The 57,671-nt window shown below is 32.7% G+C and carries 52 protein-coding genes and 1 tRNA gene (2 of these 53 cut by a window edge); 25 read left to right on the top strand and 28 right to left on the bottom strand.

Annotation, left to right across the window (positions count from 1 at the left end):
• The 3 genes from U0D62_RS15655 to U0D62_RS15645 form a co-directional block, all read right to left on the bottom strand.
• Positions 1-33: the 5' end (the start) of a TlpA family protein disulfide reductase gene (locus U0D62_RS15655; RefSeq protein WP_322288247.1), read on the bottom strand. 459 nt of this gene lie to the left of the window's left edge; the window shows 33 of its 492 coding nt (coding positions 1-33); its start codon is at positions 31-33; its stop codon lies off the left edge, out of view.
• Between the two features lie 135 nt (positions 34-168).
• A complete protein-coding gene (locus tag U0D62_RS15650; protein ID WP_322288246.1) occupies positions 169-696 on the bottom strand; it encodes a hypothetical protein in 528 nt (175 codons plus the stop codon).
• The gene (locus tag U0D62_RS15645; RefSeq protein ID WP_322288245.1) at positions 686-1,339 is read right to left on the bottom strand and encodes a hypothetical protein; all 654 of its coding nucleotides are present in this window, start codon (positions 1,337-1,339) and stop codon (positions 686-688) included. Before U0D62_RS15645 ends, U0D62_RS15650 begins: the two co-directional genes overlap by 11 nt.
• Positions 1,340-1,543: 204 nt before the next feature.
• On the opposite strand from U0D62_RS15645, the gene U0D62_RS15640 reads away from it, so the two are divergent.
• Both U0D62_RS15640 and U0D62_RS15635 read left to right on the top strand, forming a co-directional pair.
• Positions 1,544-2,551: a sensor histidine kinase gene (locus tag U0D62_RS15640; RefSeq protein WP_322288244.1), complete on the top strand. Its 1,008-nt coding sequence runs from the start codon at positions 1,544-1,546 to the stop codon at positions 2,549-2,551.
• Positions 2,548-3,264, top strand: coding sequence for a LytR/AlgR family response regulator transcription factor (locus U0D62_RS15635; protein WP_322288243.1), 717 nt, complete (start codon positions 2,548-2,550; stop codon positions 3,262-3,264). Before U0D62_RS15640 ends, U0D62_RS15635 begins: the two co-directional genes overlap by 4 nt.
• Before the next feature lie 91 nt (positions 3,265-3,355).
• On the opposite strand, the gene U0D62_RS15630 is transcribed toward U0D62_RS15635, so the two are convergent.
• Both U0D62_RS15630 and rseP read right to left on the bottom strand, forming a co-directional pair.
• Positions 3,356-3,429 (bottom strand) — tRNA-Asn (locus U0D62_RS15630).
• A 116-nt stretch (positions 3,430-3,545) separates the two neighbouring features.
• Positions 3,546-4,880, bottom strand: a complete 1,335-nt coding sequence (rseP, locus tag U0D62_RS15625) for an RIP metalloprotease RseP (protein ID WP_322288242.1) — start codon at positions 4,878-4,880, stop codon at positions 3,546-3,548.
• A gap of 160 nt (positions 4,881-5,040) precedes the next feature.
• On the opposite strand from rseP, the gene U0D62_RS15620 reads away from it, so the two are divergent.
• Complete coding sequence (locus U0D62_RS15620; RefSeq protein WP_322288411.1) at positions 5,041-5,718, top strand: SCO family protein; 678 nt, start codon at positions 5,041-5,043, stop codon at positions 5,716-5,718.
• A gap of 67 nt (positions 5,719-5,785) precedes the next feature.
• Here U0D62_RS15620 and U0D62_RS15615 read toward each other — a convergent pair whose 3' ends face one another.
• On the bottom strand, positions 5,786-7,252 hold the full coding sequence (locus U0D62_RS15615) for a hypothetical protein (protein WP_322288241.1): 1,467 nt from the start codon (positions 7,250-7,252) through the stop codon (positions 5,786-5,788).
• 315 nt (positions 7,253-7,567) lie between these two features.
• Here U0D62_RS15615 and U0D62_RS15610 point away from each other — a divergent pair, with 315 nt between their 5' ends.
• Genes U0D62_RS15610 through U0D62_RS15600 form a run of 3 tightly spaced genes read left to right on the top strand, consistent with a single transcriptional unit; the run spans position 7,568 to position 10,107 of the window.
• The gene (locus tag U0D62_RS15610; protein ID WP_322288240.1) at positions 7,568-7,795 is read left to right on the top strand and encodes a FeoA family protein; all 228 of its coding nucleotides are present in this window, start codon (positions 7,568-7,570) and stop codon (positions 7,793-7,795) included.
• An 18-nt stretch (positions 7,796-7,813) separates the two neighbouring features.
• Positions 7,814-9,910 carry a ferrous iron transport protein B gene (feoB, locus tag U0D62_RS15605; protein ID WP_322288239.1) on the top strand — a complete coding sequence of 699 codons (2,097 nt, stop codon included), beginning with the start codon at positions 7,814-7,816 and terminating at the stop codon, positions 9,908-9,910.
• Positions 9,911-9,954: 44 nt separating this feature from the next.
• Entirely contained in the window at positions 9,955-10,107 is a 153-nt protein-coding gene (locus U0D62_RS15600; RefSeq protein WP_322288238.1) for a FeoB-associated Cys-rich membrane protein, read from the top strand.
• Positions 10,108-10,323: 216 nt separating this feature from the next.
• Here the strand turns inward: U0D62_RS15600 and U0D62_RS15595 are convergent, their stop codons facing one another.
• Both U0D62_RS15595 and U0D62_RS15590 read right to left on the bottom strand, forming a co-directional pair.
• A complete protein-coding gene (locus tag U0D62_RS15595) occupies positions 10,324-11,241 on the bottom strand; it encodes a DMT family transporter (RefSeq protein WP_322288237.1) in 918 nt (305 codons plus the stop codon).
• A gap of 46 nt (positions 11,242-11,287) precedes the next feature.
• The gene (locus tag U0D62_RS15590; RefSeq protein ID WP_322288236.1) at positions 11,288-11,704 is read right to left on the bottom strand and encodes a hypothetical protein; all 417 of its coding nucleotides are present in this window, start codon (positions 11,702-11,704) and stop codon (positions 11,288-11,290) included.
• A 101-nt stretch (positions 11,705-11,805) separates the two neighbouring features.
• Here U0D62_RS15590 and U0D62_RS15585 point away from each other — a divergent pair, with 101 nt between their 5' ends.
• Positions 11,806-12,960: a lycopene cyclase family protein gene (locus U0D62_RS15585; RefSeq protein WP_322288235.1), complete on the top strand. Its 1,155-nt coding sequence runs from the start codon at positions 11,806-11,808 to the stop codon at positions 12,958-12,960.
• 19 nt (positions 12,961-12,979) lie between these two features.
• Here the strand turns inward: U0D62_RS15585 and U0D62_RS15580 are convergent, their stop codons facing one another.
• Positions 12,980-13,717 carry a TerB family tellurite resistance protein gene (locus U0D62_RS15580; protein WP_322288234.1) on the bottom strand — a complete coding sequence of 246 codons (738 nt, stop codon included), beginning with the start codon at positions 13,715-13,717 and terminating at the stop codon, positions 12,980-12,982.
• A 204-nt stretch (positions 13,718-13,921) separates the two neighbouring features.
• Here U0D62_RS15580 and U0D62_RS15575 point away from each other — a divergent pair, with 204 nt between their 5' ends.
• The 4 genes from U0D62_RS15575 (at position 13,922) to U0D62_RS15560 (ending at position 17,103) form a co-directional block, all read left to right on the top strand.
• Positions 13,922-14,332, top strand: coding sequence for a BrxA/BrxB family bacilliredoxin (locus tag U0D62_RS15575; RefSeq protein ID WP_322288233.1), 411 nt, complete (start codon positions 13,922-13,924; stop codon positions 14,330-14,332).
• 341 nt (positions 14,333-14,673) lie between these two features.
• A complete protein-coding gene (locus tag U0D62_RS15570; RefSeq protein WP_322288232.1) occupies positions 14,674-15,417 on the top strand; it encodes a lysophospholipid acyltransferase family protein in 744 nt (247 codons plus the stop codon).
• 17 nt (positions 15,418-15,434) lie between these two features.
• Complete coding sequence (locus tag U0D62_RS15565; protein ID WP_322288231.1) at positions 15,435-16,436, top strand: acyl-ACP desaturase; 1,002 nt, start codon at positions 15,435-15,437, stop codon at positions 16,434-16,436.
• A gap of 13 nt (positions 16,437-16,449) precedes the next feature.
• Positions 16,450-17,103 carry an HD domain-containing protein gene (locus tag U0D62_RS15560; protein ID WP_322288230.1) on the top strand — a complete coding sequence of 218 codons (654 nt, stop codon included), beginning with the start codon at positions 16,450-16,452 and terminating at the stop codon, positions 17,101-17,103.
• A gap of 142 nt (positions 17,104-17,245) precedes the next feature.
• Here the strand turns inward: U0D62_RS15560 and U0D62_RS15555 are convergent, their stop codons facing one another.
• From U0D62_RS15555 to U0D62_RS15545, 3 genes are all read right to left on the bottom strand, one after another.
• Positions 17,246-17,626, bottom strand: coding sequence for a hypothetical protein (locus U0D62_RS15555; protein ID WP_322288229.1), 381 nt, complete (start codon positions 17,624-17,626; stop codon positions 17,246-17,248).
• A gap of 234 nt (positions 17,627-17,860) precedes the next feature.
• On the bottom strand, positions 17,861-19,618 hold the full coding sequence (locus tag U0D62_RS15550) for an AraC family transcriptional regulator (RefSeq protein ID WP_322288228.1): 1,758 nt from the start codon (positions 19,616-19,618) through the stop codon (positions 17,861-17,863).
• 48 nt (positions 19,619-19,666) lie between these two features.
• On the bottom strand, positions 19,667-20,740 hold the full coding sequence (locus tag U0D62_RS15545) for a PA0069 family radical SAM protein (RefSeq protein ID WP_322288227.1): 1,074 nt from the start codon (positions 20,738-20,740) through the stop codon (positions 19,667-19,669).
• Between the two features lie 150 nt (positions 20,741-20,890).
• Between U0D62_RS15545 and U0D62_RS15540 the strand changes: the two genes are divergently transcribed.
• The gene (locus U0D62_RS15540; RefSeq protein WP_322288226.1) at positions 20,891-21,874 is read left to right on the top strand and encodes a toll/interleukin-1 receptor domain-containing protein; all 984 of its coding nucleotides are present in this window, start codon (positions 20,891-20,893) and stop codon (positions 21,872-21,874) included.
• Positions 21,875-21,887: 13 nt separating this feature from the next.
• The gene (locus U0D62_RS15535) at positions 21,888-22,958 is read left to right on the top strand and encodes an isoaspartyl peptidase/L-asparaginase family protein (RefSeq protein WP_322288225.1); all 1,071 of its coding nucleotides are present in this window, start codon (positions 21,888-21,890) and stop codon (positions 22,956-22,958) included.
• 108 nt (positions 22,959-23,066) lie between these two features.
• Here U0D62_RS15535 and U0D62_RS15530 read toward each other — a convergent pair whose 3' ends face one another.
• Positions 23,067-23,261: a hypothetical protein gene (locus U0D62_RS15530; RefSeq protein ID WP_322288224.1), complete on the bottom strand. Its 195-nt coding sequence runs from the start codon at positions 23,259-23,261 to the stop codon at positions 23,067-23,069.
• 312 nt (positions 23,262-23,573) lie between these two features.
• Here U0D62_RS15530 and U0D62_RS15525 point away from each other — a divergent pair, with 312 nt between their 5' ends.
• Genes U0D62_RS15525 through U0D62_RS15515 form a run of 3 tightly spaced genes read left to right on the top strand, consistent with a single transcriptional unit; the run spans position 23,574 to position 30,378 of the window.
• A complete protein-coding gene (locus tag U0D62_RS15525) occupies positions 23,574-29,105 on the top strand; it encodes an alpha-2-macroglobulin family protein (RefSeq protein ID WP_322288223.1) in 5,532 nt (1,843 codons plus the stop codon).
• Positions 29,106-29,149: 44 nt separating this feature from the next.
• Positions 29,150-29,443 carry an antibiotic biosynthesis monooxygenase family protein gene (locus U0D62_RS15520; RefSeq protein WP_322288222.1) on the top strand — a complete coding sequence of 98 codons (294 nt, stop codon included), beginning with the start codon at positions 29,150-29,152 and terminating at the stop codon, positions 29,441-29,443.
• A 44-nt stretch (positions 29,444-29,487) separates the two neighbouring features.
• Positions 29,488-30,378, top strand: coding sequence for a M28 family metallopeptidase (locus U0D62_RS15515; RefSeq protein ID WP_322288221.1), 891 nt, complete (start codon positions 29,488-29,490; stop codon positions 30,376-30,378).
• A 46-nt stretch (positions 30,379-30,424) separates the two neighbouring features.
• Here the strand turns inward: U0D62_RS15515 and U0D62_RS15510 are convergent, their stop codons facing one another.
• Positions 30,425-31,150, bottom strand: coding sequence for a phytanoyl-CoA dioxygenase family protein (locus tag U0D62_RS15510; RefSeq protein WP_322288220.1), 726 nt, complete (start codon positions 31,148-31,150; stop codon positions 30,425-30,427).
• Between the two features lie 146 nt (positions 31,151-31,296).
• Between U0D62_RS15510 and U0D62_RS15505 the strand changes: the two genes are divergently transcribed.
• Positions 31,297-33,939: a T9SS type A sorting domain-containing protein gene (locus U0D62_RS15505; protein ID WP_322288219.1), complete on the top strand. Its 2,643-nt coding sequence runs from the start codon at positions 31,297-31,299 to the stop codon at positions 33,937-33,939.
• A gap of 74 nt (positions 33,940-34,013) precedes the next feature.
• Here the strand turns inward: U0D62_RS15505 and U0D62_RS15500 are convergent, their stop codons facing one another.
• A complete protein-coding gene (locus U0D62_RS15500) occupies positions 34,014-34,553 on the bottom strand; it encodes a superoxide dismutase family protein (protein WP_322288218.1) in 540 nt (179 codons plus the stop codon).
• Positions 34,554-34,804: 251 nt separating this feature from the next.
• On the opposite strand from U0D62_RS15500, the gene pbpC reads away from it, so the two are divergent.
• Both pbpC and U0D62_RS15490 read left to right on the top strand, forming a co-directional pair.
• Positions 34,805-37,153, top strand: a complete 2,349-nt coding sequence (gene pbpC, locus U0D62_RS15495; protein ID WP_322288217.1) for a penicillin-binding protein 1C — start codon at positions 34,805-34,807, stop codon at positions 37,151-37,153.
• A gap of 24 nt (positions 37,154-37,177) precedes the next feature.
• A complete protein-coding gene (locus U0D62_RS15490; protein WP_322288216.1) occupies positions 37,178-38,602 on the top strand; it encodes an aldehyde dehydrogenase family protein in 1,425 nt (474 codons plus the stop codon).
• Between the two features lie 15 nt (positions 38,603-38,617).
• On the opposite strand, the gene U0D62_RS15485 is transcribed toward U0D62_RS15490, so the two are convergent.
• From U0D62_RS15485 to U0D62_RS15455, 7 genes are all read right to left on the bottom strand, one after another.
• On the bottom strand, positions 38,618-39,145 hold the full coding sequence (locus U0D62_RS15485) for a YciI family protein (protein WP_322288215.1): 528 nt from the start codon (positions 39,143-39,145) through the stop codon (positions 38,618-38,620).
• Between the two features lie 81 nt (positions 39,146-39,226).
• Positions 39,227-40,126 (bottom strand): transporter, encoded by a 900-nt coding sequence (locus U0D62_RS15480; RefSeq protein ID WP_322288214.1) that lies wholly within the window; start codon positions 40,124-40,126, stop codon positions 39,227-39,229.
• 134 nt (positions 40,127-40,260) lie between these two features.
• Positions 40,261-40,725, bottom strand: coding sequence for a CYTH domain-containing protein (locus U0D62_RS15475; RefSeq protein WP_322288213.1), 465 nt, complete (start codon positions 40,723-40,725; stop codon positions 40,261-40,263).
• Positions 40,726-40,770: 45 nt separating this feature from the next.
• Entirely contained in the window at positions 40,771-41,616 is an 846-nt protein-coding gene (locus tag U0D62_RS15470) for a DUF2911 domain-containing protein (protein ID WP_322288212.1), read from the bottom strand.
• Positions 41,617-41,625: 9 nt separating this feature from the next.
• Positions 41,626-42,756, bottom strand: a complete 1,131-nt coding sequence (locus tag U0D62_RS15465) for a helix-turn-helix domain-containing protein (protein WP_322288211.1) — start codon at positions 42,754-42,756, stop codon at positions 41,626-41,628.
• 31 nt (positions 42,757-42,787) lie between these two features.
• The gene (locus U0D62_RS15460; RefSeq protein ID WP_322288210.1) at positions 42,788-43,486 is read right to left on the bottom strand and encodes a hypothetical protein; all 699 of its coding nucleotides are present in this window, start codon (positions 43,484-43,486) and stop codon (positions 42,788-42,790) included.
• Between the two features lie 152 nt (positions 43,487-43,638).
• Positions 43,639-44,301 carry an NAD(P)H-binding protein gene (locus U0D62_RS15455; protein WP_322288209.1) on the bottom strand — a complete coding sequence of 221 codons (663 nt, stop codon included), beginning with the start codon at positions 44,299-44,301 and terminating at the stop codon, positions 43,639-43,641.
• Between the two features lie 86 nt (positions 44,302-44,387).
• Between U0D62_RS15455 and dinB the strand changes: the two genes are divergently transcribed.
• Positions 44,388-45,497 carry a DNA polymerase IV gene (dinB, locus tag U0D62_RS15450; protein WP_322288208.1) on the top strand — a complete coding sequence of 370 codons (1,110 nt, stop codon included), beginning with the start codon at positions 44,388-44,390 and terminating at the stop codon, positions 45,495-45,497.
• A 1-nt stretch (position 45,498) separates the two neighbouring features.
• Here dinB and U0D62_RS15445 read toward each other — a convergent pair whose 3' ends face one another.
• From U0D62_RS15445 to U0D62_RS15430, 4 genes are all read right to left on the bottom strand, one after another.
• Positions 45,499-46,644 carry a methionine aminotransferase gene (locus U0D62_RS15445; RefSeq protein WP_322288207.1) on the bottom strand — a complete coding sequence of 382 codons (1,146 nt, stop codon included), beginning with the start codon at positions 46,642-46,644 and terminating at the stop codon, positions 45,499-45,501.
• A 72-nt stretch (positions 46,645-46,716) separates the two neighbouring features.
• On the bottom strand, positions 46,717-46,914 hold the full coding sequence (locus U0D62_RS15440) for a hypothetical protein (RefSeq protein WP_322288206.1): 198 nt from the start codon (positions 46,912-46,914) through the stop codon (positions 46,717-46,719).
• A 196-nt stretch (positions 46,915-47,110) separates the two neighbouring features.
• A complete protein-coding gene (locus U0D62_RS15435) occupies positions 47,111-47,269 on the bottom strand; it encodes a hypothetical protein (RefSeq protein WP_322288205.1) in 159 nt (52 codons plus the stop codon).
• A 222-nt stretch (positions 47,270-47,491) separates the two neighbouring features.
• A complete protein-coding gene (locus U0D62_RS15430) occupies positions 47,492-49,141 on the bottom strand; it encodes a tetratricopeptide repeat protein (protein ID WP_322288204.1) in 1,650 nt (549 codons plus the stop codon).
• A 463-nt stretch (positions 49,142-49,604) separates the two neighbouring features.
• Between U0D62_RS15430 and U0D62_RS15425 the strand changes: the two genes are divergently transcribed.
• The 5 genes from U0D62_RS15425 to U0D62_RS15405 all read left to right on the top strand — a co-directional run bounded on the left by U0D62_RS15425 (position 49,605) and on the right by U0D62_RS15405 (position 55,227).
• Complete coding sequence (locus U0D62_RS15425) at positions 49,605-50,270, top strand: succinate dehydrogenase cytochrome b subunit (protein ID WP_322288203.1); 666 nt, start codon at positions 49,605-49,607, stop codon at positions 50,268-50,270.
• Positions 50,271-50,280: 10 nt separating this feature from the next.
• The gene (locus U0D62_RS15420; RefSeq protein WP_322288202.1) at positions 50,281-52,296 is read left to right on the top strand and encodes a fumarate reductase/succinate dehydrogenase flavoprotein subunit; all 2,016 of its coding nucleotides are present in this window, start codon (positions 50,281-50,283) and stop codon (positions 52,294-52,296) included.
• 6 nt (positions 52,297-52,302) lie between these two features.
• Positions 52,303-53,049 carry a succinate dehydrogenase/fumarate reductase iron-sulfur subunit gene (locus U0D62_RS15415; protein ID WP_322288201.1) on the top strand — a complete coding sequence of 249 codons (747 nt, stop codon included), beginning with the start codon at positions 52,303-52,305 and terminating at the stop codon, positions 53,047-53,049.
• Positions 53,050-53,462: 413 nt separating this feature from the next.
• On the top strand, positions 53,463-53,639 hold the full coding sequence (locus U0D62_RS15410; protein ID WP_322288200.1) for a hypothetical protein: 177 nt from the start codon (positions 53,463-53,465) through the stop codon (positions 53,637-53,639).
• Between the two features lie 64 nt (positions 53,640-53,703).
• The gene (locus U0D62_RS15405) at positions 53,704-55,227 is read left to right on the top strand and encodes a TlpA family protein disulfide reductase (RefSeq protein WP_322288199.1); all 1,524 of its coding nucleotides are present in this window, start codon (positions 53,704-53,706) and stop codon (positions 55,225-55,227) included.
• Here U0D62_RS15405 and U0D62_RS15400 read toward each other — a convergent pair.
• On the bottom strand, positions 55,224-56,036 hold the full coding sequence (locus U0D62_RS15400; protein ID WP_322288198.1) for an NAD(P)H-binding protein: 813 nt from the start codon (positions 56,034-56,036) through the stop codon (positions 55,224-55,226). The genes U0D62_RS15405 and U0D62_RS15400 overlap by 4 nt on opposite strands.
• Positions 56,029-57,671, bottom strand: partial view of a M28 family peptidase gene (locus U0D62_RS15395; RefSeq protein WP_322288197.1) — the 3' portion only. 748 nt of this gene lie beyond the right edge of the window; only the last 1,643 of its 2,391 coding nucleotides appear in the window; its start codon lies off the right edge, out of view — the gene reads right to left on this strand; the stop codon is at positions 56,029-56,031. Before U0D62_RS15395 ends, U0D62_RS15400 begins: the two co-directional genes overlap by 8 nt.

Here is a 57,671-nt window from a genome sequence, read left to right as displayed (position 1 = left end):
AGGGAACCCTAACCAAAACATTTTTTTATTCATAACTTAACTAATTAATGATAGATTAAAGAATACCACACCTATAACAATGGACACTAACAACGTGCTAAAAAAACCAGCCATCAGTCCCATCAAAAAACTACCTACTTTTCCCATGATTCAATTTTTAAATTATTTTTAGTATCGTTTAACTCTTTGATACGTATCTTCCTTGGTTAGTTTATCTAAAGCGAGTAAAATATTTTTGCTACTTAAATCTCTTTCATTTTTTAATGCTTGAAACAGTTGAATGATAATATCTTCACCATGATCATTTACTAAGTCTATAAAAAACAATAACCCAGCTCCATATTGTGGGGTACCTCCTTTAAATTCATCTTGTTCTGGGTTTTCCGAAATTCCAGTCCCAGTCCAATTTAGGAGGTTTGCATTTCCCTTTACTTCTTGGTAGGATTCTCTTCTTTTTTGTAACATATTTTTTGCTGTCTCTGGACTTAGTTTTTTACAAACTTTGTAAGCCATATATTCTGCTAAACCGTCTCGAAACCAACGTGTATTAGCAGCTTTAATACCTTTTAAAACAAGATGTAATTCTGTTACTTCATGGAAATAGACCCAATTCAGGAACAATTGTGTTTCAAAATTTGCTTCAAAATCTTCTTCTGTTTTAAATACAACAGGAATTACTGGCTGATCAACTTCCATACTTTGTAATTCTCCTTGTATGAGAACGACACCAAAAGGCAGTGCCAGGTTCCACCCTAGTTTTTTTTTCTAGTATTTCAATTCCTGAAAGTTGTTTTCTATGAATGTCTTTTGCTATACCTTTATATTTAGTTTTATAAAAGGTTTTAGTATTTTTTGTAGTGATTGAATCAAATAAACTAAGATTTAACCCATTAGCTTCTGTTTCCCCTTTTTTATCATCCTCATCGACCTCGACACTGACTTGCATATCTAATTTTAAATGAAAAAAATAGACATTCGAATTTTCGACTATCATTTTAAATTTTATAACCTTATCAACTAATTTTTCATTAAAATCAATAAAAAATTTGCACTTAACCGATAAGATATTTCCTTTTGTTTTAGTGATTTTTACATTTTCAACCTTTTTTAAAGGTATTCCCACTATCATTGTCTCAAAAATTTGTCTTGACATACCTGTATCAAAATCGTTTACAGTAAAATCAGGTGAAATATAGTCTTCTACAACCGTAATATCTCTTTGTTTAATAGTCTCCTCCAACTTTTGAAAAGCTTCTTCTACCGATCTCGCAACGGTATCTGTTGTTTGTCCCTGACAGATACCTAGTGTCAATAATAAAATAGCTAAATATTTTTTCATAATTTATAATATTTGATTCATAATCGTCTGATAATCATTAGCCGAAATTATTTATCCCCATTAAAATTTGAAAGTAAACATGCTAGTCTGATTTACTCTCATGATAAACAGGACCAAAACCATGATAACCTGTGTTTGTCATTATTAATTGCTACTTAAAAAACTATTATCGACCTTTATACTATGGTGGGAAAGCAACTCAATTTGAATAATTTCTATACGCAACCACGGTTTTGGAGACATGTTGTTGCCTGGATAATACTTGGATTTCTAGGTGTTTTTCTTTTTTATATTGGTCGGGTAGAAGAAGTTCCTGGTATAGAAAACAAATTGCCTAGTTCTAATACTTCTATTTTTTTTATATTTCAATTGTTTTTTTTGGTGTATGCCAGTTTTTACGCTTACAATACTTTAATTCCGAAAAAAAAATATCTTCTATTTGGTTTAACACTTGCAACAATAGTTGTAGTCGTATCCATTATAAACGAAGTATTAGATGAGTCAGTATTTAGTGTTGGAATGATAACTGGATTTTGGGCGAATGTAATCGTACTGCCATTTCTTTTATTGACCGCTTTTGGAGTTAAGCTTATTCACCAAACGTTAAGAAATTTTCTGACAATAGAAAGGTTAAAAGCAAGTCAAAGGAATTCTGAACTACGTGTACTCAAATCACAACTGAATCCACATTTTTTATTCAACACCTTAAATAATATATATTCCACCAATCTAAATGATTCTGAAAAGGCAAATGATATTATCCTGGAACTGGCTGATATATTAAGATACCAGTTAGAAAGCTCTAAAAAAAACTACATCCCATTGATTGATGAAATCAAAAATTTGGAAAGTTATATTTCTCTGGAAAAAATCAGGGTACGTGATTGCAAGATTACAATCCAAAAAGATGGCTATTTTGATAATGTTGAGATTATCCCTCTTCTTTTATTACCTTTTATTGAAAATGCGTTTAAGTATGGTACAGGTATAAAACCCGGTAAGATTGATGTTTTGTTTCGATTAGATGAAAATCGGCTTTTCACCTTTGTTTGTGAAAATAACATTGTCCAAAATAAGAAAAATTTATCTTCGGGAGGGATTGGTTTGGAAAATGTAAAAAAGCGATTGGCACTTGGGTATCCAGATAAGTATAAACTTGATATTAAAAACAATAATAATATTTTTAAAGTTAACCTAACGCTACAATTATGAATCTAAAATGTATGATTATAGATGATGAACCCCCTGCTCATCAGGTTTTAGAAAAATACATTTCAAAACTGAGTAGTCTGAGTTTAGCAGGGAATTGTTATAATGCTATAGAAGCAATCGATTTTTTACATCAAGAATCTGTAGACATTATTTTTTTAGATATTAACATGCCTGAAATGACAGGACTTGATTTTTTAAAAACCTTACATAACCAACCTTCAATTATACTGACAACCGCATATTCTGAATTTGCCCTAGAAGGATATGAATATGGTGTACAGGATTATCTGTTAAAACCTATACGATTTGAACGTTTTGCAAAAGCAGTTAACCGAATTATTGAAAACAAAAAAACTGATAGTCCATCACAAAAGACTTCTAATAATATTCAAACAAAAGAACTCTTTTTCTTTATCAAAGCAAATGGCATAAAGCATAAAGTCAATTTTTCAGAGATTCTTTATGCTGAAGCTTATGGCAATTTTGTAAAAATTCATTTACCAGAATCTACATTAACTACAGCTTCTACGCTTACCAATATGGAAGAAAAACTAAAAACAAATGGTTTCTTAAGAATTCATAAATCTTTCATCATTAATATTGAAAATATCAATTCAATACAAGGTAATCAGGTAATCATCGGAAATATGAAAATTCCAATCGGACAATCTTATCGACAAATTGTTTTGAATGTTTTAAGTTCAAAGAAGTAATACGATATAGAATTTTATAGAAATCCTTTTTGAACCTCAATAAATTCCATAAAAAAAGCCTTGATTATCTCAAGGCTAATTTCTAGTTAAGCTCCCCCTCTTGGACTCGAACCAAGGACCCTCTGATTAACAGTCAGATGCTCTAACCAACTGAGCTAAGGAGGAATTTACTCCTGCAATCGAGAAGTGTTTTTCTCTTTTGCGAGTGCAAATATATACTATTTTTTATATCCCAAAAAGAAATTTTTAATTTTTTCTTCAGAAATTTTAAAAAACTGGATTTATTTAAAAATTGCGCGATAAATATCATTCCCATTTGCAAATAATAATAGAGCAATAAGGATAATAAAACCAACTAGTTGGGCATACTCCATAAACTTATCATTCGGTTTTCTTCCAGCAATAATTTCATATAATAAAAACATTACATGACCACCATCTAAGGCAGGAATAGGTAAAATATTCATAAAAGCCAGAATGATAGATATAAAAGCCGTGGTTCCCCAAAACGCTTTCCAGTTCCAGGCATCAGGAAACAAGTTCCCGATCGCTCCAAATCCACCTACCTGAGTGGCTCCTTCTTTTGTAAAGACGTATTTAAACTGCGCGATATAATCATTTAATGTCCAATACCCCAATTCTAAGCCTTTAGAGATGCTTTCTCCAAAACTATAATCAACTTTATGCTGTTTTATAGCTTCTTTGTCTGTAGCGACCATTACCACTCCAATCTTTTTATCTTCGCCAAGTACTAACTCTACTTCATTGGTTATACCATTTCTTTCATAAGTAATAACAGCAGTACTATCATTTTTTCTATGATTGTTTAAAGCATAACTAAAATCTGTTTGATATTGAATTGGCATACCACCGATTTTAAGGATCTTATCAGTTTTTAATAATCCTGCTTTTGCTGCCGGCCCTCCTTCTGCTATAGAATCTAATTTAAAAGGATATCTAAATGTCATGGCATTAAATTGCCCTGATTTAAAAATCTGCGTACCTATATCTTCTGGTAATTGTATCGTTTGATTTTGACCATTAGGATGTTTTACAGTAACTGTTTCTACATCGCGAACCATTAGATATTTACCTATTTCGGTATCATCAAATAAAGATTCTCCATTTACGGTAACAATTTTATCGCCTTGCTGGAATCCATAATCTTCTAAAAGTTTAGTAACTCCAAAACCATATTTTATATCATCTCCCTTAGAATAATATTGTCCCCAGGAAAAAATTATTAATATATAGATTAATACTCCAAGAATAATATTTACTGTAACACCACCAAGCATGATAATTAAACGTTGCCAAGCGGGCTTAGATCTAAATTCCCATGGTTGTGGTGGACCTGCCATTTGCTCCTTATCCATGCTCTCATCAATCATCCCCGAGATCTTAACATATCCACCTAGAGGAAGCCATCCAATACCATAGACAGTTTCTCCAATCTTTTTCTTGAACAAAGAAAATTTTACATCAAAAAACAGGTAGAATTTCTCTACTCGAGTTTTAAATAGTTTAGCTGGAATAAAATGTCCTAATTCATGGAGAATGATTAGAAAAGATAAACTTAATAATAGTTGTATCGCTTTTACAAAAAATGGACTCATACGTCTGACTTCAAAATTTAATCACGCAAAAGTAACCTTTTAGATGAGCATATAAAAGAAATCCGATGTAGAGATCAGGGTTTTAGTATTTTTTTAATGAAAAAAACACGTTTTATAAACTTTAATCCTTGTAATTTTGCCGATCGATAGGATTACTCAAATGCTTCAATTTTTTTCTAAATACAAGTTTTTTGCTGCTGTACTACTGGTACTATCGGCTATTATTATTTCTATTATTTATTCTATTCTTAAACCAGAACGAGTATTACCTATATACGAACCTGATATGGTGAATACTGAATTAGTGGATAGCACAGTTCAATATATTCGTAAATATCATAAAATTGCTGATTTTAGTTTAACTAATCAGAACGGAAAGAAAGTAACGCAAAGAGATTATGAAAATAAAATTTATGTGGCCGATTTCTTTTTTACTACTTGTCAGACAATATGTCCTATAATGACTGGGCATATGAAAGAGATACAAGAACGACTTAAAAACGATAATGAGGTTTTGTTGTTGTCACATTCTGTGACTCCGCAAATCGATAGTGTCGCCAGATTAAAAAAATATGCACTTGATAAAGGGGTAGATGATGCTAAATGGAATCTGGTAACAGGAGATAAAAAACAGATTTATGATCTGGCCCGTAAATCCTATCTGGCAGCAAAATCTGATGGAGATGGCGGACCATATGATATGGTACACACAGAAAATTTTGTGTTAGTGGATAAGAAGAAAAGAATTCGTGGATTCTACGATGGTACCAATCCTGAAGATATAGATAGATTACTTGAAGATATTCATATTTTGAAACACAAATCTTCAAAGGATTAAAAAAACAAAACCTGAATTTGATTAGACAACTCAGGTTTTGAAATTACAGGGTAATTAGGGGTGTTTTTTATTCCAAAAATATCACTTCAGAGCCAATGTCAATTAATTGAATCATTAATTTAAGAGGTTCATTAAATACTGTGGGTTGATTATTGGCTAAGGGATATTCAAAATCCCAATTGTTACTATTATTTTCACAATTGTCAAAAGGACCTGAAAACTCTATACCTGCTAAAGCATAATTGAAATCCCCATAATTATATAAATCTCCAACTTTGTTAAAAGTGGTGTTAGCTACCACTTCATTGTCACTATTCATCCATTGAAAATTATCGGCGCTCATAATTCTTATACCACAAAATTCTTCTGGTAATACAATTCCTCCTTCATTATTAAAATAGGCTTCTAGTGCACCTGAAGGAATGGTTATTTGGGGACTTGGTTGATCATCAACCATAGAGGTGAAATCAACAATCATGTAAGAATCATTGCTTACACTGATATAATCTGGGATAACAGATCCATCATTTCCTGATCCACCACCATTTCCAGTGCCATTTCCGCCATCACCACCACCAGTAACTACATCCACACGATCCATCATAAAGTCGAATTGATCTTTACCCATAGCGTTTTTAACTCTTAAACGGAAAGAAGTGTTAACATTCGTTTTCCATGAATAGGTATACACTTTAGTGGTATTTGCAGGAACCTCAAAGCCTTGAGGGATAGCAGAATTAGGGTTTTTCATAGATTTCCACTTTCCGTTAGCAAAATATTCAAAATATAACTCTGGCCCTCTATAAGAACTACACGGTGGGCTTTGACATATACTACCCGAAGGAGAATTAGATATGTAATGATCATTTGTACTGTTCTGAACCGCTTTACTACAGATTTTTCCTTTCCATTTTTTAATACCCCGCATAGTAGCATGAAGCTTATATCGTGGCCCTTTGTTACAAGCAGAAGGAGTAAGACTTGCACAATCATTTACAAAACCGTCATAATTATTAGGAGTTTTGTCTAAAGCAATAAATTCTGGAGTTCCTAAAAAACCACCAGCGATAGAACTTGTGAATTTTGAATTTGTACAAGCAACAATTCGTGAAGAACCACCAGTGCCAATCGGAAAATCTCTGGATATACTTCTAGCCCATCCCTGTGCTTTTTTTGTTTTAAAAACAGATTTATCTTTTAATCTCAAAAATGAAGGAATAGGAGTATCGGGTTTAGAAATAGCCCAAAAGATTTCTTGTGCTGTAGGATCCTCTATTAGTTCACCAATATTTGTTAGAAATGAACATTGTTCACAATCACTTTCTTCTAATAAAAAAGTGCCTTTGAGCTCACCATCATTAATGGTTTGAAAACTTATTTTGTTACCGTTTTCTAAAATCACTTCAACTTTATTATCTGAAGCTTGTTGATCAATAATTGCATCTTCTGGAGAACTATATTCTGTTTTTTCACAAGAAATTATGAAGAAACCACAGAAGATCATAAATACGAAGGTTTTAAAATTTGAAATCATCGTAAGGTTTTTTGAGTAAATACCTACTCTGTTTAAGGCTTTTCGGTTTCCGCCTATTTCTAAATTTAGATATTGATGAAAATACTCTGGCCTGAGTTTGAGGATATCCGAGAATGTTGATTTTCAAAGATTTCGGATAGAAAATGGGGTATATGCCTTTAAATGAAAGGTGGAAAAACTGAATTGCAATACAGAATATTCTGATGTTGAATGAAAGACTTTGATTTATAAATCAAAGGTTTTGAAAAATTTAGCTTTTTGGATACAATTTTTTCCACTACTTTTGTCTAGTTTAAAATTAATCTAAATAAACGCTTGAAGACTACAATTGCCAGCCTCAAAAGAGGTCAAAGAGCTTTAATCAAAGAAATTACTTCTGATACAGTACCATTGAAGTTATTAGAAATGGGATGTTTGCCTGGAAATGAAGTGCAATTATTACACACAGCTCCTTTTCAATGCCCTATGTATCTTACTATAAATGGTAGCCATCTTGCAATAAGAAGAGAAATGGCCGCTCAGATTGAAGTTCAAATTATATAAAAACATATTACCCCTTTTATGGCTAAGCAAATTAAAGTTTCACTTATTGGTAATCCTAATACCGGAAAAACATCGGTTTTTAACTTGCTTACCGGTTTAAATCAACAAGTAGGAAATTATCCGGGAATAACAGTAGAGAAAAAAGAGGGAGTATGTAAGCTTTCCAGAGGAGTCAAAGCACATATTTTGGACTTGCCTGGAACGTATAGCCTTAACGCCTCTTCTCTTGACGAAAATGTAGTCATAGAATTATTGCTGAATAGAAATGACAAAGATTTTCCTGACGTTGCTGTTGTTGTAAGTGATGTAGAAAATTTAAAACGCAATCTATTATTATATACTCAGATCAAAGATTTAGAGATTCCTACCATTTTGGTAATCAATATGGCGGATCGTATGAGTCGAAAAGGAATTTCATTAGATATTCCATTACTTGAAAAAGAGTTAAATACCAAAATAGCGCTTATTAGTGCTCGTAAAGGAGAAGGTATTGACGAGCTTAAAAAATTGATAGAATCATATAGTTCATTGCCTAAAAGACCTTGCGTTGATGCATTGTCTTTTGCTCCAGATTATTTTGAAAGATTACAAAAAACATTTCCCGATCAATCGCTATATAAGCTTTGGTTGGTCATTACACAAGATGTAAACTTTAGAGCAATAAATAAACAAGAGATAGCTATTGCTCCGGATTTTGAAATTAAATCTGAAGGAGAATTAAAACGACTACAGCAAAAAGAAACCATAAAGAGATATCAATTTATTAATAACGTTCTCAAAAAAGGTCAAACAATAGATGAGAAAGCAGCTACCGGAATGCGTGCTAGGTTGGATCGAGTTCTAACACATAAATTCTGGGGATACTTTATCTTCTTTGCAATATTGTTATTAATATTTCAGGCGATTTATGATTGGTCTTCTTATCCAATGGATTTAATCGATGAAGGTTTTGCTTGGTTAAGTGAGGTCGCAAAATCTACACTTCCTTCTGGGCCAGTAGTAGATCTTATTACCGAAGGGATTATTCCTGGATTAGGTGGAATCGTAATTTTTATCCCACAGATAGCATTTTTATTTCTTTTTATTTCTATTCTCGAAGAAAGCGGTTACATGAGCCGTGTTGTTTTTTTAATGGATAGAGTAATGAGAAAGTTTGGGTTGAGTGGTAAAAGTGTTGTGCCGTTAGTTTCAGGTACTGCTTGTGCAATACCTGCTGTAATGGCTTCTCGTAATATCGAGAATTGGAAAGAACGTTTGATTACCATTCTAGTGGTTCCATTTACTACTTGTTCAGCAAGATTACCAGTATATCTTATTATAATAGCATTGGTTATTCCGGATGAAAAAATAGGATGGGTGTTTGGTTACCAAAGTCTTACGCTTATGTTGTTGTATTTTCTAGGCTTTGCTACTGCGGTTGGATCTGCTTGGATACTTAATAAGATCTTGAAAATAAAGAGCAAATCTTATTTTGTTGTAGAAATGCCAGGATATAAAATGCCTTTATTTAAAAATGTTGTAATCAATGTGATCGAAAAAACAAAAGCTTTTGTTTTTGGAGCAGGAAAAATCATCTTAGCGATTTCAATTATTTTATGGGTTCTTGCAAGTTTTGGACCTAATGAAAAATTTAATAATGCTGAAGAAGTGGTTGCTTCAACTTATACAGATCTATCTCAGGAAGAGTTGGATCAAAAAGTAGCATCTTATAAACTAGAATATTCTTTTATTGGATATGCAGGTAAAGGAATAGAGCCAATTGTAGCTCCTTTGGGGTATGATTGGAAAATCGGGATTGGGATCATTAGTTCTTTTGCTGCTCGCGAGGTTTTTGTAGGAACGCTCGCAACAATCTATAGTGTTGGTAGTGATGAAGAGGAGACAATAAAAAATAGAATGGCAGCAGAAGTTCATCCGGTTACAGGAGCTCCATTGTTTAATTTGGCTAGCGGAATTTCTTTGCTATTGTTTTATGCTTTTGCAATGCAATGTATGAGTACTTTGGCAATAGTAAAACGAGAAACCAATAGTTGGAAATGGCCAATGGTGCAACTAATATCTATGAGTCTACTGGCATATACAGTGGCACTTATAGCATACCAAATTTTAAAATAAAACAAATACGATAAGTTTTCGTATTTTTATACGACACATATGATATGAATATCCTTATCCAAAATATAATAGTACTTTTAATCTTCGCGATAGCAGTGGGATTTTTGATAAAAAAGTTCTTCTGGAAACCTGCTTTCTTATCATCAAAGAAAAAATCAGATTCTTCTTGTGACAGCACTTGTGGAGGATGTCACTAGTCATTATCTTAATCGCTTATTATTTAGATTATAAATCTGATAAAAGTCAATTTATTTCTGACTTAAAAGGAGGGTTATCTTTTTTGTTTATTTTATTTCTGACTTTTCTTATAATTAGTTATGTACTAAGACTAGGCGTTCTTTATGCTATTCTTTCTGTTGGTGTGATAATTCCAGCTAGCTTATGTATAAAACAGCTTTTCAAAAGAAAATAATTTACTTTTTTAACCAACTTATTGGTTTACTACTGATTAAATATACTCCTGCAAAAATTAAAATACAACATAAAAGTTTAGTGACAGTAATATCCCCTTGATATTGGCTGTTAACCACTAGATAAGAAATTAACCCCACCAATAGCATCGCTACAGCTGGTTGGACATAGATATAACTACTAGAAACTGTTGGTTTTACATATTGCAATGCAAACATATTAAGAAAATATGCTAAAAATGTCGGCCCCAAAATCACATAGAATAAAGAAGTCCAGCTAGAAAAATCAAATGCTGTAAAATCAGTCTGAATTAATTTTTCTATGCAGAAGGGAAACATGAAAATAAACCCAAACATAAAAGTCCATACGATTACGGTAATGGGTTTGTACTTAGACATAAGTGGTTTAACGATTACCAGGTAAAATGCAAATGACAACGCATTAATAAAAATAAAGAGATTACCTAATAAAGAACCAGTTCCTAAACTTGAATTACCCAGATAAATTAATAATACTGCTCCGGATCCGCCTATAGAAATCCCAAGAACACGTTGTAAGGTTAGAGGCTCTTTAAGTAAAAAATAACTTATGATGACTGTAAAAATAGGCATCGCTGTTACGATGATAGCTGCATCTACAGGAGATGTGAGACTTAATCCGTTCATTGAAAAAAACTGATTAGTAGCTACTCCCAAAAGACCACATAATGCCAACCGCGGAATATCTTTTCGATCAACCTTTTCTTTAATAAAATATTTAATAATAAAAAACAAAAAACCTGCACCAGCTATTCGAAGAAAAACCAGGGCAGAAGCTTCAATTTTGTTGGGCATTAGTCCTTTTGCTATTAAGTAATTAGCACCATAAATAATATTGACACTTAATAAGGAGAGATGAGCTTTTGCCGTATTAGAAATCATCAGGCAAAGAAAAGAAATACAATAGTATTCATTTGATAAGTAACATTTATTTAACGACTAGTTCCAGAAAATAATCAGTTGCTTCAATTTTTTGGCCAAAAGAAGGATAAGGGCTAAGAGTATATCCATATACTTTAGTTTTATCTTGATCCAATAATTCTTCCATGTTATTAGGATTTATACTGCTGCTTCCAAAAACATAAACTTTTTGCTCAATAAGTTTATCGTTTTCATAAAAACCTATCACAGCTTTCGCTTGACCTTCCCAAACACAACTTACTCCAGTTGGGCATCGCGAATCTTCAGTTACACCCATAAACTTGATACTTTTTTTATCCAGATTCAATGTTTTTCCAGATTTAAGTTTTGTAACAATCATTGGAGGGTCAACCTTATCAGTTTCTTGAGCATTAATACTAATAAAAGGTGCGATAAATAATATAAAAATAATAATCTGTCTCATAGTATTCATTTATGGATGTTAAAGATATATAAAAAACCGTTCCAAATTTTTTGAGATATAAACGGATTACTATTTTTTACTTATATATTTAACATCTGAATATGCAAAAATATGACTACATAATTACTGGTATGGGCGCTTCAGGCTTGCTGTTGGTGTACCATATGGTTTTAGATCCTTTTTTTGATGAAAAGAAAGTCTTATTGATTGACAAAGACAAAAAAAAACAAAATGATCGTACTTGGTGTTTTTGGGAAACAGATGTAAGAACTGGAACAGATTGGGATAAGTTAGTGAGTAAAAAATGGAATACTATTTTTTTTGGAAGTTCTTCTTTTTCTAAAAAAATAAAAATAGCTCCTTATCATTATAGAATGATCCGAAGCAAGGATTTTTATAGCTTTATTCTTGAGATTTTGAAGGATAAACCAAACATTACAATTTCTGAAGAAACTGTAATCACTTTAAAAGATAAAGGGACATTAGTTGAAGTAAGCACAGATAGTAACTTGTATCAAGGAAATAAACTACTGAATAGTGTTGTCTTATCTCAAGAATACAAACAACAAAACCAATACCCTGTTTTGAATCAGCATTTTGTAGGATGGTTTGTGAAGACAAAGGTCCCTTCATTTGATGATAAGATTGCTACTTTTATGGATTTTAGGGTGGATCAAAGAAGTAATACAAGATTTATGTATGTGTTGCCTACTTCTAAAACCGAAGCATTATTTGAGTATACGTTATTTTCTGTAGATTTATTGAAAGAGAAGGAATATGAAGAAGAAATTGTCAAGTATTTACAAGAAAAGGGAATAAAAGAGTATTCAATTGTAGAAAAAGAAAAAGGATGCATACCGATGACCTGCTACGAGTTTAGACATCAAAATTCTAAAAACATCTTGCATATAGGTACCGCTGGAGGATGGACAAAGCCTAGTACAGGATACACTTTTAATTCTTCTTTTAAGAAAATAAAAAAACTGGTCACTTTTTTGAAAACAGATACTGATTTTACCGGGTTTGAGAAAAGAAGCCGTTTTTGGTATTATGACCTGTTGTTTCTAGATGTTTTACATCAAGACAATTCATATGGAGCTACTTTGTTCTCTAAATTATTTCAAAAAAATAAAATAAGTAAGATTTTAAAATTCTTAGATGAAGAAACAACCATCTCAGAAGAGATTAAAATCACAACAAGTTTACCTTGGAAAAGATTTTTGAAAGCACTTAAAAAGAGGGTTTTTAAAAATTAATTTTGTAGTAGATCAGAATTTAACTCATACCTCTTTCTTTCTTAATTTGATCATAAGCTTTCTGAACCGATCTGAATTTTTCTTCAGCACCTTTGATATGTATTTCATCCATGTGTTGTACTTTATCAGGGTGATACTTTTTGGCCATGGTTCTGAAAGCTTTTTTAACTTCAGAGTCAGAAGCAGTTTTCTCGATCTCAAGAATCTTATAAGCGTGATCTGCGGTTTTGAAAAACATTGCTTTTATACTTTCAAAATCCCTGAAGTTTATACGTAGAAACCCTGCTATTTTTCGAATTTCTTCAGCTTCGGACGTACTAACACTTCCATCAGAATTGGCGATTCCAAAAAGAAAATGTAAAATTTGCAATCTTGCAGGATATCGAGTATGCTGATTAATATATAAACAGATTCTATGAGGAGAAATCTGTCTTTTTTTTATAATCTCATTAAAAGTCCTGAAAGTGGCATTCGCCCTTTCTTTTCCATAAGCACTCACAAAGTATTGCCTTACATAATCTAACTCGGTTTGATTAATTTGACCATCTGCCTTTATGACAATAGAAGAAAGAGAGAGTAAATTAAGTTCAAAATCAGCCGGAGTAACACGTTCTTGTTGCGTAAATACGGTTTTAAAGCTACCACCGCTTTTTTTGCTGGTAGTAGTATCTACAAGACTGCCAAGAATAAATCCAAGTATTGCTCCTGGAAATCTAAAAAAGACATATCCTAATATGGCGGTAAACCATTTAATCATTTAATTTTTTTTAAGGTTGTAAAGATAATCGTAATTAATCAAAATCTGGTTTTTTTGATTTTATACTATATAAGTCCACAATGTTTTGAATTTGTTACCAAAATAAAATTTAAATATAATTATGCGACTACTTGACAGTTGAGTAGTTATGGTACATAATTTGTACCTTTGTACAAAATTGTAATACAATAAAAAATAAGAAATATGTATCCAGCAGATTTAGTAAAACCAATGCGCGAAGATCTTACAAATATAGGTTTTGAAGAATTGCATACAACAGAAGCGGTAGATTCAGCAATAACAAAAGAAGGAACTACTCTTGTAGTAGTGAACTCTGTATGTGGTTGTGCGGCTGCCAATGCTCGACCAGGAGCAAGAGCTTCTCTAGAAAATGACAAAAAACCTGATAATTTAGTTACCGTTTTTGCAGGAGTAGATAAAGAAGCAACTGATAAAGCTAGAGGATATATGATACCTTTCCCACCTTCATCGCCATCAATGGCTTTGTTTAAAGATGGTGAACTGGTTCATATGCTTGAGAGACATCATATTGAAGGTAGACCTGCAGAAATGATTGCAGAAAACCTTAAAGATGCTTATAATGAGCACTGCTAAAAATCTATTATTTAAGTGTTAAAAATAATATTAAACCGTTTGCAGTAGCAAGCGGTTTTTTTAATAGAAAAAACAGATTTTTCGTACTAAATCTATCAAAATAAATAATAAATTAACTAAATTATTTTGATTGACTTATTAGAATTAAGATGCTAAGATTTTTGGCGTTATAATTAAGTTAATAAACTGTTGGCTAACTGAAAATAATATCAGACATTGCGGCTTCATAAAGCATTTATTATGATTTAAATAAGTTGATGCCTTATGAATTCTATTTTTAAGTACAACAAGACTTTAAGGTTGAATTAACCTTGCTTTAAATGATCTTGAAAGGTTGTAATATGGAGTTAATTAAAAAGATAATATCGTATCCATTAAGCATATTGTTTTATCTGTGCTTTGGGCTTGTTTTAGTTATATTTCACCCTATACAATGGTTAGCGATAAAACTTGGAGGTGTTAGAGGACATAGGAAATCCATAAATTATTTAAACTTATCCATTTTAGGGTGTCTTTATTTACTGGGATGCAGAGTAAGTTATAAAAATAGGCATCAGTTACCAGTAAATACTCCATTGATTATCGCATCTAATCATCAAAGTATGTTTGATATCCCGATGATTAGCTGGTTTATGAGAAAATATACGCCTAAATTTATTTCCAAAATTGAATTAGGGAAAGGGATACCAAGTATTTCTTTTAACCTTAGGAATGGAGAACACGCTTTGATTGATAGGAAAAATCCAAAACAATCAATTCCGGAGCTATCAAAATTTGGGAAATTTATTGCTAAAAATAAACTCTCAGGAGTTATCTTTCCTGAAGGAACTAGGAGTAGAGATGGGAAACCCAAAAATTTTGCTGCTACAGGGTTAAAAATACTATTTAAAAATGCACCAGAAGCCTTAGTAGTGCCGGTAACCATCAATAATAGCTGGAAACTTGTTAGGTTTGGTAACTTTCCTATGGGAGTGGGCCTGCATTTAACATTAGAAGTACAAGAACCTATATCTGTTGACTCAATGAAAGTGGAGACTTTGTTAGAAACTGTCGAAGAAAGGGTCACATCATCTATTAAAACATAACCATACAATATACTATAATGGCTTTAGATAATATAAGATTAGAAGTAATGCAATTGCTGGAAAAGAAGGTTGATTCTTTTATAGATAAGTTTCTAATTCCAGTAGATAAGATATGGCAACCAACTGATTTCTTGCCTGATTCTCAGAATGAAGAAACTTTCTTTGAAGAAGTAAAAGAACTAAGAGAACTTGCCAAAGAACTTCCTTATGATTTTTGGGTAGTTCTTGTAGGAGATACCATAACCGAGGAGGCTCTTCCAACCTATGAATCCTGGCTTATGGATGTAGAAGGTATTAATCAACATGAAGGAAGCCAAGGTAATGCTTGGTCAAAATGGGTTAGATATTGGTCAGGAGAAGAAAATCGTCATGGAGATGTATTGAATAAATACCTTTATTTATCTGGAAGAGTAAATATGATCGAGGTAGAAAGAACCACTCAATATTTGATTAATGATGGATTTGATATAGGAACAGATCGAGACCCATATAAGAACTTTGTATACACAAGTTTTCAGGAATTAGCCACATATATATCCCATAATCGTGTGGCAAAAATGGCAAAGGAATATTCTAATAAATCTCTTGCAAAAATGTGTAAGATTATTGCAGGTGATGAAATGAGGCATCATAATGCTTATAGTGAATTTGTAAGTAGTATTTTCGAAGTAGATCCAAGCCAAATGATGATAGCTTTTAAAGATATGATGAAGCATAAAATTGTTATGCCAGCGCATTTTCTTAGAGAATCAGGTGAGGCAATAGGAACTGCATTCGAAGAGTTTTCTAATTCAGCACAACGAATAGGGGTGTATACAGCTCAGGATTATATAGATATTATGCAACGATTAATTGATCGATGGGAGATTGATAAAATAGTTGGACTTACTGATGAGGCAGAAAAAGCTCGCGATTTTCTTATGAAATTACCGGCAAGAATGCAAAGAATCAGTGAAAGACTGGTGGTTCCTGAAGAAGTTTTTGAATTTAAGTGGGTAAAGCCTGCATTAGTAAAGTAATTGTTGTTTTGTTATGACAAATGATTTGTTGATAGCAAAAACTGTAGATTTTGTTAAGGAAAAACTTAAGGGAGCAGAAGGAGGCCATGATTGGTTTCATATAGATAGGGTGTATAAAAATGCCAACCTAATAGCTTCAGAGGAAGATGTAGACCTCACAATCGTTTCTTTAGGTGCATTGTTGCACGATATTGCTGATTCTAAATTTCATAATGGTGATGAAACAGTAGGACCCAAAGTGGCAAAAGAATTTTTAGAAGAACTTTCTGTAGATAAAAATATTATTGATCATGTAATTCACATCATTGAAAATATTTCTTTTAAAGGTGGAAACACACTACAAAAATTTAAATCTCCAGAGTTAGATGTAATCCAGGATGCAGATCGATTAGATGCTATAGGAGCTATTGGTATAGCAAGATGTTTTAATTATGGAGGATTTAAGAACAGGGCATTATACAATCCTGAGATTGAACCTAATTTGAATATGAGTAAAGAAGAATATAAATCTTCTACAGCTCCTACTATCAATCATTTTTATGAAAAGTTACTCCTACTTAAGGATAGGATGAATACCGAAACCGGAAAGAAACTTGCCTTGGAAAGACATTCTTTTATGGAAGAATTTTTAGAACAATTTTATAAAGAGTGGGAAGGTAGGCGCTGATGAATCGCCTACCCGTTGATATCTTGATGCTCATTTTTTGATCGTTTTGTCTTTATTAAAATAGACTTATTACAAATTCAATAAGTAATAAAAAATAGTTCAAAATTATATTCAATAAAATTTTTGTTAGTGCTATCATAATTTAATAATTGATTTTTCCATTGTTAATGGTTATTAGATTTGTCTTATTTCGATTTACAAACTCCAATGTAAAACGATCAATATCTTCATAACCTTTTACTTTATTTAATAATAATTGATTGATGCGATCAGCCTCTTTTTTTACATCAGAATATTTACAATTCTTTAATTCATATTCTGCTGTTTCGGTTGAGATTCCTTTTTCAGAAACTTCTAAACCTCTTACATATAAAAATTGATTAATTTGATCACATTCACAATTTGATTTCAGCACTTTTAGTATAGCATTAGATTTATCTTCTACAGTGTTAAAAGTGAAAACTCCATACACTAAAAGACCAGCAAGTATACCTAAAGCGAATAAACCAATTTGTTTTTTCATTGTTAATGTCTTTACTAAGGGAATTGTTCCTATAATACTTTATCAAAGTACCTTCAAAAAAAACATAATAACAAGTAAAGCTACCCCATATTGAAGAAAAAAGGGTGTGATTATGCAATGTAAATAACTGTTTATCAGTAAATTAATATCATTGTTGAGTTAAGAGGTATAAGGGAGTCTTATGAAGCCTATTTTTATAAATTTAGGGTGAATTTAATGTAGGAAATCTTGAAATCAGCTTTTTGATTTTAGCTGTTTAATATAAAACGAAGGAAGTAGACCTGTATGAATTTTAAAATACTTAGAAAACGAATCTGCACTTTTATATCCAACTTCACCAGCGATAGATTTTATAGAATAAGATCTAAACTTAGTATCATTTTTTAAACGTAAAATGGCATAATTAATCCTTAGATCATTTATATAAGTATTGAAGTTTTTATCAAAATGTGCATTAATAACTTTAGATAAATATGATGTATTGGTTCCTATTTTTTTGGCAACATTATAGAGGTTACATTCAGTTCTAAGATAGTACTCTTGTGATTCCATTTTTTCAAGACCTTGCAAAATCTGAGCATATAATTCGTCATTAATATCTAATTCGTTGGAGTGAGAATCCAATAAATCATCTTTAGTGTCTATTATAGGTTTTTTAGAAATGTTTACAGTTGATTTATCTTCAGGGGAATCTTGTTTTTCGTGTTTTTCAATTTTTGAAAGTAGAGAATCAAACTTTTTTCTGTTCTTCTTTTTAACCTTTTGAAAAAATACCAAAGCAAGAATTAGTCCTGAGCCAAAAACTGCCAATCCAATTTGAGAATATGTCAATCTACTTTTTTGCCTCTTTTTTTGACTTTCGAGTGTTTTAATCTCATTCTTATAATTGTCAAAAGTAACATCGCGTACTTTTTTTGAAGCAGAAGTTTTTTTATTTGTAAGCTTACTTAGACTTAGAATGTGCTTCTCGTAAAAATCATTGGATTTTTCAAGATCTCCCATTTTTTTATATGATTGACCAAGAAGTTTATAGCATTTACTTAATTCGTCAGAATTAGTAAAGTTTTTGTCCAAAATTTCTAGAGACTCTGAAAGTATCTCGATACTTTCATCATACTTTTCCTGAACATATTTACATTCTGCTATTAAATTTAGGATTTTACCTAAAAAAACTACATCATTGGCTTTAGAACATAGTTCTTTTGCCTCATATAAAAACTGTAAGGCAGTTTTATAGTCCTCTTTTTGCATATAAAGTATGCCACGATGCATTAATAAATCGATGTGAATATTATCGACTTTTACCAGTTTTGTAAGGGCTAACCCATCATTATTGCTTTGCAATGCAGAATCAAGATAGTTAAGTTTTATATACGCTTCACAGATTCTGGCATGAGTTAACATCGTATTTTGCCTATCGCGCTCTAGGTTATCTTTTGGAAGTTTAGGGATTAATGAAAGACTTATTTTTAAATCTTCTAATGCTTTTTTATGATCTCCGGATCTCAATTTTATAAAACCCAAATTTGTCTGTAATGCCCATAAAGCGTATTTATCATTGATTTCCTGCGCTATTTCAAGGGATTCATAATAGGTAATTGCGGCTTTATCATATTCTTCAATATCAAAATAATGATTGCCTTTTAACCTTAGTAAGCTTGCAATTACTTTTTTATCAAGATTACTATTGGTCGCAATAGTAACAGCCTTATCCAGATAATCAATAGAAGAAATCGTGTTACCAGCATTTAAACTAACGGTACTTAAGTGTTGTAGAGCTTCAATCATTCGTTCAGCATCATTATTCTCGAAAGCTGTTTTGTAAAGAATATTACTCAGGGATGTTATTTCATCTATCTTACTTTGATCTAAAGCATTAAGCTCTGTGATAAGATCTTCTGCGGTTTTATTGGCCAAGATATCATCTAACTGAGCATATGATATGTTTACAAACAATAATAGAGAGAATAATAAAACTCGAGTAGGGCACATAAATGCTTTTAAAACGCTGTTGACAATTCAAAAATAACCAAAAAACCTTCAAAACAAGCGCAATTGCCCATCTTTATAGGATTCATGAAGATTACAGTTTAGTTCTATTTTCTTTCTTTCAGGAAAATACTTTTTTCTGGCCAGTGCAAAAAGTTGATGAATCTGTTCTGCTAGATTGCCTGATCCCGACATTCTTCTTCCAAAATGATTGTCATTAAGCTTTCCTTCATGACATTCTTTGATTTGATGTAAAATTTTATCTTTTCGATCTGGTAATGTATGTTCAAGCCATTTAGTGAAAATTTGACCAATAGCACCATTTAATCTTACAACAGTATATCCGATACTATGAGCTCCGCGTTTTGCTACTTCTTTAGAAAGAGATAATATTTCGTGACTATTTATCGAAGGTATAATAGGAGCCATCATAACTCCAACAGGAATTCCAGCTTGATTTAGTTTTTCAACGGTTTCTAATCGCTTTTTAATGCTTGCTGTTCTTGGTTCTAATATTCTGCGTGTTTCTTCTTGCAAAGAAGTAATAGATAAAAATACAGCAACTAGATTATCTTTAGATAATTTGGTCAAAATATCTAGATCTCTTTGGATTAGTGCATTTTTTGTGATGATTCCTACAGGATGTTTATACTTTAGAAAAACTTGTAATAGCTGCCTGGTTATTTTTAGTTTTTTTTCAATTGGCTGATAACAATCTGTATTGCCAGAAAGCGATATAGGGTGTGCTTTCCAATTTTTACTTTTAAGCTTTTTTTCTAATAGTTCAGGGGCATTTTTCTTTACAAGAATCTTGCTTTCAAAATCTAACCCAGCTCCATATCCCCAGTATTCGTGAGAATTTCGTGCATAACAATATACACACCCATGTTCACAACCCTGGTAAGGATTTAAAGAGAACATCATTCCCACATCCGGACTAGTTACCTTATTCACAACAGTTTTAGGAAAAGTTTCAATATATGTAGTTTGATTTTGATGAGAATCTTCTCCTTGTGCGTGACAATAGTTTAAAAAGTCATTTCTAGTTTCATAATGATTTTCAAAGAATTTATTATGAATTTTCCCTTGAGCTCCTCGCCCTTTTATATGTTTTTTTGGTTCCAAAAGTATCGGTTTTTTACGGTTTAAAAGTAAAACTTTTGTTGGAATAATTCCTAATAAAATAGGAATATTTCCAAATAAAGAAAGTAATTTTGTAATAGCAATGATTTTACAAAAAAAAGAGTCGGTTTTTACGTTAAAAAATAGTCAGTGATGAAGAATAATAGTTATGAATATGACGTTGCACTTTCTTTTGCAGGAGAGAATAGGGCATACGTGGAGGAGGTGGCAAATAGTTTAAAAGAAAAAGGAATAAAAGTATTCTATGATTTGTTTGAAGAAGCAAATTTATGGGGGAAAAATCTATATGATTACTTATCAGAGATTTACCAAAACAGAGCACAGTATACGGTCTTATTTATTTCGGATTTTTATAATAAAAAATTATGGACAAATCATGAGAGAGTATCCATGCAGGCAAGAGCTTTTCAAGAGAGTAGAGAGTATATTTTACCTGCAAGATTTGACGATACTGAAATTCCGGGTATTCTTAAAACTATCGGCTACATTAGTCTTAAAGATAGATCTCCTGAAGAACTTGCAGAGTTGATTGAAAAAAAATTAAAGAAAGATCAAACCTTTCTAAGAAATAAATGGTCAAAGCTCTCGACAATGATAAGCCCCAAACCATTTATTTTTACTATCAAAATAGTTGATCAAAAAGAGAAGGCTATAAAACATGCCAAAGTAGTGCTAGTAGCTAATAACTCAACATATCTAGAAGGGTTTTCTGATGAAAATGGGCTGGCACATTTTATTATCCGTTCAAGAAAACAGTATACTGTTCTGATAGCGCACTCAGAATATCCAGCAGTGCTATTTCGACATATAAACCCTAAAGAAGATATAAAGGTCATTGTTGAAAAAACAAATGGTTCAGGATCTATAATTCTTAATAAATCGGGTTCAATTCCAGAAATAAATGGTAAGATAGAGCCTGTTTTTAAATCGGATAATGAAATGTATTTATATGCTGATAATATCGCTATTAATCAGGGAAAAGGTCAACCATATGATTTCGAGCTTAATAAATCAATTTCTTTAGAAGATAATGAGGGAAAAGTTATACATTTAACCTTCAGATTTTTCCAGGGAAGAATCGCACTAGTTGACTATAGTAAACACAAATCATCTTAAATTAAGACAAAACATGAAGAAGCTAATCATTTTTTTAGGGTTTATTTTATTCCTTGCCTGCAAGGAACAACCCAAAGAAACTGCCGAAGTATCAACCTCTGAGGTTGAAAAAGAAGAAGTTCAAAAAACTGCCAACACCTTTGGGATTGTAATTCATGGAGGAGCAGGAACTATTCTAAAAAAGAACATGACTCCGGAAAAAGAAGCAGCTTATAAAGCAAAACTTGAAGAAGCGATTAAGGTAGGGCATACTATTCTTAAAAATGGAGGAACCAGCTTAGAAGCTGTAGAAAAGACGATTAATATTTTAGAAAATTCACCTTTGTTTAATGCTGGTAAAGGAGCAGTTTTTACCAGTGCCGGAACGAATGAATTGGATGCTTCTATTATGGATGGAAGTACACTTAACGCAGGAGCGGTAGCAGGAGTTACAACTGTTAAAAACCCAATAAATCTAGCAAAAGAAGTAATGCTTAATTCGCCTCATGTATTACTGTCGGGAAATGGTGCTGAACAATTTGCCAAAGAAAGAAATCTTGAACTGGTGGATCCTTCATATTTCTTTACAGAAAATAGAATGAAAGCCTTAGAGCGAGTAAAAAAGAAAGAAGCAGAAAAAGAGGCAAATAAAACCACTGCATTTTATGACCCTATTATTAAAGATTCGAAATTTGGAACAGTAGGTTGTGCAGCGTTAGACAAAAATGGAAACCTGGCAGCAGGAACTTCTACCGGCGGAATGACCAATAAAAAATGGAATCGAATAGGGGATTCTCCAATTATTGGAGCAGGAACATATGCTAATAATGCTACTTGTGCAGTTTCTAGTACAGGTTGGGGAGAGTATTTTATTAGAGGTATGGTAGCTCATGATATTTCTGCACAAATGGAATATAAAGGAGCATCTCTTAAAGATGCAGCTAAGGATGTAATCCAAAATAAACTTACAGACTTAGGAGGCACAGGAGGTATTGTTGCTATTGACAATCAGGGAAATGTGACTATGGAGTTTAATACTGCAGGAATGTATAGAGCTACAATGAATGCCCAAGGAGAATTAACGGTTGGAATTTATAAAGAATAGTTAAGTAGCATCTATCGATATAATATCTGACTAGATCAAAAAAAGGAGATAACGGAAATTGCAAATAATTTCTGTTATCTCCTTTTTATACGGTTTAACTATTCAATATTAAGGCCAAGGATAAGGGCAGGTAATAGTGTCATAACAACAATTTAATTGGTAAGACCAGCAACATCGTTTAAGAGGATTCCATTCAAATCCTTTATCTTCTCGACAACCTCCGGGAGTTTCAGATCCCCCATTAATTTGTCTTTGTTGTGCTTTAGGTAGGATTTTGCCTAAGCAAGAAATTTCTTTTAACATAATTTTAGGTTTTAAGATGTGGTTACTATGATGATTTATAGACATTCATAGGTTATGTCTTATCTATTATAAAGATAATATGAATATAAGTATTTTAAGTGCAAAAACCCTGTTTTCAGGGGATTGTAGTTTTGAAAATCATTTTATTTTTATCAAATAAGAAGTTGTGTTATCTTATTTATTATGATAACAACTCTGTTTTTAAACTAAATTCTAGATAGATTAATATTTTCTTAAATTTTAATTAATTAGAATTATCCATTACACACTAAAAATGTCTTATTTTTATAAAGTCAACTAAAATCAATCCATATGCGATTATCACGAATATTCTATTCGTTACTTTTTGTAACACTTATCTTCTCATGTAAAAAAAAGGATGTCCAATCTATTGCCGAATCAAATGCTTCAGAACTAAATAAGTATAACGATTATATCTCTGATGTCTCTTCTGGAGTAATATCTGTAATGGATAACGTATATGTTGTTTTGCAAACACCGGTTGCCGAATGGGATGATAATCAAGAGTTATCAAAAGACCTTCTTGAGGTTTCTCCAAAAGTAAGAGGTAAAGTAATTGCTGTGAATAATCGCACAATTTCGTTTCAACCAGAGGATGGTTTTAAAGAAGATACAGCGTATTCATTTACTTTAAATCTCGAAGATCTGGTAGAAGAATTAGCAGAAGGATTGGATGAAGATTTTGTTTTTAGTGTAAAAACGCTAAAACAACAATTTTCGGTAATTACAGACAATCTACAATCATATAGTAAAGATTGGCAATATATTGATGGGACATTGACGTCAAGTGATCAAATGAAATTTGATGTTGCTAAACAATTGATTACAGCAACTCAGAAAGATAAAAACATATCAGTAAACTTTAGTGAATCTGCAGAGAACAGTAGACAGTTTAGTTTTAGAATAGATAGTATTCAGCGTTTTGAAGATGATTCAGAAATTACAGTTAAATGGTCTGGTAAACCTTTTGACATAAGTACAGAAGGAGAAGATATTCTTTCTATTCCTGGTAAAAATAATTTTAAAGTAATTAGTGTAGCAGTTGCAAATGTTGACAATCAATATGTAGAGATTAATTTTACAGATCCACTTAAGAAAAATCAAAATTTTGACGGCCTTGTTACCATTACTGGAGCAAGAAATATTAGATATACTGTGGATGGAAATGTTCTAAAAGCATATCCTAAAAAGGAACTAAAGGGAACATTAAATGTAACAGTTTTTGAAGGAATACGTAGTACGGATAATTATAAGTTAAAAAGTACATACACAGAAAATGTATCTTTTCAGCAACCAAAACCCGAAATACGATTACTACAAAGTGGTGTGATTTTACCAACATCTGATAATTTAAAATTTAATTTTGAAGCAATTAATCTTCGTGCTGTAGAAGTACAGGTAATCAAAGTATTCGAGAATAACATTCTTCAATTTCTTCAGCGTAATGACTTAAATGGTTCTGGTGATTTAAGAAGTGTGGCAAGACCTGTAGCTAAAAAACTGATTAATCTTCAAGAAAATGCATCTTTAAACCTCAGTAAATGGAATGCTTTTGCAATTGATCTAAAAGAACTAATAACGCCAGATCCTGGTGCGATATATCGTATAGAACTAAATTTTAAAAAAACATATTCGCTTTATAAATGTGAAGGAGAAACAGCAGATCTTAAACCTATCGAAGAACTGGCAGAAAATTATGATGAAGAAGCTTCAGAATCCAGTTTTTGGGATAATGCACAATATTATAACGACTACTATTACGATTATGATTGGAACGAGAGAGATAATCCTTGTAGCAATTCTTATTATAATGATCGAAAAATAACTGCCAACGTTCTAGCTTCAAACTTAGGTGTTGTTGTAAAAAAAGGACTGAACCATTCTTATACCATATCAGTCAATGATATTATAACAACCAATCCAGTGTCAAATGCCAGAGTTACCTTTTACAACTATCAGCAGCAAGAAATAGGAGTCGCCACAACAGATGCAGAAGGATTGACCGGTTTTGATAGTGATGGTCCTGCATTTTTTGCAATCGCCAGTTCAGGAAGACAACAAACTTATGTAAAACTCAATGATGGTAATGCTTTATCAGTAAGTAAATTTGATGTATCCGGTGTTCGTTTACAAAAAGGAATAAAAGGGTTTATCTATGGCGAACGTGGAGTTTGGAGACCAGGAGATACACTATTTCTTTCGTTTATGCTAAACGATAATGCAAATAAACTTCCAGTTGGACATCCGGTAAAATTTGAATTAAGAGACCCTTACGGAAAAGTAACCTATCAGGAAACTAAAACCAAAGGCGTTAATAATTTCTACAAGTTTATAGTGAATACTTCTGATGAAGCGCCAACGGGTAATTGGCAAGCAAAGGTACTTGTAGGAGGAGCAAGCTTTGCCAAGACATTAAAAATAGAAACAATCAAACCAAACCGTTTAAAAATCAAGACTACATTTGATGATGAAGTATTAGGTGCAAATAAAAAAATTAATGGTAATCTTGAAGTATTATGGCTACATGGTGCAATTGCCAAAAATCTACAGACAGATATCAATGTTAGGTTTACGCCACAGAAAACTAGTTTTAAAACTTTTCCTGGATATTCATTTGATGATCCTTCAAGAAAATTTAGGACCGAAGAACAAGAAGTGTTTCAAGGTAAAATTTCTGAAGAAGGAAAAGCAAGTTTTAACTTAACACCTACGCTTAATAATAAAGCGGCAGGAATGCTTAGAGCTTCCTTTATTACCAAAGTATATGAAAACGGCGGTGATTTTAGTACTGACGTGATCTCAAAAGATTTTTCACCGTATAATACTTATATAGGATTAAATACTCCAAAAGGTGATAAAGCTCGTGGAATGCTATTAACAGATACTAAACATAAGTTTGAGGTAGTTTCTGTTGATGAAAACGGAAATCCAAAAGCTGTTAAAGATTTAATAGTGTCCATTTACAAAGTAAAATGGAGATGGTGGTGGGATACATCAGAAGATAACTTATCGTCATATAATCAAAGTTCGTATAGAGAACGGGTTTTTAATACAAAGGTGAGTACAGATAATAATGGAAAAGCCAATTTTAATTTTGAATTAAAATATCCAGAATGGGGAAGGTATCTTGTTCGAGTAGTAGATCCTAATGGGGGTCATGCTACCGGAAAAACCATATATATTGATTGGCCGGGTTGGGCAGGAAAATCAAGAAAAAATGATCCTTCTGCAGCAACAATGCTTTTATTTTCTACAGATAAAAAAACGTATAATGTAGGAGAAAAAGCAATTGTTACTTTTCCTTCTAGTGAAGGAGGAAGAGCGTTAGTAACAGTCGAAAACGGGACCGAAGTATTGTCATCGCAATGGGTAATTCCTCAAAAAGGAGAAACTAAATTCGAATTACCTATAGAAGAACTATATACGCCTAATGTATATATCAATATCACCTTATTGCAACCGCATAGCTCGACAGCCAATGATTTACCAATAAGATTGTATGGGGTGGTGCCTATATCTGTAGAAGATCCGCAGACCAAAGTACAACCCAAACTCAATATGCCAGATGTGCTTAGACCAGAAGAGACGATAACTCTTAAAGTAGGAGAAAGTAGCGGCAAAGCTATGACGTATTCTATAGCAATCGTAGATGAGGGATTATTAGATTTAACCCGATATAAAACACCAAATCCCTGGAATAGTTTCTATGCCAGAGAAGCGCTAGGAGTAAAAACCTGGGACATATACGATGATGTCATAGGTGCATATGGAGGAAATATCAATCAGATATTTAGTATTGGAGGAGATGCTGAAGCAGGTGGAAGTAAATCCAAAAAAGCAAATCGTTTTAAACCAATGGTGGTTTATAAAGGACCTTTTGAACTTAAAAAAGGAGAAACCAGATCACACGAGATCAGAATCCCGAAATATGTAGGATCTGTTAGAACTATGATTGTTGCTTCAGATGCAGAAAATGCTGCTTACGGAAGTGTGGATAAAACTACACCAGTGCGTAAACCTTTGATGGTACTAACTTCTATACCACGTAAAATAACTCCTGGTGAAAAAGTAACAATTCCTGTTACTGTATTTGCCATGGAGAATAAGGTGAAGAATGTAAAAGTGACATTAAAGCCGAATAAAGGGTTTACCGTGATTGGAGAAGCAAGTAAGAATTTATCTTTTTCTCAACCTGATGAAAAAATGGCCTATTTTGATATAGAAGTAATAGAAGGAGCCTCAATTACAGATATAGAAGTAGTAGCCACCGGAAATGGAGAGAAAGCTTCTTACAAGGTGCCTATAGATATTGTAAACCCTAACCCGATGACTACCGAGGTGACATCTATAATCCTGGAACCAAATAGTCAACAAGAAATTAATTTTGCATCCTTTGGAGTAGATGGAAGCAACAGTGCAACCATAGAGCTTTCCTCACTGCCACCAATGAACTTTGAAAGTAGACTGCAATATTTGATTCGTTATCCGCATGGATGTATTGAACAGACAACTTCGGCAGCATTCCCACAGTTGTTCCTGGATGAAATATTTAATTTATCTTCTGATAAAAAACAAAAAATTCAATACAATGTCGAAGCTGCAATCAATAAGATGAAGCGTTTTATTCAGCCCAATGGAGGCATGTCTTATTGGCCTGGATATAGTAATCCTAATGATTGGGGAACCACATACGCAGGACACTTCTTATTAGAAGCTAATAAAAGAGGATATGTATTACCTATTGGATTTAAGAGTAATTGGATTAATTATCAACAACAACAGGCTAAACGATGGAGAAGTGGTAATAATGATCTTGCACAGGCATATCGATTATATACGTTAGCATTTGCAGGCAGCCCTGATTTATCTTCTATGAATAGACTTCGAGAAACATCAAGATTATCGAATGATGCGAAACTTAGATTAGCAGCAGCTTATGGATTAATAGGGCAGAAAAGTGCGGCGGATAAGTTGCTGAATTCAGCAAGTATAAACTTTGAATCATCCAAAAAGTATTACCATTATACCTATGGTTCTCTAAATCGTAATAGAGCGATGGCACTAGAAACATTAGTGTTATTAGATCAAAAAGCCGAAGCACAAAAAATAGCTGTAGAAATGGCAAAAGAACTTTCTTCCAAAAAATGGATGAGTACACAAACTACATCTTATGCGTTAATGGCTATGGCAAAATACGCCACCTATGTTGGAGGTAAAGGAATTCAAGTGAATTATACTCTTAATGGTAAATCAAACAATGCCAATACAGATAAAACTTTAGAAAGCTCAGGAGAATTAGCTATTTCTAAAAACAATAGTTTACTCCTCAAAAACAATAAAGATAATACCATATTTGTTCAATTAGCAACCAGTGGAATCCTTCCTGTAGGGCAAGAAAAAGTAATTCAAAGTAATTTTAGAGCAATCGTAGATTATAAAACCAGAGAAGGAAGAATATTGGATGTAAATCAACTTACGCAAGGAACTGATTTTGTAGCCGAAGTAACAATTACCAATACAACGGATTCCAAAGTAAAGGATATTGCTTTATCAGAAATTTTTCCATCAGGTTGGGAGGTAGTTAATACACGATTTACTGATTTTGGATCGTTCAAAGCTAATAAAGTAACACATACCGATATTAGAGATGATCGTGTAAACTTCTATTTCGATTTAAAACCTGGAGAAAGTAAAACAGTGACAATTTTGCTTAATGCTTCTTATTTGGGTAAATATTATTTACCAGGAATCCAGTGTGAAGCTATGTATGACAATGATTACCTTGTAAGAACACAAGGAAAATGGGTTGAAGTGATAAAGTAACCTTGAGGATTACACTAAAACAAGTGGTCATTTAAAAAATAAAAATGATTTTAGAACAAGCTGTTTTAAACATAAAACCTGGAGAATCAATTGCTTTTGAACAAGCATTTAAAAAAGCCCAGAAGATTATTTCATCCAGGCAAGGGTATATACGACATGATGTATTAAAATGTATCGAGGAGGATGATAAATATCTGCTTATTGTTGAGTGGGAAACTATTGAAGATCATGAAATTGGTTTTAGAAAATCAAAAGAATACCAGGAATGGAAAAAACTATTACATCATTTTTATGATCCTTTTCCATTGGTTCAACATTATGAATCTGTTTTAAAATAAAAATAGTAGTTAATAACGTTATTAGTAGATTAAAAATTAAATATATGAACAAAGGGTTACTGATTATTCTATTGATAGGCTTCTCTACCACAATTATATTTGCTCAGGATAGTGTTATAATAGAGCAAAAAGAAATACTATCAGTTTTAACAGGAAATTCAAAGGTAAGTGATAATTATACCCTTAAGAGTAGGTATACCAAAGAGGAAAGAAAAACAGTGAAATCCTACCTTAGTAAAATGATAAAAAACCTCTCTCTGGAGGTTGAAGAACATTCCTATAATTTTAAAAACCCTTATCCTAATAAATCTCCAAAATATTTTGAAGGAAGCAATATTTATACAATAATTAAAGCAACTACATCTAGCGATGAGTACGTTATTTTAGGGGCGCATTTTGATTCTGTACAAGACTGTCCGGGAGCAAATGATAATGCTACGGGAGTTGCTTTGGTTTATAGTGTAGCTAAAAAATTAGCCGTGTTAAAAAAGAGGAATAAAAACGTTCTAATTATCTTTTTTGATCAAGAAGAATGGGGATTGATAGGTAGTAGAGCTTTTTCAGAGTATATAAAGAATAAGAATTTAAACGTACATTCTGTACACACTATAGATCAAATGGGTTGGGATGAAGATGGAGATCGGGCTATAGAGTTAGAATTACCAACCACAGCACTTAAAAATTTATATGCTAAAGAGGCAAAAAAAATGAATATTCCGGTTTATACAACCGAGGTAAACTCTACGGATCATCAGGCATTTAGAGAAAGAGGTTTTAAAGCAGTAGGGATTACAGAGGAGTATGAGAATCATGATACTACCCCATTTTATCATTCGACTGGAGATATCTATCAAACTGTAAATTTTGAATATCTAACTTCAACTACAAATCTGGTATTTACTGTTCTGAAAAATTTGATTACTAAGATTGATTAAGTTCATTTGGATAAATTTAAAGACAACGTAAGTTTAAGAAAAACCATTAAGCATCCTTATTTCTTACTTTTCTTGTACCTGTGTGATCAATACCTTGTTTTCTCTCTAACTCAATCATTTCTTTTGGCCGAAAATTTAAGATTAAAGCTCTTCTTTGAGATGAGGTAGTATTTCCTTTACTAAAATGAAGTGTGAATCCATCATGAAAAGTACATCCTCCAGCTTGAATTGGAATGCATTGAGCTTCACTGGTATCAGTTTTGCAATGAAGAGCACCTCCTTTAGAATATAAACTATGAGGTTTGATTATTTTTTCTTTTCTATGGATAAACCACATGCATCCATTATTTTCATAAACATCATCTAGAGCTATCCAACAACTTACCGATCTTTTATCAGGCATTTTAATCCAATAGGCAGCATCTTGATGCCAGGGAGTAGGAGTGTCAGTATATGGAGCTTTATTGATAAGCATATCAAAGTCTAATGCCATATCATCACCTAGCATCTTTTTAGCGTGATTTAAGGCAAATTTGTAAGCAATACTTTCTAATAATTTTGGTTCAATCATGCTAGGACGCATAATTTGAGTTATTTTCTCAACAGTGTCTTGTGTTTTGCTTTGACCGCTTAAGTCACTTCTTAATCCTTCAGTACGTTGTTCGTCATTTAGAAGTTCATCGTATAAAACTCTAATTTTCTCAACTTCTGAAAATGGTATTAAAGCATCCAGTTTAATAAAACCATTTTTTAGAAACTCCTTTTTCATCATTACGGGGTGTTTATAGAAAAATTATTACCAGGAATAAATGGTTTCAAACGATAAATAGGTAAACCTAGGACAGTGTAAAATATAAAATTTTCACAATAATTGTTTATCTGGGGGGTTATAATGTAGTTAACCATCAAATAAATAACATGAAAAAAACCTACCTCATCGTCATTTGTGTCGCATTTGTAGTGATGCAATGGTCGTGTAAAACCGAAGAAGATAAAACTATAGAATTCCCCCTAACACAAAATCTTCAGAAAGAAAAAAAAGAAGATAACCCAGACAAAAATGCAATATGGACAGCTGAGCAAGCAGCACGTCATCAAAAGATACTTTCTAAATTATCAAACGTTTCCAAATCTTTTCAGAAAAGTAATTTTAATAATACATATGCTAATGGAGAATTGGTAGGTACCTGGACAAATAGAGGTCCTAAAAATATGCCGGGAGCATTTAAGTTTGCCGAGATGCTCGATGGAACTGACATTATCTATGGAGTAACACATAATCATTATGTGGGGGAGTATAATTCCAAATCCTATATTTTTAGAGGAACAATTTATAACCCCAACACAGGAACAGGTGGTGATGATTTTGTTTTATTAACTGCTAACTGGCCTAATCGATATCAAAACTTATTTGCTTTTAAGGTTAATGGCACAACAAGGTTAATAGCTCACGTAGAAAATGGTCCATTATATTATTCTGATGATGAAGGTAACTCCTGGACACGTTCTAATGGTCTGCCATCCTCAAATACCAGTTCAGCAATTAATAGGCAAGACAATCATACTATTTATGTGACTAACAATAGTGCCGTATATGTATCTACTGATTTCGGAATAAATTTTTCTTTATTAAAAGATTTTGGAGCTTCAGCAAGTTCTTTTGTCTATACTCCTAGATATAATAATCAACCTCAATCTAATCAGGTATATTTAGCAAGAAGTGGATCTTTTTATGTTCTTAATAGTGCAAAAACCGATTTTGATTTTAGAGGTTCTTATACTTCCAATCACGGGAGTAGAGCTTATAGCATAGGAGGTGATTCCAGAAAACTTTATGTAACAGAGGATAAAAATTATTGGGTTTCGTCTGATGGAGGAACTAACTGGGTAGAAAAATTTCCAAAAGGGAATTGGTATGGAGATAGAACAGGAAAAATGTCATCAGGAATGTTCTTGGCTGTTCATCCTGAAAATACAGATATTATGGTAGCTGGTTATGCACAACCCGTAATATCTTTGGATGGTTTAGATAATACTTTATCTGATGCTACAGGTTGGGGAAGATATCAAAACGGCACAAATTTATCAGCACAGGATTATTATAATCGTATTCGATTTAATTATCATCCAGACTTTCAATCTTCTCATTTCTTTTATAATAGTAATGGAGATCTCTTTTCTGCACGTTGTTCTGATGGAGGAATATTTATTTCGTATAAAGAGTGGTCTGATTTTCCTGCGGCAGGCGTTGGTTACGATAATTCTGGATATGCCAATGCACATTTTATTAATCTCAATGTGCTTAACACTATTAATCCACTGATTTATAGAGAAAATGTGTTTACAGGGATTAATAACCCTAATCATATTAATTATAGTACTCAGGATCAAGGAAGCGAGAGTATTATCCCTGGAACAAGTGGTGATGTACTTGATTTTTATCAAAGCATTGGAGGTGATGGCCCTCCTTTGGATAGTTATGATGGAGAGAATGTATGGAAATGGGCGAGACAAGGAGATAAAGTGTATGCACCGGTAAAAATGTATACTAATAGTGGCGGGTTTAGATCTGTTGGTCAGATGAACGGACAATTTAATTCAAGTCCTACAGTTGATTTTACCAGGAATACAGATATGGGCTGGGTGCAAACATACATTGATCATAATGAACCTGATAAAAGGATATGGGTATTGGCTAAAAATCTGGATAGAGCAACCTGGAATGGTGCAACTATGCAAGGACATACTATAAATAAAGGAACCAATCAAGTAGCAGCGATAGCACAGGCTTGGACAAATCCAGATAAAATTTTTATGCTTCAGGATGGAAAAATCTTTATCTCTAATGATAGAGGAACCAATTTTGGTTCGGCAATCAATACACCTTTTACCAAAACCCCTGGCGGTTGGGGTCGAGGTGATATAGGAAGCGGAGTAGTTTTACCTAATAATGATAACTGGATATTATTTTGCGGTCCTAGTAATAATAACGTCGGATCGATATTATCCAAGGATGGAGGAAATTCTTGGGTAGATGTAACAGGTGATTTTCCTGCTGATAACGATGCGCAAACAGGAGGGATGATCGTAACTCCGGATAATAAATTTGTTTTTGCAGGAACAGATATCGGTCCTTATGTTTTTGATGTATCCCAGGAAAAATGGTACTCTATAGCAGAAGGTATTGGATTTTTTAATGCAATGGATGTAGATTATATATCTTCGACTAATACAGTTCGTTTTGGTTCGTGGGGATCTGGGATCTTAGATTTTAAGATAGAAGAAACTTTAGGAGTAAATGATAATCTTATAACAGAAAACTTTAGCATTTATCCCAACCCTGCAAAAGAATTTGTTACTGTAACATCCAGCTTGAATAACCTATCAGATCTGGTAGTTGGTATTTTTACAATAAAAGGGGAAAAAGTGTATTCTAAGCATCATGCAATGAACCCAGATAAATCGTTGCGATTAGATGTGACTAATTTATCTGCAGGTTTATATATGATTCAATTCAGAAATAAAAAACAAACAATAACAAAAAAAATAGTCATAAGATAATTCTTGATTTATTATAATATTATAAAAACTAAAGGCTTGTCAATATATAGAATTATTGACAAGCCCTTTTTTGATTAATCTTTTGCTATTTCGCCACATCCTATTCTTGCACCGGCAGCACCAGAAGGTTGAGAAGAGAAATCATCAGGTCCAGCATGAACAATTATGGCTTTCCCAACAATGTTTTTTGTCTCATCATCACAGCCAATACACCATAAATTGGTTTCCCGACTAATAGATCCGTTACCATTACTATTAACAACAATATTCCCAATGTCACCAATATGAAAAGGGGCGGTTCCCCAAGCACCGTGAGATACATTGGTAGGATTCCAATGACCACCAGCCGAGGTACCGTCAGCTGCACTACAATCTCCTATCTCATGAATATGAATTGCATGATTCCCTTCTGAGATGTTACTAATAGTCGCAGTCATAGATACCACTCCATTAGTCTCAGTAAAAATAACAGTTCCAGAAAGTCCGCTATCATTCTTTTCAGATAATTGTACAGTGGCTCTTACAGTATTTGGAGCATCATCATCATTATTACAAGAAGTTTGAATGACAAGAAAAAAGGAAATAAAAACTAAAATACGTACTTGTTTTTTCATAATAAATAGGTTTTAAGATATTAAAAAAGGTTTGATAAAAAAGTTACAAATTCCCCATTTTTAAAACTAGTTTTTTTGTAATATTTAACCTTAATTTCTTTAACATTTCAATGAGGTAAACAGATGTTGATTAATCTTTATGAGAAAGAATTATTTTGGAACCTACTTTTTTTAGTTCATTATCTTTTAATTGCCAAGTATCATTTCTTATAGCTACATTTGATTTGCAACAACAATTTTAAATAATACTATTGAAAAAAGGACTAGCATATATAATTGATCGCCCTAAGCGATTTATCGTTTTAGGGATTTTACTTGTATGGTATTATTTTTCTTTACCAAAACCACTATTTAGTGACCCTACAGCAACCGTGATAGAAACACATAAAGGAGAGTTGTTAGGAGCTAAAATTGCTACAGACGGTCAATGGCGGTTCCCGGTAACAGATAGTGTTCCAGATAAATTCAAGCATTGTATTGTAGCTTTTGAAGATCAGCAATTTTATCGCCATGTTGGATTTAATCCAATAGCAATGATTGAAGCTATCAGTGATAACATTAAGGCAGGCAGAGTAGTTCGAGGCGGAAGTACAATTACACAACAAGTTATCAGGTTATCTAGAAAAGGTAAAAAGAGGACTTATTTTGAGAAGCTTAAAGAATTAATCTTGGCGACAAGACTAGAAGCAGGGTTTTCAAAAGAAGAAATCCTGAAATTATATGCATCCTATGCTCCTTTTGGAGGTAATGTGGTTGGTATTGATATGGCGGCATGGCGGTATTTTGGATTACCACCGCATCAATTATCCTGGGCAGAAAATGCAACGCTAGCCGTGTTGCCTAATGCTCCTGCACTTATATATCCAGGTAAAAATCAAATACGATTAAAAGAAAAAAGAGATCGATTGCTTAAAACATTATTAGAGCAAAAAACTATAGATACTTTAACTTATGAATTGTCTATTGAAGAAACGTTACCGCAAAGACCTTTTCTTTTGCCTCAATCAGCACCGCATTTACTGGATAAGCTGGCAAAAGATTATAGTGGGAAAAGAATACAAACCACCATTGATTTAATACTTCAAAAACAAGTTAATCAAGTGGTAAAGCAACATTATGAAGTGCTGCGACAAAATGAAGTACATAATATGGCAGTCATGATAATGGATGTTCATACTAGGAAGGTGGTGAGTTATGTAGGGAATACTCCAACAGATAAAAACCATCAGAAAGATGTAGATATTATTCAAGCACCTAGAAGTACTGGTAGTACATTAAAACCATTGCTGTATGCAGCTATGATGGATAAAGGAGAGTTATTGCCTGAGCAATTAGTGTCTGATATCCCCACAGAAATTGCAGGATATAATCCTAAAAATTTTGATGAAAGTTATAGTGGAGCAGTACCTGCCAATAGAGCATTAGCGAGATCGTTAAACGTTCCTGCAGTAAGGTTATTGCAGCAATATGGTTTGCAAAGGTTTAGAGATGAGATTAATGTTTTTGATATCAAAGATATACGGTATAGCGCGGATCATTATGGGTTATCGCTAATCGTGGGTGGAGCAGAAGGAAATCTCTGGGATTTGTGCAAAACTTACGCGGGTTTTGCAGGAACGCTGAATCATTATCAAAGTACGACAAGTGAATATTTTACCAATGAATTTAACGAGCCAATTGTATTGGCAAATCAAGAAGTGAATTTTGGAAGAAAAACATCCCAAAAACCAACATATGGTGCTGGTAGTATATGGCTCACTTTTGAGGCCATGAAAAAAGTAAATCGCCCTGAAGGAGATGAAGCGTGGGAGTTTTACGATTCTTCAAAAGAAATTGCCTGGAAAACAGGAACCAGTTTTGGTAATAGAGATGCCTGGGCGATCGGAACCAGTCGAGATTATACAGTTGGGGTATGGATCGGAAATGCAGATGGAGAAGGACGTCCTGAACTCACTGGATTAAATTCAGCAGCGCCAGTATTGTTTGATGTATTTAATTTGTTACCCTATTCAAAATGGTTTGCGGCTCCTTTTGATGATTTGGTAGAAGTAAACGTATGCACTAAAAGTGGATTTTTGGCCAGTAAGGATTGCCCTCAAAAGCAGGTATATATTTCTGTTTCAGGAACCAAAACTAAACCGTGTCCGTATCATCAACTCATTCATCTCGATACCACAAGAAAGTACCGTGTAAACTCCTCTTGCGTACCTGTAGCTGACATAATACATGAATCTTGGTTTGTATTATCGCCATTACAAGCATATTTTTTTAAAACGAATAATGCAGACTATAAATCTTTGCCACCATATAGATCTGATTGTAGTAAAGAAATACAACAAAGAATGGATTTTGTTTTTCCCAAAGATAACAGTAGTGTCTATTTACCCAAGGGGTTTGATGGTGAAACCAATGAACTTATACTTAAAGTTGCACATACCAATTCGGATATTAGAATATTTTGGTATTTAGATAACCAATATATTGGTACAACAAGACAATTTCATGAAATGCCGATTTTGCCAAAACCAGGAGAACATATTATCACTATTTTAGATGAAAAGGGAAATGAATTAAAACGAAGAATTGAGGTAAAAAAATGATTTTACTTCTTAAAAATATTTGATATGATTAATGTAGAGTGCGACGAACAATCCATCTCTGAAATAAAAGAAATATATGCTTTGCAACAATCCTATTATAAACAAATAGGGAAGACCAAAGCTTCAGAGCGAATTAAGAAACTTAAGAAGTTTGAACAAACGATCTTAAAATACAGAAAAGAACTTCAAGATGCAATGCTGAAAGATTATAGAAAACCTGCCGCAGAAGTTGATCTTACAGAAATTTACCCCGTATTGACAGAGATCAGGTTTGCCATAAAACACTTAAAAAAGTGGATGACTCCAAAATCAGTAGCACATCCTATAACTATGACAGGTACATCTTCATGGATTCATTATGAGCCTAAAGGAATGTGCCTTATCATTGCGCCCTGGAATTACCCTATGCAACTGTTATTTGCACCTTTGATTTCAGCTATTTCTGCAGGTAATTCTGTAATTCTTAAACCTTCAGAATTTACTTCTAATACTGTAATGGTGATGAGGCAAATTATAGAAGAATCTTTTGAAGCAAAAGAGATTGCCATTGTAGAAGGAGGAGTGGAGGTTTCAACTACGTTATTGAATCTTAAGTTTGATCACATCTTTTTTACAGGAGCTCCAGAAATAGGGAAAATTGTTATGACCGCTGCAGCCAAAAATTTATCAAGTGTAACCTTAGAACTAGGAGGTAAATCACCAACTATTATTGATGAAACAGCAAATATAAAGGCAATAGTATCAAGAATAGCTTGGGCTAAATTTACTAATGCAGGACAGATATGTATTGCCCCGGATTATATATTGATTCATAAAAGTAAAAAAGAAGAGTTCATACAAAGTCTTTCAGATCAAATTAAAAAACACTATGGAGAAGATGCCATAGAATCTCCAGATTATCTTAGAATTATTAATACAAAACATTTTTTACGATTAAAAGGATATCTTGAAAACGCTATACAGTCTGGTGGAAAAATAATGTATGGAGGTAAGTTAAATGAATCCGAAAATTATATTGAACCAACATTAGTTACAGAACTTTCGTTAGATTCTGATTTGATGCAACATGAAGTTTTTGGACCGATACTTCCAATTGTTACATATGAAAAGAAAGAGGAGGTTATAGAATTAATTAATTCTAAAGAAAAACCTTTGGCTTTGTATATATACAGCCGTAATAACAAAAACATTAAGTATTTTGTGAATAATACAAGTGCAGGAGGCTCTTGCATCAATATGTCTTCCGTTCATATCGGAAACCCTAATCTTCCATTTGGAGGTGTTAACAACAGTGGAATTGGAAAATCAAGAGGGCATTATGGGTTTATAGAATTCACTAACGAACGATCTATGTTTAGACAGAGAATACCTAGTGCGATTCAATTAATGACTCCTCCTTACTCAAAATTTAAACAAAAACTAATTGATTTAACCTTGAAATATTTTTAGAATAAGATGTTTGTTTTACCTCAGAGGAAATCCTTTTGCTGCCCACCAGGGATGCACTTCTATGATGAGACGTCCAGCTTTAACCATTGGATCTAGATTTGCCAGGCTATCTGCCATTTTAAAAGTTGGAGTATTATAGATAGTGATTCCTCGTATATCTCCGTCATCTCCAAAAGGCCCTGAAATATCTGCATATCCTGCTTTATACATTTTGCCTAAGTGAGCTAAATGTGCTTTTTGTAAACTATCTGTAACCTCCTTAGAATGAGATCGATTAGGTCCACTTTTTAAGAAAGCGATAAAATACTGTTGCATTATTATAGTATCACCCGTCTCTTGATCTATATAATCAAAAATTTCAAAACCATTCTTTACTAACTTTTCTTTAATATCCTTAGCAGAAGGTTTTACAGATTCAGCCATTTCTTTTTCAGTTTTAACTTCTTTTATTATTTCCTTGTTTTCTTGTTGACAAGAAAAGGATATCATTATAAAAAAAAGAAGTAATACCTTGATTATGAATAAACGATTAAAAGGTTTCATAATATTTTATTTAAAAAATCACCATCAAATATAATTCATTTGATGGTGATATTAATACCAGGGTTGGTGGTTGGACTATCTTTAACGAACTGTATATACTAGTCCAAGAGAAAAGGAAGATTCTTTATTATAATTCTGGCCATCCATATTGATAGCGTATCCAGAAGAAACACCTAATGTTTTTTTATAAAGAGGAACATAGAGATCAAAATATACGTTGGCAAAATCGACTTCGGTTTCAGGTAGTGCGGCTGCACCACCTGCATCTACAAAAGCTTGAGAGCCAATATCAAAACCGCTTAAAGAGTTTTGAACACCTATTTTAGCGTGAGCATAGAACCAGTTATTGTAATAACCGAGTTTTGCGCTATATACAAATGCATCTGGAACATCAAAGTCAGAATTGTTTTTTAAGCTATACATCGCTTGAAGCTCAACAAACAAATTAGAAGAAGTAGTAAATTGTACAAATCCACAACCATCTACTACAGTAGCTCCGCTACCTAAAGATAAGATACCAGCTTCTTCATATCCTCCTACAGGAACCGTAACTCCGGTAGCTCCTCCAATTGCAATTTTTGAAGCGTTCTTAAAACTTTTTTCGAGAATCTTGGCTTTAAAAAAAACGTTTAAATCCTGAATTCCATCAACCTGACTTACTCCTTGTACAGGGTCTAAAGCTCCTGTCTCATTTTCTATTGATATATAAGGCATATTTGCTGAAGCAGATAGCCAATCTAAAATACCATATTCGCCATAAATACTATAAATAGATGAAGAAATCTCTCCCATATTGGCAGGATTACCAGGTGTAAGAATTTCTCCTCTATAAAAATTGTCATAACTTTTTGAAGAGTATGACGAGGCAACCGTAAGTTCGTTCTTTTTAGGAAAAAATCCGTTAACAACGGTTTGTGCAGATATCGCTGAAATGGATAATAAACATAAAATCCACAGTATTCTTTTTGGGGTGATTAGCATAGATATTATTTTATGATTAGCACTGTTAAATTACGAATTATTCACGTTTTTAACTAAAATTAACGTTAATAATGTGTTAAATATGCTAAATAATTAAATTATATCTAAAATTTTACGGTCTAACTGTTATAGCGTTAAGGGATACGAGTATCTTTGCTTAGTTGTGAATTATAATACCTGGGATCGCCAGTAACTTCTTTATCCAACCAAGTGGGTTTTAAGAATTTTTCATCCTCACTTGATAACTCAATTTCGGCAAGAACAAGTCCTTTATGTCTTCCTAAAAACTCATCTATTTCTATAATATGTTTACCAGATGACACCTCATGTCGTACTTTCTCTATGATTCCTTCTTCGCATAATTTGATAAGAGCTTTAGCTTCTTCTAAACTGATTTCTTTCTCCCATTCAAATCGTGATGTCCCAGATTCATTGCTTTTTCCTTTAATGGTCAAAAACCCTTTTTTACCTTTAATTCTTATGCGTACTGCACGTTCTGGATGAGAATTTAAATATCCCTGTGTGATGTTAGTACTTTTGTGTACCTCTGTTTTATAAGAATCATCAGATACCAGGAATTTACGCTCTATTTCGATCATGAGTTATGGTTAGCTTACATTTTAGTATATCGTCAAAAGTATGTTTTATTTGGATAATTTTTTTATCAGCTTTTGATTTAACCTAATAAAATCTTTGTTGTTTGATTTTTGAGATAGTTTCAATGACTTTTGGGCGGCTACAATAGCTTCTTCATTTCTGTTGAGATCTCTAAGAATAATAGCTTCTCTATACACTTGAAAAAACCTGGGGCTATCTCCTTTAGTTACTTTTTGTATATATTCCAAAGCTTTGTTTAAATCTAATTTTGCTTCGTGAAGATAGACTGCAGATCTAAAATAATCATTGTCACTTGGACCAGATAATGTATGCTCAATATTTTGAAGAACTTTGTCTGTGTTATTAATAATTACAGGAATAGAAACTTGTGTAGTATCCCAAGTGAATAATAGATTGGTGCTGTTCATTGAAAGCCCATCAAAAGAAATTGTAAAAGACTCTAATTTTTCTGTAACCTTTAAACTATTAACAGCTATTGTAATCACTGGTTCTTTTGTTACATAGGTATTCCAATTGCTGGATTCATAATTATAAAAATTGATTTTCCATTGAGAATTATCAGGTATTGTAAGAATAGAATAACTTCCTTTTTTGAGAGGTTTATTGGCAATGGTTACATCTTCCTGAAATATGATTTTTGTTGCGGCGTTAGCACCAGTTCTCCAGAATTTTTTGAACGGTAATATTCCTTCTTCTCCAAATAATGCTCTACCTCTTAAACTGGGTCTTGAGTATTCTATTTGAATATCAGAGAGTCCAATAGTTTGAATAATTTTTGCGTTCGGACTTAAAGCAGGAGTTCTTAATTGTGCATTTATAGGGTTGATGAAACTAAGAATATATAGTAATAGGATAAATATGATTTTTAACATTGTTGCGAATTATAAATTGTTTTGATTGTTTTTAATATGAGCATTTGTAAAATATGCTCTAGGTGTAGTACCCATAAGATTTTTGAAAGATTTATTAAAAGTGGTTTTAGAATTGAACCCCGCTTCTTGAGCAAGTCCAAAGAAAGTCATATTCTTTGCTTTTTCTGATGCAGCTAATTCTATGAATTCTTTAATACGATAATAGTTAATGTATTCAAAGAAGTTCATACCAATTCTTTCATTTAATAAACGGGCAATTTCTGGGTTACTTACTCCTATCATTTCTGCTAACTCAGACTTAAGTAGTTTTTGATTGAGATACGGTTTTTTTTCTTCCATTAATTCGTCTAATCTTGTTTTTAGCAAGGTAAGATCATCATTAGATAATTTTGATTGTGTGTATTTTTTTGCTTTTATAATAGAAGTAATTTTAAACAATTGTGGCTCTTTCATTCCATAAAAAGTAATGAATAGAATAATAAGAGCAATACTTATCCATATGACTTGCCAGCTTACTTTGCTAAGACCTGTGAATCCAAACATCCAATAAACAAACATGGTAGACCAACAGATTAAACAGATTCCAACTGCAATTAGGAAATTCATGAAAAATTGAGATTTTATGTGGTAGCTCAATTCATTTTGAAGATTTTTCCTGAACTTTAAAAAGATCTTTAGACTCACAATCCAATAGGAAATATTAAATAGTAATCCAACCGCGATAAAAACCAGTGTGATCTTGAATTGTTCTCCGCTTTCACTCCTTGCATGTAATACTGAATCAGAAGGCACTATCAAGATAAAAACCACTAGAGTGTTATATATCAAAGCTGGTATATAATGCACCAATTCACGATATGAGAATGGCTTATTTGATAAACTGGATCGAGTAAATAAATAAATCGTTGAACCAAATAATAACGTAGCGAATTCAGAAAAAATAACCCATCGATAATTATCACCAAAAAAGCCCGAAATATACAATACACGCCCTGTTAACCCAATAGCTAGAACAAATACTAAAAAAGCCACATATCCATTGATTGTTTTCCTTTTTTTAGGAGAAAAAATATAAATAAACAGTAAAAATAGACTTTGAAAATATCCGAAATAAACTAATTGATTTAGGAATGATTGCATATCTATGGGATCTGTTTTTTGGTTTAATATACTAGTTTAAGATAAATTGGTTGACGTGCAATACACCTTTATGATTCATTGCTAGGTTTTCTTTGTAAAAAGTATCAAAATCCTCTTTACTGTCCCATTGGGTAATAACCAGTAAATCGGGATTGTGATAATACCCTATTGGTGATTTTCCGTTAGAGAGTTGTAGAATGTTTTTTCCTCCTTTTGATTTTGACTTTTGTAACCAAAGTTCTGTGAATTTTTTAAAAGAGGTAGCATCTTTTTTCCAATAAGATGTAGCCACATTGTATTTATTTTTATCGATTTTAAAAGAAATGTCTTTTTGTATTTCGTAGTAGGTTAAATTAAACAAAGACCAGATATTTCTGCGTTGTAAATGAAAATCTGGGACTACTCCTTCAATTTCTGCAATGAATTGTTCTCGATTCTTTAAGTCATTCCATTTACCAAGTATAAAAGAGGAAGGTTGAATATTTCCTTGTGTGGTTTCCTTAATATTGAATCCAGGTAATGGTTTATACGTTTTTTTGAAAGCAATCGGAAATGCAGTTTTTCTATATTTTTCATAATCTTTTTCAGTTCCTGATTTTGTAGTTAACAAAAGAATATCCAAAATTTCTCCTTTCTTAAAGTTAAAGGATTTTATATTGGATTGCGCAAAAAGACCTGTCGTCAATACACTGGTAAAAAATAATAAAATAAGGGTTTTTAATAGCTTCATAATTTTTTGTTTTTGAATAATAAATATGTTCAGACAAATGTAGAAGGCATTAAAAGTAAAGAAGTAAGGATTCAGTGGGAAAAGGTACGCATACCGTAATTGTACTGGTCTTAGAGAAGGAATTAAGTAAAAAACATATTTTTTCCTTGTATTTAGTGTTTTTTGGAGATCTGAAAAATCATATCAGAAACAATTCTTTTCTGATCAAATTTGTTGTTAGCTAACCACACCATGTTTGAAACGATCGTTTCAGGGTGTATAGAACGGTATTTACGAAGTTTACCTAGCAATAAAGGATTAAGAATCTTCATAAGTTGTTTAAAGAAGTATTCACCAGCACGTTTTTCATCTCTTTGTCCTCCAATTAATGAAGGCTGTAGAATATGTGTTTTAGGAATATGTAATTTTAATACATCTTCTTCCATTTCGCCTTTGGTACGATTATAAAATACTCGACTTTTAGGGTTTGCTCCCAAAGCAGATATAATTATCAGGGTTTTAATATGATTTTGTTGACAGAGTTTGGCTGATGTAACCGGAATACCATAATCTATTTTATGATATAACTCTTTATCAGACGTCTTTGCATTAGTGGTTCCTACACAACAGAAGACTTCGTCAGCTATGAACTCTTTAGTACTATTTTCCAGTTGGAGCATATCAACCAGATGCTCTTCGATTTTTGGATGAGTAATTTTAACGCTTTTCCTGGAGAACAATTTTATTTTATGGTATCTATCGTCATGCAGTAATCTTTGTAACAGAATCCCTCCTGTTAATCCTGTTGCGCCCAATATGATAGCTGTTTTTGACATTTTTTACGTTAATACTATGTAAAGGTATGTAAAGCTTGTTAGTACTTTATGCAAAGAAGTATAAATTTGTAACCTATATTCTTTTTTTGGAAACGCAATTACCACATAGAAAAATTATTCATGTCGATATGGATGCATTCTACGCTTCTGTAGAGCAGATGGATGATCCTGAGCTAAGAGGAAAACCTCTGGCTGTAGGTGGTGGTGGTAAACGTGGTGTGGTAAGTGCAGCAAGTTATGAAGCACGTAAATTTGGTGTTCGATCTGCAATGCCTGGTTTTACAGCAAGAAAACTATGTCCGGATCTTATTTTTGTGAGACCCAGGTTTGATCGATATAAAGAAATTTCAGATCAAGTACGTAAAATATTCTTTGATTACACAGACCTGGTTGAACCACTTTCACTAGATGAAGCGTATCTGGATGTCACCGAAAATAAAAAAGGAAATCCAAGTGCAACAATGATTGCACAACAAATTAGGAAACAAATTTTGGATGAGGTAGGATTAACAGCTTCTGCCGGGATATCAATTAATAAATTTATAGCCAAAGTAGCTAGTGATTATAATAAACCAAACGGACAGAAAACGGTAAATCCAGAAGAAGTATTAGAATTTCTGGAGAATCTGGATGTCAAAAAGTTTTATGGAGTAGGTAAGGTAACTCGGGCAAAAATGTACCAAATGGGGATTTATACCGGGAAAGATCTAAAATCTAAAACCGAAGAATTTCTAACAGAACATTTTGGGAAATCTGGGGGACATTATTATCGAATTGTTCGAGGGATTCATTTAAGCGAGGTCAAACCCAATCGTGAACGAAAATCTCTTGCTGCAGAACGAACCTTTAGTGATAATATCTCTTCAGAGATTTATATGCTGGAACGACTAGAAAATATTGCAGAAGAACTGCAAAAACGTTTAAAACGAAGTAAAGTAGCTGGTAGAACTGTAACCTTAAAGATCAAATACAGTGATTTTTCTGTACAAACCCGAAGTAAAACGTTGCCTTATTTTGTAAACGATGCAGCTATTTTACTGGAAACAGCCAGAGAATTATTGTATCAAGATAAAATGAAAAACTCCGTACGTTTATTAGGGATTTCATTGTCAAACCTTAATACCGGACAGGACAAAAAGAAAACCACAAAAGAAGAAAAGGAGTTTGAAGTGATTCAGTTAAAGTTTGATTTTTGATTTAAATCCCACACAAAACCTCTGCTGCTTTTTTTAACGTCTCCTCGGTCTTAGCAAAACAAAACCGCAATACGTGATCATCTTGTTGGTTAAGGTTAAAAACCGAAACAGGAATTGATGCAATTTTATATTCTTTGGTTAATCTTTCGGCAAAAGCCACATCACCTTCATCTGTTATATTGTTGTAGTTTAATAATTGAAAATAAGTTCCTGCTGCAGGAGTATAAGTAAACCTTGAATCTTTGATCAAAGAAAGAAACAGATCGCGCTTTTGCTGATAAAAATCAGGAAGCGATAAATAATTTTCAGGTTCTTGTAAATAAGAAGCCAATGCATGTTGCATAGGGTGATTCGTACAAAACACATTAAACTGATGAACTTTTCTAAACTCTGCCATCAAATCTTTTGGAGCAATACAGTATCCCATTTTCCAACCAGTGGTATGAAATGTCTTTCCAAAAGAAGCGGTGATAAAGGTACGTTCTGCCAACCCTGGGAATCGTGCAGCACTCTGATGTTGTTGTTCGTCAAAAACTATATGTTCATATACTTCATCACTCAATAAAATAATGTCAGTACCTTTTAAAAGCGATTCTAATTGAAGCATATCTTCTTTAGATAAAATGGCACCACTTGGGTTATGAGGAGTATTGATAATTATCATTTTTGTTTTTGAGGTAATTTTTGAAGCAACTTCCTGCCAATCTACTGTAAAACCAGGAGTTTTTAATTGTACTGGAATGACCGTTCCTTTGAATAATTCTATAGAAGGTTCATAAGAGTCATACGCAGGTTTAAACACAATCACTTCATCTCCCGGATTTATAAAAGCTGCAATAATCGTGAAAATAGCCTGCGTAGCACCAGCGGTTACGGTCACTTCGGTTTCGGGATGATAATTACTACCATATAATTGATTTGTCTTTTTTGTGATTACTTCTCTTAATGACATTAGACCCGGCATAGGAGCATATTGATTATATCCTTTCTGCATTGCCTGAGTCGTTAGGTCGATAAGCTTTGGACTTGCTTCAAAATTCGGAAAACCTTGAGAGAGATTAATTGCATCATATTTAGAAGCCATTTGGCTCATTATTGTAAATATGGTAGTAGAGACGTTAGGCAGTTTTGTTTGGATATTTCTCATAGATATAATTCAAAAAAAGAAGGTATAAAAAAACCCTGAAAATTTCAGGGTTTAAAGATGAGAAATAAAATCTTAAAGAGGTTTACATATTTTATGATTTGCATATGGATACGCTGTAGCACATATCCAATCCCATTCTCCAGTCACTATAAAACAATCTCTTCTTGTTTGACATCCAATAGGGTATTGTATCGTACCCCCATTAATACCTTGTTGTTGTTTTTTGTTCAACTGCTCAACATCTTTTAATTTTAGAATTTTAGATAACATAATTATTGATTTAATTTACCTACTCTATTAAAAGGTTTTCGGTATACCCTTTTTCAAAATATGGTGTAAAGAACACAGTGATTTCGAATTCAAGGTATAGTGAAATGAATCTGAAAAAAAATGAAACTTCCGTATTTTACGTAAAATACGGAAGTAAAAAAGAATGCTAATTTTGAGTCTAAATTTTGTACTATTTTTAAAAGACATTAGGACAATTACAATGGCTCCAATGTGTTCCTGTATCCGGTTCTGTAGGATCACAATCCCCACCATTTATTTTTTTCATTCCATCTGTAGTGATCTTAGCTATAGTAAGCTTTTTAAGAGTAATAATCTTGTTTTGTTTTGTTTTCATGACTTTAAAATTTTAATTAAACCTTTAGTGTATAAAGGAAAAAGTGAATAGTTATTCAATGTACCTTTAATACTCCTTAAATCATAAATTAGGTGCCGTATTTTAAAGAAATTAAGGTAATGGATAATGATTGTTAAAGAGTCCTTTTTTTTGATTATAACTTTGTTAGATATTTGGAGAGATATAGTGATTTGATTTAAGTATTTTGATTTCTAAAACCTCTTAGGAGCTGGAATCATTTGTACTTATTTTTTTTATGTAATAAGAGGGGTTTAAACCTGTTTTTGATTTAAAATGTTTAGTAAAAGAATTATCTGTTTTATACCCTAATTCTAAGGCTATTGATTTAACGGAGAAAGATCTAAACTTTTTGTCGTTCTTTAATCTTTTTAAGGCATATTCAATTCTTAGATCATTTATATAGTCATTGAAACTATCGGCTTTATGTTCTTTTATAATCTTTGAAAGATACGTAGTGTTTGTCTTTACTTTTTTAGACATTGACCTTAAATCACAATCGGTATTTAAGAAATATTCTTGATGTTCTAGCTTATGTAACCCATTAAGAACATCATTCACTTTTTTATCATTAATTACGACCGTTTTGGATTGATTTTTTTCTTTTGTTTCTAGAGCATTTATTCTTTCGATTAATTTATTAAACCGAACGGTGTTATTTTTTTGCTTCCTGAAATATTTAAAAATGATAAAAATAAGAGCAATACAAACAGCAATTAATATGAAGAATGTATATTCTTTATATTGCTCTTCTTTCTTTTTTTGTTCTTTAAGAGCTGCGATTTCATTTCCTAATTCCTGTGTGTTTTTATGATGTAATTTATTTACGGTCTTATTTTTTTCATCCTGGAACTGATCTTGCAATTTCATTAGCTTTTGTAACCAGTAAATAGATTTTTCTTTATTGCCTATTTCTAAGTAACAATCAGCGAGTAGTCTGTAAACTTCTATAACACGTAGGTTTCTTGAATCTTTTTCTTCTAAGATAGAAGTGATTTTTTGTAAGTATGAAATAGCCTTGTTGTGTTCTTTTTCCGCATAAAAACAACGGGCCAGGAAGTAGTTTAAATTTAGTATCGATTTTTTCTGAGTAACCTTTTCTTTAACCAGAATATCTTCTGCTAGATAAAAGTATGAAAGCGCCTCGGGTATTGTATCTCTATAAAATGATACGATCCCTTTTTTAGTATATAAATCAATTTTTCCGATTGGATGATCCAGAGATTCACCCATCGAAATACCTATATCCGCATAATGCAATACCGAATCATATTTTTTTTGATCCAGATAAATCTCACTAATTATAGTAAGAAGATTAACATGATTAGTAGTGTTTTTATCAGAAGAATTCTCAGTCAGTAATAATGATTTTTTGCAGACATCTAAAGCTTTATCATATTGCTCCATTCTTCTATGAATAATGGCGATTCCAGAATTAGCAATGAGTTCATGTCGGATACTTCCTTTTTTTTGAGCAATGTTTATTGCCTGATAATAATAATCAAGAGATTTTTGATGTTTCCATTCTTTTAAATAAGCATTTCCGGATTTTATAAAGTATTTACATAACAAAGAATCATTCTTGATTTCTTTGGCAAACACAACAGCTTTGTCTAAATAATAGATACTTCGTTCATATTGTTCTTCATTGTAGAAGAATGAAGCAATGTCATAACTATGTTGCGCTAAACTAAGAGCACTATCTGCATAATTATATAGAACGTTTTCATAAATTTTGCTTTTAGTAGAACTTGATGACTTTATACGATCTATAAGCTGTTTAGAAGTTTTTTCTGTTAGACTATCAGGAATCTTTGATTGTAATTCTTGAGCAAGTACGTTTTTTGTGCTCAATGCAAATAAAAAATAACAGGATATAGGCAGAAATTGTTTTATAAAAAAAATCATTTTCTCAAAAAGTCGGTAATTATCCAAAAGTAATGTTTTTCGTTTTCTAATCTTTTCTATAACAAGTAATAAGAATAATTTAGAATTTTATTGCTTTTAAATGGATGTTTTTTTTACGATATAGCATACTAATATAATTTGATTAAACAATATCACTTAAATATGGTGGGATACTGATAATTTATTATTCAATCATGTCATATAAAGTAAAATTAATACAATTCTGAAAGAAAGTCCTACCTTTTGTATAAAGTTAGTTTTATATTTCAAAGGATTTCGGGAGTTGCTATACAAATACGTTTCTCTTTTTTATATTCATTATAAATAACTAAATAAAGAGAGACTAAAGCTTGGCTAAAATGGCCCCGAGTCCTATTTTTGTTTCACAACTAATAAAACATTTTAAATAATGGGTGGATTGATAAAATCTTCAATAGCTAGAAAGGTTGCCATGGCACTTTCGGGACTTTTCTTAGTATTTTTCTTATTACAACATTTTACTATCAATTTTACTTCAATTTTCAGCGCAGATACGTTTAATGAGCTTTCGCATTTTATGGGTACTAATCCTGTAGTGCAGTTCATATTGCAGCCGATATTGATTTTTGGAGTGATTTTTCACTTTGTAATGGGATTTGTTTTAGAAATAAAAAACAGAAATGCCAGAGCAGTTAAGTATGCTAAGTATAGTGGAGGCGCCAATGCTTCCTGGATGTCTAGAAATATGATTATTTCAGGATTAGTGATTTTAGCATTTTTAGGATTACACTTCTATGATTTTTGGGTTCCGGAGATCGTTCATAAATATATAGAATTTGCTCCAGAAGACCCTTCAAGGTATTATCACGAACTTGTTCTTAAGTTTGAAAGTCCGATACGTACCGGACTTTATGTTTTATCTTTTGTGTTTTTAGCATTACACCTATGGCATGGATTCGCATCCTCATTTCAATCTGTAGGATTCAATAATAAATTTGCTATCGGTGCTAAGAAGTTTGCTAAGGCTTTTGCAATAGTTATTCCAGTAGGTTTTATCATTATTGCTATAGTATTACACTTTAATCATAATTACTAAAACCACTATTATGTCAATTTTAGACTCTAAAATACCAGAAGGTCCACTGGCAGATAAGTGGACAAAACATAAAAATACAATTAACCTTGTTAACCCGGCAAACAAACGTAACATTGATGTTATCGTTGTAGGTACTGGATTGGCAGGAGGAAGTGCTGCCGCGACACTGGCAGAACTAGGATATAATGTAAAGACATTTTGTTATTCTGATTCTCCACGACGTGCGCACTCTATTGCAGCGCAAGGAGGTATTAATGCAGCTAAGAATTATCAGGGAGATGGTGATTCTGATTATCGTCTTTTTTATGATACAGTTAAAGGAGGAGATTATCGCTCAAGAGAGGCAAATGTTTACCGTCTTGCAGAAGTATCAGCAAATATTATAGATCAATGTGTAGCTCAAGGAGTTCCTTTTGCACGTGAGTATGGAGGACTATTAGATAACCGTTCTTTTGGAGGGGTATTGGTATCTCGTACTTTTTATGCTAAAGGACAAACTGGTCAGCAATTATTGTTAGGGGCATACTCTGCAATGAACAGACAGATCAATAGAGGGAAAATAGAAGCATTTAACCGTCACGAAATGTTAGATCTTGTGAAAGTGGACGGTAAAGCACGTGGAATTATTGCTCGTGATTTGGTAACTGGAGAAATAGAACGTCATTCTGCTCACGCGGTCGTTTTAGCAACAGGAGGATATGGTAATGTATTTTTCTTAAGTACAAATGCTATGGGTAGTAATGTGATGGCTGCTTGGAGAGCACATAGAAGAGGAGCTTTCTTTGCAAATCCTTGTTATACTCAAATTCACCCAACTTGTATTCCGGTATCAGGAGATCATCAATCTAAGTTAACATTGATGTCAGAATCATTGCGTAACGATGGACGTATTTGGGTGCCAAAAAGAATTGAAGATTCTGAAGCTATCAGAGCAGGTAAATTAAAACCTACACAGTTATCTGAGGAGGAAAGAGATTATTATTTAGAACGTCGTTACCCTGCATTTGGTAACCTTGTACCACGTGATGTAGCGTCAAGAGCTGCTAAAGAACGTTGTGATGCCGGTTTTGGAGTAAATAAAACAGGAGAAGCTGTTTATCTTGATTTTGCATCAGCTATACAACGATACGGAAAAGAGAAAGCACTAACTTCTGGATTGCATAATCCTACGGCGGATCAAATCAGAGAATTAGGTGAAAAAGTAATCGAGGATAAGTATGGAAATCTTTTCCAGATGTATGAAAAGATCGTTGATGAGAATCCATATAAAACACCGATGATGATCTATCCAGCAGTACATTATACAATGGGAGGTCTTTGGGTAGATTATAATTTACAAACAACTGTTCCAGGATGTTATGCAGCTGGTGAAGCTAATTTCTCAGATCACGGAGCTAACAGATTAGGAGCATCAGCATTAATGCAAGGTTTGGCAGATGGATATTTTGTATTACCATATACCATAGGAGATTATTTATCTCAGGATATCAGAACAGGAAAAATCCCAACAGATAGCCCTGAGTTTGATCAGGCAGAGAAATATGTAAAAGAACGCATTGAGAAATTAATGGGCGGATCTGGAGAGCATTCGGTTGATTATTACCATAAAAAATTAGGTAAAATCATGTGGAACAAATGTGGGATGTCTCGTAATGAAAAGGATTTAAAAGAAGCCATTGATGAGATTGCTGCTCTTAGAGAAGATTTCTGGAAAAATGTAAAAGTACCAGGAACAACAAATAGCATGAATCCAGAATTAGAGAAAGCGGGAAGAGTCGCTGATTTCTTAGAACTAGGAGAGTTATTTGCAAAAGATGCTTTACATCGTAATGAATCTTGTGGAGGTCACTTTAGAGAAGAATCTGTAGAGCAATCAGGAGAGCAAAAAGGAGAAGCGTTAAGAGATGATGAAAACTTCAAATACGTTGCTGCCTGGGAGTATAAAGGAGAGCCTAAAGATGCTGCACTTCATAAAGAAGAATTAACCTTCGATAATATTGAATTAAAAACACGTTCTTATAAATAAAAAGCTATGAATCTTACATTAAAAATATGGCGTCAAAGTGATGCTAAGTCTCAAGGAAAGATAGTAGAATATCCAATATCTGGAATTGAAGGAGACATGTCTTTTTTAGAAATGTTAGACGTGTTAAATGAAGAGCTTATTAATAAAGGCGAAGAACCTGTAGTATTTGATCATGATTGTAGAGAAGGGATTTGCGGAGCTTGTTCATTACAAATCAATGGAGAACCACACGGTCCTGATCGTTTGGTAACTACTTGCCAGTTACATATGCGTAAGTTCAATGATGGAGATACAATTTATATTGAACCGTTCAGAGCAAAAGCTTTTCCTGTAGTAAAAGATTTGATGGTAGATCGAAGTTCTTTTGATAGAATCCAGCACGCAGGTGGTTATATTTCTGTAAATACATCGGGAAATACCATTGATGCTAATGCGATTCCTGTAAATAAAGATGATGCTGATGATGCATTTGCTGCAGCAACCTGTATCGGATGTGGAGCTTGCGTAGCAGCTTGTAAAAATGCTTCTGCAATGTTATTTACGTCGGCAAAAGTATCTCAATACGCTTTATTACCGCAAGGTCAAGTAGAAGCGACAGATCGTGTATTAGCAATGGTTAATCAGATGGATGAAGAAGGTTTTGGTAACTGTACAAATACAGGAGCTTGTGAGATCGAATGTCCAAAAGGTATTTCTTTAGAAAATATTGCTCGTATGAACAGAGAATATTTAAAAGCTAGTATGAAAGGATAATTCCTGATAGATACATCAATAAAATAAAAAACCCATGCCTTTCTAGGCATGGGTTTTTTATTTAATAATATTTACTTTTCGATAGAACTAGATTATATAATCCATCAATTAGATTCTTCTATATTTTTAACATAATTTTGAGGAAATTTCCCTCAAATTATGGTAATACTTCACTTTTTTTACCGTTATTTAATAAAAAAATAGAGGTCTATATTTTTATGCCCTTCTTTTTTTAACCATCCCCATATACTAAGATTGATATTGTTCAATCATAATGCTCCTATTTATAAATAGTTAAGTGATATATCATTCTGATCAAAGTATGGATTGGATATAAAATATTTGTTGTTAAACAAATAGGCGGAAACCGAAAAGCCTTAAATAGAGTAGGTAATCTTAAAACCTAAAAAAAGATGATTAATCTATTAAAAAGTGAAGGACGTATCTTGAGCAAAGAAGAATTAAAAAGCTTAAATGGAGGAAGAGCAGCAATAGCACTTCATGATTGTGATGATGGAAAAATCCACTGTACATGTAATGGAGCTCATTCTTGTGTTAGCTCGGTTCAGGAATGTTGGGATGCGTGTTAATAGTTAAATTAAATCGCCTCAGTTTGAGCAAAAACAAACTGAGGTTTTTTTTAATCATAGATTTATGAGATTACTCTTTGTAATTGCGGTATTGCTTCTTTCATGTAAGTCAGAAGATAAAAAAACTACTTCAATAACCCCGATAAATAAAAAAGTAACGATTCAAGGTATTATAGAAAATGCTTCAGATAGCACAGAAGTTGCTTTTTGTAGATTTATAAATGAAGATCCCGGTAATTATTTTTTTATGCTGGATAATTCATTGGTACATGATAAAGCATTTATAAAAGAATTTGATTTAGAAGGAACGGGTATTATTACCATTGCTCCTAATAAATTTATGCCTAAAACTTCAATTATTTGTGAAGAAGGATCCAATATAAAACTCAATGTAGTTAAAGGCAATGATGATAAACTGAGGGTTGTTTTTAAAGGGGATCAAGAGGCAGGTCTTAATTTAATGCAGACATCACTACTCTTTAAAGGAACAAATTATATTAAACCTGTTTTAGATACATACCTTTTTAAATCTAATACAGATCAAAAGAGATTAATAGATATTGTTTCAAAAGTAAAGGACAGTTTGTTTGAGGACTTTGACAAACTTCTCAAAAAGGATAGTATATCTTTATCTTTTCATAGACTAGCTAGGTTACAAACCGAAATGAAAATACTTTCAGCTTCTTACAGTATCATAAAAAAACAAAAAGCACATGATAGTCTTGCTCAAAATAAAGAAATATTAGAAAGGTTTGCCAAAGATCTTTTTGAGAAATACGATCCTTTTTCTGATCGTTATAAAAACACAGATTTAGTTTTGAGGACTAATAACGCAAAATATAAATGTAAGCTTATTAAAGAAGGAATATTACAAGGCGAAAAAAAGGAACTGAAGATATGGGAAGATAAAAACAATCATTTTTCATACGCTCCTGGCGAATTACAAGAGAAAATGAAAGCTATTGATATTATGTTTAATAGGGTTTATGAGGTAGGAGAAATAGAGAAAGATTTTCAGAGCTTTGAAAGATTAAAAAAATCCTTTCCTCAAAGCGTTTATGTAAAGCCTTTATCCAGATATTTTAAAGATCTTGAAAATACTGATGAACTAACCGTTTATTCTTTTGGAAAACTGACAAATAATAAAAACTCTTTTAATTTAATTAATGAGAAATCAAATAATTCTTTAAATGCTTTGGTAAAAGAAGAATTTAATGGATTCCCGGTATATGTAGATTTATGGGCCACTTGGTGTACACCTTGTATTCAGGAATTTGGTTATATGGATAAGGAGCTTTCTGATTATTTGGATAGTCATAAAATAAAAAAGTTGTTTGTATCAATCGATAATAAACGCTCAGGTAAAAAATGGAAAAAGGCTATAGAGAAATTTCAGCTTTCGGGGTATCATTTCTTCGCTACGGATCAAGATTTTATTGATAGAATGAAAGAGCTCAAAATTAAGGGAGATATAGGGAGTATTCCTAGGTATTTACTCTTTGATAAAAGTGGTAAACTAATCGATGATGATTTACCACGCCCGAGCTCTAAAAAAGAATTGATCGAGAGAATAGAAAAGTTGCTTTAGCTTAAAGCCTGAGAAAATTGATAACCTAGTTTTTCTGTAATTTTCTTAGAATCAATTATTTTTCCTTTAGACAAAGTTTTAAAATCATAATCGGGAGCTGGTAACCCTAATTGCTTGCAGACCTTAGAATAATATACTGACTTTTCGGGATGACTAGGGTAGGCTGCGTTATAAATGTCATTCCACGATTGAGTTTCGATGATTTTTTTAATGACTCCAATACAATCATTTAGATGAATGAGATTAACTGGTGCTTTAGGATTTTTGATATTCGTTTTTCTAGACAACATATTTGCCGGATGTCTTCTGGAATCAAATAAACCTCCAAACCTTAAGATGGTGACATTAAACTTGGTGTTTGTTTGTAATAGTTTCTCGACTTCAAATAGTTGTTTACCAGCATTAGAAAGAGCGTTAGGGATCGTTTCTGATAAAATCAAAGGAAATCCTTCTTCATCTTGATAAACAGACGTAGAACTCACGAAAATCACATTTTTAACGCTTGATTTTTCTATATGCGGTATTAGGTTGCGAATTTTGGAAACAAAATCAATGGTTGGATTTCGTCGTAGACCTGGAGGAATATTGATAATGAGTAATTCACTATCTCTTAGGAAGGCTTGAACCTCACCTGCCACACCTTCTTCTTTTATAATAATATGATGGGGTTCAATAGCATTACTTTTTAATTGTCTCAATTTTCGTAATGACGTGGTACTTCCTTTAATAAAATACCCTTGTTCGATCAAAGCAGTCGCCAAGGGTAATCCTAACCACCCAGTTCCAAGAATACTAATCTGATTATTCATCTGTGTTTAGATTATTTTCTGAAGGTACTATTTCCAGGGTTGTACTATCTATAATTTTTTCTACATATTCTAATCTCAGTGTTTTTTTTGTCATAACAGCATCGTTGACTACAAATGGCTTAGGAATCATATTTTCGGTACGTTTAGGCATAGAAAACAGATCATTCTCAAGTAAATCATACGAAGATTCATATAAAACAAGCTCAGGAATAGAATCTTTATGAAACTTCATTCTTAACTCTAATGGTTCATTATCTTTTACATAATACGTTAATAATCGATTGTTCCATCGTTTTGTAAATGCATTATATGTAGATCCATCTGTATCAGTGACATCTTTAGGAGATACTCCATTTGCTTGTAGACTTTTAAAATTAAAAGATTTATCCATGAATAAATCGATACGATTAATATTACGTTGAGGGCGTAAACAAATATCGATATACCTTGTATCTCCCTGTATTGTATCTATAGAAGTTTCTGCAAGGGCAGATTTAATTTCTTTCAAAGGAGCTTCATTAATAAAATTAAAAGCATCATTGTATTTACTCTCTATAGTGTTTTGATTCCAATCTTCGGCAATGTTCTTGGCGGGATCAATATAATTTTTGGTCCATGTATCGAGAACGTAATCATAAGATCCCCAATAGGCTTTATTCGTATCTTGATGTACCACATATACCAAACTATTAGGTTTTGGTTTTTCAGAATCAAAATCTGCGTCAAAATGAGAAGATACCAAAAAGATGACTGCCAGAATAAAAGCAATGTTTCCCAGCATACTTCTTTTAGAATAAAACCCAATAACAGGTAACAATAAAGTACACAATAAAACAGTCAAAACTGATGAAACGAATAGTATTTTTAATCCTAATGCTACGGGAAAAGAAGCAATAAAAGGCACAAGAATAAAAATAGATGGAAGACATAATATCAGCATTAATATAGGAAAAGGCCTTTTTTGATTAATCAATACAAACTGAGAAACCAAAGCTAGAAGTACCGGAATAATAAAATAACTAGCTCCTTTTAAATAAAACGCAGCGGCACCACAAATGACAATCCAAAAGAATAATGGAGCAATTAAAATACTTGGTAGTTCTTCGACCTTATCAAAAATACTGTATACTTTAAAAAATGCAGCGATACCAATAAGAACGGCTGCAGCAATATAATAATACCCCATATACGGAAACCCGTGAAGAATGTCATTATATTCTGGATATATGATCAGAATCACTTTCCAGAGACCAAAACCTAAAACGCCTGCTAATCCCAAAGCTATAATGAAGGCTAAAAAACCGCTACGTACTTCGCTGGAATTAATGCGATACCTCGCTCGTCCGTATACAATTAACCCTATAAATAATAAAATAGCAATAGCTAACATAGGGTAAATCCAGCCAAAAGGATATTTCACAATTTTAAAAACAGGAACATTAAAATATAAAAAATCCTCATCGGATTTAAGATTTGAAATGTCCGTTTCTGAAAAATGATCCAATAGAGGCATCAAATAACTTCCTTGATGTTGTAGCGTGTTTAGATCTAAGTTTTGCCATGTATCATTAGCCGTATGATAATCAAAATGATCATCAATAAATGCAAAATTAAAACCTTCTATATCTCCGTGCT

Source organism: Aquimarina callyspongiae, assembly GCF_034322225.1.
Classification (GTDB): Bacteria; Bacteroidota; Bacteroidia; order Flavobacteriales; family Flavobacteriaceae; genus Aquimarina.
This window is presented reverse-complemented; position numbering and strand designations above follow the sequence as displayed.

What these genes read in the sequence shown, in the direction of transcription:
- U0D62_RS15650 (WP_322288246.1), bottom strand. Translation starts at nt 696, where the DNA reads ATGGAAGTTGATCAGCCAGTAATTCCTGTTGTATTTAAAACAGAAGAA.
- U0D62_RS15645 (WP_322288245.1), bottom strand. Translation starts at nt 1,339, where the DNA reads ATGAAAAAATATTTAGCTATTTTATTATTGACACTAGGTATCTGTCAG.
- U0D62_RS15635 (WP_322288243.1), top strand. Translation starts at nt 2,548, where the DNA reads ATGAATCTAAAATGTATGATTATAGATGATGAACCCCCTGCTCATCAG.
- rseP (WP_322288242.1), bottom strand. Translation starts at nt 4,880, where the DNA reads ATGAGTCCATTTTTTGTAAAAGCGATACAACTATTATTAAGTTTATCT.
- U0D62_RS15620 (WP_322288411.1), top strand. Translation starts at nt 5,041, where the DNA reads ATGCTTCAATTTTTTTCTAAATACAAGTTTTTTGCTGCTGTACTACTG.
- U0D62_RS15615 (WP_322288241.1), bottom strand. Translation starts at nt 7,252, where the DNA reads ATGATTTCAAATTTTAAAACCTTCGTATTTATGATCTTCTGTGGTTTC.
- feoB (WP_322288239.1), top strand. Translation starts at nt 7,814, where the DNA reads ATGGCTAAGCAAATTAAAGTTTCACTTATTGGTAATCCTAATACCGGA.
- U0D62_RS15600 (WP_322288238.1), top strand. Translation starts at nt 9,955, where the DNA reads ATGAATATCCTTATCCAAAATATAATAGTACTTTTAATCTTCGCGATA.
- U0D62_RS15595 (WP_322288237.1), bottom strand. Translation starts at nt 11,241, where the DNA reads ATGATTTCTAATACGGCAAAAGCTCATCTCTCCTTATTAAGTGTCAAT.
- U0D62_RS15590 (WP_322288236.1), bottom strand. Translation starts at nt 11,704, where the DNA reads ATGAGACAGATTATTATTTTTATATTATTTATCGCACCTTTTATTAGT.
- U0D62_RS15585 (WP_322288235.1), top strand. Translation starts at nt 11,806, where the DNA reads ATGCAAAAATATGACTACATAATTACTGGTATGGGCGCTTCAGGCTTG.
- U0D62_RS15580 (WP_322288234.1), bottom strand. Translation starts at nt 13,717, where the DNA reads ATGATTAAATGGTTTACCGCCATATTAGGATATGTCTTTTTTAGATTT.
- U0D62_RS15575 (WP_322288233.1), top strand. Translation starts at nt 13,922, where the DNA reads ATGTATCCAGCAGATTTAGTAAAACCAATGCGCGAAGATCTTACAAAT.
- U0D62_RS15570 (WP_322288232.1), top strand. Translation starts at nt 14,674, where the DNA reads ATGGAGTTAATTAAAAAGATAATATCGTATCCATTAAGCATATTGTTT.
- U0D62_RS15565 (WP_322288231.1), top strand. Translation starts at nt 15,435, where the DNA reads ATGGCTTTAGATAATATAAGATTAGAAGTAATGCAATTGCTGGAAAAG.
- U0D62_RS15560 (WP_322288230.1), top strand. Translation starts at nt 16,450, where the DNA reads ATGACAAATGATTTGTTGATAGCAAAAACTGTAGATTTTGTTAAGGAA.
- U0D62_RS15555 (WP_322288229.1), bottom strand. Translation starts at nt 17,626, where the DNA reads ATGAAAAAACAAATTGGTTTATTCGCTTTAGGTATACTTGCTGGTCTT.
- U0D62_RS15550 (WP_322288228.1), bottom strand. Translation starts at nt 19,618, where the DNA reads ATGTGCCCTACTCGAGTTTTATTATTCTCTCTATTATTGTTTGTAAAC.
- U0D62_RS15540 (WP_322288226.1), top strand. Translation starts at nt 20,891, where the DNA reads ATGAAGAATAATAGTTATGAATATGACGTTGCACTTTCTTTTGCAGGA.
- U0D62_RS15535 (WP_322288225.1), top strand. Translation starts at nt 21,888, where the DNA reads ATGAAGAAGCTAATCATTTTTTTAGGGTTTATTTTATTCCTTGCCTGC.
- U0D62_RS15530 (WP_322288224.1), bottom strand. Translation starts at nt 23,261, where the DNA reads ATGTTAAAAGAAATTTCTTGCTTAGGCAAAATCCTACCTAAAGCACAA.
- U0D62_RS15525 (WP_322288223.1), top strand. Translation starts at nt 23,574, where the DNA reads ATGCGATTATCACGAATATTCTATTCGTTACTTTTTGTAACACTTATC.
- U0D62_RS15520 (WP_322288222.1), top strand. Translation starts at nt 29,150, where the DNA reads ATGATTTTAGAACAAGCTGTTTTAAACATAAAACCTGGAGAATCAATT.
- U0D62_RS15515 (WP_322288221.1), top strand. Translation starts at nt 29,488, where the DNA reads ATGAACAAAGGGTTACTGATTATTCTATTGATAGGCTTCTCTACCACA.
- U0D62_RS15510 (WP_322288220.1), bottom strand. Translation starts at nt 31,150, where the DNA reads ATGATGAAAAAGGAGTTTCTAAAAAATGGTTTTATTAAACTGGATGCT.
- U0D62_RS15505 (WP_322288219.1), top strand. Translation starts at nt 31,297, where the DNA reads ATGAAAAAAACCTACCTCATCGTCATTTGTGTCGCATTTGTAGTGATG.
- U0D62_RS15500 (WP_322288218.1), bottom strand. Translation starts at nt 34,553, where the DNA reads ATGAAAAAACAAGTACGTATTTTAGTTTTTATTTCCTTTTTTCTTGTC.
- U0D62_RS15490 (WP_322288216.1), top strand. Translation starts at nt 37,178, where the DNA reads ATGATTAATGTAGAGTGCGACGAACAATCCATCTCTGAAATAAAAGAA.
- U0D62_RS15485 (WP_322288215.1), bottom strand. Translation starts at nt 39,145, where the DNA reads ATGAAACCTTTTAATCGTTTATTCATAATCAAGGTATTACTTCTTTTT.
- U0D62_RS15480 (WP_322288214.1), bottom strand. Translation starts at nt 40,126, where the DNA reads ATGCTAATCACCCCAAAAAGAATACTGTGGATTTTATGTTTATTATCC.
- U0D62_RS15475 (WP_322288213.1), bottom strand. Translation starts at nt 40,725, where the DNA reads ATGATCGAAATAGAGCGTAAATTCCTGGTATCTGATGATTCTTATAAA.
- U0D62_RS15470 (WP_322288212.1), bottom strand. Translation starts at nt 41,616, where the DNA reads ATGTTAAAAATCATATTTATCCTATTACTATATATTCTTAGTTTCATC.
- U0D62_RS15465 (WP_322288211.1), bottom strand. Translation starts at nt 42,756, where the DNA reads ATGCAATCATTCCTAAATCAATTAGTTTATTTCGGATATTTTCAAAGT.
- U0D62_RS15460 (WP_322288210.1), bottom strand. Translation starts at nt 43,486, where the DNA reads ATGAAGCTATTAAAAACCCTTATTTTATTATTTTTTACCAGTGTATTG.
- U0D62_RS15455 (WP_322288209.1), bottom strand. Translation starts at nt 44,301, where the DNA reads ATGTCAAAAACAGCTATCATATTGGGCGCAACAGGATTAACAGGAGGG.
- U0D62_RS15445 (WP_322288207.1), bottom strand. Translation starts at nt 46,644, where the DNA reads ATGAGAAATATCCAAACAAAACTGCCTAACGTCTCTACTACCATATTT.
- U0D62_RS15440 (WP_322288206.1), bottom strand. Translation starts at nt 46,914, where the DNA reads ATGTTATCTAAAATTCTAAAATTAAAAGATGTTGAGCAGTTGAACAAA.
- U0D62_RS15435 (WP_322288205.1), bottom strand. Translation starts at nt 47,269, where the DNA reads ATGAAAACAAAACAAAACAAGATTATTACTCTTAAAAAGCTTACTATA.
- U0D62_RS15425 (WP_322288203.1), top strand. Translation starts at nt 49,605, where the DNA reads ATGGGTGGATTGATAAAATCTTCAATAGCTAGAAAGGTTGCCATGGCA.
- U0D62_RS15420 (WP_322288202.1), top strand. Translation starts at nt 50,281, where the DNA reads ATGTCAATTTTAGACTCTAAAATACCAGAAGGTCCACTGGCAGATAAG.
- U0D62_RS15415 (WP_322288201.1), top strand. Translation starts at nt 52,303, where the DNA reads ATGAATCTTACATTAAAAATATGGCGTCAAAGTGATGCTAAGTCTCAA.
- U0D62_RS15410 (WP_322288200.1), top strand. Translation starts at nt 53,463, where the DNA reads ATGATTAATCTATTAAAAAGTGAAGGACGTATCTTGAGCAAAGAAGAA.
- U0D62_RS15405 (WP_322288199.1), top strand. Translation starts at nt 53,704, where the DNA reads ATGAGATTACTCTTTGTAATTGCGGTATTGCTTCTTTCATGTAAGTCA.
- U0D62_RS15400 (WP_322288198.1), bottom strand. Translation starts at nt 56,036, where the DNA reads ATGAATAATCAGATTAGTATTCTTGGAACTGGGTGGTTAGGATTACCC.